General features: G+C 64.3%; 23 protein-coding genes and 6 pseudogenes (1 of these 29 cut by a window edge). 11 read left to right on the forward strand and 18 right to left on the reverse strand.

Going from position 1 to position 45,077, the window contains the following annotated elements; genetic code table 11:
* A pseudogene (locus XBLMG947_RS14195) lies at window positions 1–1,089 on the reverse strand (acyltransferase family protein); it reaches 131 nt to the left of the window's first position.
* Window positions 1,090–1,254: 165 nt separating this feature from the next.
* On the opposite strand from XBLMG947_RS14195, the pseudogene XBLMG947_RS14200 reads away from it, so the two are divergent.
* From XBLMG947_RS14200 to rpfC, 6 genes and pseudogenes are all read left to right on the forward strand, one after another.
* Window positions 1,255–2,182, forward strand: a pseudogene (locus tag XBLMG947_RS14200) (LytTR family DNA-binding domain-containing protein).
* 249 nt (window positions 2,183–2,431) lie between these two features.
* A protein-coding gene (gene prfB, locus XBLMG947_RS14205) for a peptide chain release factor 2 (RefSeq protein WP_104536900.1) occupies window positions 2,432–3,557 on the forward strand; the annotation gives its coding sequence in 2 pieces (ribosomal slippage) (window positions 2,432–2,506 and window positions 2,508–3,557; 1,125 coding nt in all).
* 204 nt (window positions 3,558–3,761) lie between these two features.
* On the forward strand, window positions 3,762–5,279 hold the full coding sequence (lysS, locus tag XBLMG947_RS14210; protein ID WP_065469310.1) for a lysine--tRNA ligase: 1,518 nt from the start codon (window positions 3,762–3,764) through the stop codon (window positions 5,277–5,279).
* A 139-nt stretch (window positions 5,280–5,418) separates the two neighbouring features.
* Window positions 5,419–6,555: a cyclic di-GMP phosphodiesterase response regulator RpfG gene (gene rpfG / locus XBLMG947_RS14215; protein WP_065469311.1), complete on the forward strand. Its 1,137-nt coding sequence runs from the start codon at window positions 5,419–5,421 to the stop codon at window positions 6,553–6,555.
* A gap of 1 nt (window position 6,556) precedes the next feature.
* Window positions 6,557–7,172, forward strand: a pseudogene (locus tag XBLMG947_RS24030) (RpfH protein).
* Between the two features lie 7 nt (window positions 7,173–7,179).
* On the forward strand, window positions 7,180–9,360 hold the full coding sequence (gene rpfC, locus XBLMG947_RS14225) for a sensor histidine kinase RpfC (protein WP_065469312.1): 2,181 nt from the start codon (window positions 7,180–7,182) through the stop codon (window positions 9,358–9,360).
* 23 nt (window positions 9,361–9,383) lie between these two features.
* Here the strand turns inward: rpfC and rpfF are convergent, their stop codons facing one another.
* Window positions 9,384–10,253: a diffusible signal factor synthase RpfF gene (gene rpfF / locus XBLMG947_RS14230; RefSeq protein ID WP_065469313.1), complete on the reverse strand. Its 870-nt coding sequence runs from the start codon at window positions 10,251–10,253 to the stop codon at window positions 9,384–9,386.
* A gap of 176 nt (window positions 10,254–10,429) precedes the next feature.
* Window positions 10,430–12,112: a fatty acyl-CoA ligase RpfB gene (gene rpfB, locus XBLMG947_RS14235; RefSeq protein WP_065469314.1), complete on the reverse strand. Its 1,683-nt coding sequence runs from the start codon at window positions 12,110–12,112 to the stop codon at window positions 10,430–10,432.
* Between the two features lie 97 nt (window positions 12,113–12,209).
* Between rpfB and XBLMG947_RS14240 the strand changes: the two are divergent.
* A pseudogene (locus XBLMG947_RS14240) lies at window positions 12,210–12,631 on the forward strand (nuclear transport factor 2 family protein).
* Window positions 12,632–12,958: 327 nt separating this feature from the next.
* Here the strand turns inward: XBLMG947_RS14240 and acnA are convergent.
* Complete coding sequence (acnA, locus tag XBLMG947_RS14245; protein WP_065469315.1) at window positions 12,959–15,727, reverse strand: aconitate hydratase AcnA; 2,769 nt, start codon at window positions 15,725–15,727, stop codon at window positions 12,959–12,961.
* Between the two features lie 147 nt (window positions 15,728–15,874).
* Here acnA and XBLMG947_RS14250 point away from each other — a divergent pair, with 147 nt between their 5' ends.
* From XBLMG947_RS14250 to XBLMG947_RS14265, 4 genes are all read left to right on the forward strand, one after another.
* Window positions 15,875–16,123, forward strand: a complete 249-nt coding sequence (locus XBLMG947_RS14250; protein ID WP_016903180.1) for an AbrB/MazE/SpoVT family DNA-binding domain-containing protein — start codon at window positions 15,875–15,877, stop codon at window positions 16,121–16,123.
* The gene (locus tag XBLMG947_RS14255; protein WP_065469316.1) at window positions 16,120–16,530 is read left to right on the forward strand and encodes a type II toxin-antitoxin system VapC family toxin; all 411 of its coding nucleotides are present in this window, start codon (window positions 16,120–16,122) and stop codon (window positions 16,528–16,530) included. The genes XBLMG947_RS14250 and XBLMG947_RS14255 overlap by 4 nt, the downstream gene beginning before the upstream one ends.
* 64 nt (window positions 16,531–16,594) lie before the next feature.
* Complete coding sequence (gene acnB / locus XBLMG947_RS14260; RefSeq protein WP_065469317.1) at window positions 16,595–19,186, forward strand: bifunctional aconitate hydratase 2/2-methylisocitrate dehydratase; 2,592 nt, start codon at window positions 16,595–16,597, stop codon at window positions 19,184–19,186.
* A 196-nt stretch (window positions 19,187–19,382) separates the two neighbouring features.
* Window positions 19,383–20,228 carry an alpha/beta fold hydrolase gene (locus XBLMG947_RS14265; protein WP_065469318.1) on the forward strand — a complete coding sequence of 282 codons (846 nt, stop codon included), beginning with the start codon at window positions 19,383–19,385 and terminating at the stop codon, window positions 20,226–20,228.
* Window positions 20,229–20,633: 405 nt separating this feature from the next.
* Here XBLMG947_RS14265 and XBLMG947_RS14270 read toward each other — a convergent pair whose 3' ends face one another.
* The 14 genes and pseudogenes from XBLMG947_RS14270 to XBLMG947_RS14335 all read right to left on the reverse strand — a co-directional run.
* Window positions 20,634–22,994 (reverse strand): EAL domain-containing protein, encoded by a 2,361-nt coding sequence (locus tag XBLMG947_RS14270; RefSeq protein WP_245228200.1) that lies wholly within the window; start codon window positions 22,992–22,994, stop codon window positions 20,634–20,636.
* A 6-nt stretch (window positions 22,995–23,000) separates the two neighbouring features.
* Window positions 23,001–24,077, reverse strand: coding sequence for a protein-glutamate methylesterase/protein-glutamine glutaminase (locus tag XBLMG947_RS14275; RefSeq protein WP_065469319.1), 1,077 nt, complete (start codon window positions 24,075–24,077; stop codon window positions 23,001–23,003).
* Window positions 24,074–24,670 carry a chemoreceptor glutamine deamidase CheD gene (cheD, locus tag XBLMG947_RS14280; protein WP_042822251.1) on the reverse strand — a complete coding sequence of 199 codons (597 nt, stop codon included), beginning with the start codon at window positions 24,668–24,670 and terminating at the stop codon, window positions 24,074–24,076. Before cheD ends, XBLMG947_RS14275 begins: the two co-directional genes overlap by 4 nt.
* A complete protein-coding gene (locus XBLMG947_RS14285) occupies window positions 24,667–25,533 on the reverse strand; it encodes a CheR family methyltransferase (protein ID WP_065469320.1) in 867 nt (288 codons plus the stop codon). The genes cheD and XBLMG947_RS14285 overlap by 4 nt, the downstream gene beginning before the upstream one ends.
* Window positions 25,534–25,780: 247 nt before the next feature.
* Window positions 25,781–28,156, reverse strand: a complete 2,376-nt coding sequence (locus XBLMG947_RS14290; RefSeq protein ID WP_065469321.1) for a methyl-accepting chemotaxis protein — start codon at window positions 28,154–28,156, stop codon at window positions 25,781–25,783.
* A gap of 83 nt (window positions 28,157–28,239) precedes the next feature.
* Window positions 28,240–28,545 carry a hypothetical protein gene (locus tag XBLMG947_RS14295; protein ID WP_372167511.1) on the reverse strand — a complete coding sequence of 102 codons (306 nt, stop codon included), beginning with the start codon at window positions 28,543–28,545 and terminating at the stop codon, window positions 28,240–28,242.
* 381 nt (window positions 28,546–28,926) lie between these two features.
* Entirely contained in the window at window positions 28,927–29,409 is a 483-nt protein-coding gene (locus XBLMG947_RS14300) for a chemotaxis protein CheW (RefSeq protein WP_002806488.1), read from the reverse strand.
* A 135-nt stretch (window positions 29,410–29,544) separates the two neighbouring features.
* Window positions 29,545–30,330, reverse strand: a complete 786-nt coding sequence (locus tag XBLMG947_RS14305; protein WP_065469322.1) for a flagellar brake protein — start codon at window positions 30,328–30,330, stop codon at window positions 29,545–29,547.
* Window positions 30,331–30,703: 373 nt separating this feature from the next.
* A pseudogene (locus XBLMG947_RS23215) lies at window positions 30,704–33,296 on the reverse strand (methyl-accepting chemotaxis protein).
* A gap of 707 nt (window positions 33,297–34,003) precedes the next feature.
* The gene (locus XBLMG947_RS14315; protein ID WP_065469323.1) at window positions 34,004–36,265 is read right to left on the reverse strand and encodes a methyl-accepting chemotaxis protein; all 2,262 of its coding nucleotides are present in this window, start codon (window positions 36,263–36,265) and stop codon (window positions 34,004–34,006) included.
* Window positions 36,266–36,671: 406 nt separating this feature from the next.
* A complete protein-coding gene (locus XBLMG947_RS14320; RefSeq protein ID WP_065469324.1) occupies window positions 36,672–38,933 on the reverse strand; it encodes a methyl-accepting chemotaxis protein in 2,262 nt (753 codons plus the stop codon).
* 487 nt (window positions 38,934–39,420) lie between these two features.
* Window positions 39,421–41,895 carry a methyl-accepting chemotaxis protein gene (locus tag XBLMG947_RS14325; protein ID WP_065469325.1) on the reverse strand — a complete coding sequence of 825 codons (2,475 nt, stop codon included), beginning with the start codon at window positions 41,893–41,895 and terminating at the stop codon, window positions 39,421–39,423.
* Between the two features lie 107 nt (window positions 41,896–42,002).
* Entirely contained in the window at window positions 42,003–44,252 is a 2,250-nt protein-coding gene (locus tag XBLMG947_RS14330) for a methyl-accepting chemotaxis protein (protein ID WP_065469326.1), read from the reverse strand.
* Between the two features lie 626 nt (window positions 44,253–44,878).
* Window positions 44,879–45,077 (reverse strand): annotated as a pseudogene (locus tag XBLMG947_RS14335) (methyl-accepting chemotaxis protein); the annotation flags it as partial.

The raw sequence follows: 45,077 nt of genomic DNA on the forward strand, positions 1-45,077 counted from the left end.
TGGCGGCGATCACCAACGCCGGCTCCAGCCAGGCGTTCAACTGCAATGGCATCAGCCAGTACAGCGCCACGATGATCAGGCTCTGATGCAGGATGTACCAGGGCAACACCGCTTCGGTGCAATACGGTAGCCAGCGGAACGGCCGGTTTAAATGCTGCTTGGCCCACCCCAGCAGGGTCAGCAGCGCCATCCAGGTAGAGGTCGCGCGTGCGCCGTGTTACAGCGTTTGCCATGGCGGGGCGACCAATGCCGGCGGCAACTGCGCAGGCTGCCCATGCATCGCCACAGAGCGAATGCCCAACTCGGTCGCGATGGCCAGCACTGCGGTGACCAACGTGGGCCAGCGCAACTGCACGACCAGCTGCCAGAAGCGCTCGCTGCGTGCCAGCAAATAGCCCACTAGAAAGAGCGGAAACGATTCGGCATGCACGAACCAGTCGCCGACCAACGCATGGGTCGGCGGATGGCGCGGCATCACCCACATCACGCAGAACGCTTCCCACAGGATCGGCAGCGCCAGCAAGGCCGGCATCACCACCGCAGAGGGAAGTGCTGGGAGGGCCGGCAGCCGCAGCAGCCTGGTCAACGACACCAGCGCCATCAATGCCAATGCCACGGTGTAGGGCAGCAGGTACGCCAGATACCACAGGTGATTCCAGGTGATGCCGTGTTCCCAGCCATCGAAACTGCCGGCCGGCCACGGACGCAGCTGCCAATAACGCAGCAGGAAGCTGCCGAAGCCGGTGGCGACCTTGCCGTTGCTGACGCCCTGGCAGTAGGCCTGCACCGCCACCACCACGAACATGCCAACAGCAAGGGCGTCAGCAACCGCCCGCAGCGACGCAACGCGAAACGCCACGGCGCGGCCTGCGGTTGCGACAAGCCGATCGCAATGCCGGAGATCATGAACAGCAACGGCATCCGCCAACGATTGAGCACGATCATCGGCCGCTGCAACCACTCGGCCGTGTGCACGCTCTTGAGGTGGAAATCCCAGTCGGCCACATAGGCCATGCCCACGTGATAGAGGATCAACAGGGCGAAGGCGAAGACGCGCAAGGCATCGATATCGTGGCGGCGCTCGGTCATGGTCGGCGGCTGGTGGAAGAGTGGATGCATCCCGCCCAGCGGCGCGCTCCATGGGCGTGTCAGGGGGGGGGGGGGGGAACCCCGGCCCGCGGTGACCAGTTGTGCCCACCCAGGGACGAATGGGGGCGGCAAGGATGGCGGTTTCGCCACGTTGCGCGGGCCTCTATGATCGGCACCTGCCAACTGCGGACGTGTGCAATGCAATCGACCGGGCCGCGCCCGCCAATCATCCACGATAGGGCTGGCGGCGCTGCAATGCATTGGGCCGTGGTGATCTGGTCGCTGGTGTTCTACCTGAGTGCACTGGGCAACGTCTGGACTGCCTGGCTTGCCGCGCGCCGCGATGGCCAACCCATCGTGGTGTGGCAGGTGCTGAGTTGGGACCTGAGTAGCGCCACGGCGGCGCTCATGCTGTTGCCGGCAGTGATGTGGCTCTGTGCACGCTGGCCGCTGCATGCCGATGGCTGGGTGCGGCGCCTGCCGGCGTATGTGGCGGCTGCACTGGGCTGGTGGCTGCTGCATGTCGCCGGCATGGTGGTGCTGCGCATGCTGATCTACCACTGGCCGGCGCGCACTATGACTTCGGTGGCTGGCTGCAGTGGGTCTACGAGCTGTCAAAGGATCTGCGCACCTTTGCGTTGCTGGTGGCGGTACAGCACACACTGGCCAGGGCGAGGCGCACCTGCTCGTCGCACCTGACGACGGTCCGTCAGTAGAACCGCTGGATCGCCCAGAGCGATTTTTGGTGCGCAAGCTGAGGCGCGATTTCCTGGTCGCCACCGCCGATATCGATTGGATCCAGGCCTCGGGCAATTACGTCAACCTGCATGTGCGCGGGCACGATTACCCGTTGCGCAGCACCATGGCGGCGATCGAAGCCAGACTGGACCCTGCCGGGTTCGTGCGCATCCACCGCAGCTATCTGGTCAATCTGGGCCAGGTGCAGGCGATCGAACCAATCGATTCCGGCGATGCGCGCGTGCATCTGCGCGACGCTACCGTGCTGCCCTGCAGTCGCAGCCATCTGGCCGGCTTTCGGGCGCATGCAGGGCAGGGCGCCGTTACGCCCAAGACTGACCCACTGATGGCGTAAGCCCGCTGCTGCGCGGCCCTGGTTGAAAGCGTCTGCTTCCGAGTTCGTCCAGCCCTTTGGCGATGGTCGATTGCAGCTGCTGCGACCGACCAGCGCGCCAGGGCTGCTGCTGGTGGAGTCTGCGGTCGAGCGCGGTCGCCGGGAGCCTGGACAGAGCGGGTGCTGCCGCGTGCGTGGCCACAGTTTCGCTGCGTTCCGCCACCGCCGCCCGCTTGCTAAACTAGCCAGCTTGTTTGCCGGAAGTCCGTCATGATCGAAACCAATCCGATCCGCCAGCGCATCACCGATCTCAACGATCGCGTGCTCTCGCTCAGGGGGTATCTTTGACTACGACGTCAAGAAAGAGCGTCTAGAGGAAGTCAGCCGGGAGCTTGAGAGCCCCGACGTGTGGAACGACGCCGAGCGCGCGCAGGCCCTGGGGCGCGAGCGTTCGATGCTGGAAAAGACCGTGGTCGGCATTGCCGATGTGCTGTCGGGTCTGGCCGATGCGGGCGACCTGCTCGATCTGGCCGAGAGCGAACAGGACGACGACACGGCAGTGGCGGTGATCGCCGATCTGGACAAGTACCAGGCGCATGTCGAAAAGCTGGAATTCCAGCGCATGTTCTCCGGGCAGATGGACGGCGCCAACGCGTTCGTCGACATCCAGGCCGGCGCCGGTGGCACCGAGGCGCAGGACTGGGCCGAGATCCTGTTGCGCATGTACCTGCGCTGGGCCGAGTCGCGCGGCTGGAAAACCGAGCTGATGGAAGTGTCCGGTGGCGAAGTCGCGGGCATCAAGTCGGCCACGATCCGCATCGAAGGCGAGTACGCCTATGGTTGGTTGAAGACCGAGATCGGCGTGCACCGGCTGGTGCGCAAATCGCCATTCGATTCGGACAACCGTCGCCATACCAGCTTCACCTCGGTGTTCGTGTCACCGGAAGTGGACGACAACATCGAGATCGACATCAACCCGGCCGACCTGCGCACCGACGTGTATCGCTCGTCCGGCGCAGGTGGTCAGCACGTCAACAAGACCGAATCGGCGGTGCGTATCACGCATATTCCGACCAACACGGTCGTGGCCTGCCAGACCGGCCGCAGCCAGCACCAGAACCGCGACAACGCGATGAAGATGCTGGCCGCCAAGTTGTACGAGCTGGAAGTGCAGAAGCGCAACGTCGAGCGCGACGCGCTGGAAGCCACCAAGTCCGACATCGGCTGGGGCAGCCAGATCCGCAATTACGTGCTCGATCAGAGCCGCATCAAGGATCTGCGTACCGGCATCGAACGCAGCGACACCCAGAAGGTGCTGGACGGCGACCTGGACGAATTCGTCGAGGCCAGCCTGAAAGCCGGTCTGGCAGCGGGTTCCAAACGCCTGGATGCCTGACCGCCGCGCGGGGCGAACGTCGCGACGGCCGCCCGGTGCAGCGCTGCAATGCCTGTGAAGCAGCGATGGTAATGCGCTCCGGCTCCGGGCGACGCGGATAACGCGTAACTTCGTCACACGCTCATTGTAATAAAGAGTGCCGGCGTCGCCGGTCCTCACTCCCCACCGGGCATTCGCCCGACCTATAGCAGACCCATTCCCGCCATGACCGAGCAGACCCCCGCGCCGCAGATCCCCGCCGACGAGAACAGCCTCATCGCCGAGCGTCGCGCGAAACTGGGCGCGTTGCGCGGCCAGGGCATCGCGTATCCCAACGACTTCGTGCGCGAACACTTCGCCGGCGACCTGCAGGCGGAGTTCGTCGATGCCGAGACCTGGACCCCCGAAGCGCTGGAGGCCAGCGGTCGCACGGTCAAGATGGCCGGCCGCCTGATGGCCAAGCGGGTGATGGGCAAGGCCAGCTTCGCGCAGATCCAGGACGAGTCCGGGCGCGTGCAGTTGTTCCTGCAGAGCAACGTGCTCGGCGATGCCTATACCGCATTCAAGGGCTGGGACGTGGGCGACATCGTGGCGGTGGAGGGCGGGCTGACCCGCACCAAGACCGGCGAGCTGTCGGTCAAGGCCAGCGCGTTGCGCCTGCTGACCAAGTCGCTGCGCCCGTTGCCGGACAAGTGGCACGGCCTGTCGGACGTGGAACAGCGCTACCGCCAGCGCTATGTCGACCTGATCGTGACCCCGGAAGCGCGCGAGGTCTTCATCAAGCGCTCCAAGATCATCCGCGCCATGCGCGCCTGGCTGGATGCGCGCCGCTTCCTGGAAGTGGAAACGCCGATGATGCATTACATCCCCGGCGGCGCCACCGCCAAGCCGTTCACCACCCACCACAACGCGCTGGATCTGGACCTGTACTTGCGCGTTGCCCCGGAGCTGTATCTCAAGCGCCTGGTCGTTGGCGGGTTGGAGCGCGTCTACGAGATCAACCGCAACTTCCGCAACGAGGGCGTGTCGACCCGGCACAACCCCGAATTCACCATGCTCGAGCTCTACGAGGCGTATGCCACGTACCACGAGATCATGGATCTGACCGAGCAGGTGATCCGTGACACCGCGCAGTCGGTGCTGGGCACTACCCAGGTCAGCTGGGACGGCGCCGACATTGATTTGGCGCCGGCTTTCCGACGCTGGCGGATGGACGAGGCCGTTCGTCACCATAATCCGGACATCAGTGCAGCCGATTGCACCGACCGCGATGCGTTGCTGCGCCATTGCGAGCGGCTGAAGATCCGCACCAAGCCGTCCTACGGCTGGGGCAAGCTGCTGCTGGAAATTTTCGAGGCCACTGTCGAACACACCCTGGTGCAGCCGACCTTCATTACCGATCATCCGGTCGAGGTGTCGCCTCTGGCGCGCTCCAGCGACACCGAGCCGGGCTATACCGACCGCTTCGAGCTGTTCATCAACGGCAAGGAGCTGGCCAATGGCTTTTCCGAGCTCAACGACCCGGAAGATCAGGCCGCACGCTTCCAGGCGCAGGTGCAGGCCAAGGACGGCGGCGACGACGAGGCCATGCACTACGACGCCGATTACATCCGGGCCCTGGAGTACGGCATGGCGCCGACCGGCGGCCTGGGCATCGGCATCGACCGCCTGGTGATGCTGCTGACCGGCAGCACCTCCATCCGCGATGTCCTGCTATTCCCGTATATGCGTCCGGAAGCCTGATTTTTCGTGCTGTCGGTGTGACGACGGCACAGATACTGCATATGCTAGGGCGGAGCCTCGAACAGCGTATCGTCCGGGGGAGTCGGCGCAGGGGCCGGCGTCATCGCTTTTCCGTTCTCGAGATAGAGGAGCAACGGCTATGCAGGATGTTTCAGGGAGTTCGCTTGGCGCGGTGTCGGCGGATACATGGGGAAGCTGTGCGGAAAAGGCGGATCTGGGATTGAACATCATCATTGTCGATGACCAGATGTCCGCGCGGACGATGCTGCGTCATGTCATCGAGGACATCGCGCCGGAGCTCAAGGTCTACGATTTCGGTGATCCGCTCGACGCCTTGGCCTGGTGCGAAGCCGGGCGCGTGGATCTGTTGCTGCTGGACTACCGCATGCCGGGCATGGATGGTCTGGAATTCGCCCGTCGGCTGCGCCGTTTGCCCAGCCATCGCGATATTCCGATCATCCTGATTACCATCGTCGGCGACGAACCGATTCGTCAGGCGGCGCTGGAAGCCGGGGTGATCGACTTCCTGGTCAAACCGATTCGCCCGCGCGAACTGCGCGCACGCTGCTCCAATTTGCTGCAGCTGCGTCAGCAAAGCGAGAGCGTCAAGCAACGCGCGCTGTCGCTGGAGCAGCGCCTGTTGGCCAGCATGAACGAGGTCGAAGAGCGTGAGCGCGAAACCTTGTCGCGACTGGCGCGCGCCATCGAATACCGCGATTCAGGCACCAGTGCGTTCCTGGAACGCATGTCGCATGTAGCCGGCTTGATTGCCGAGCAACTGGGGCTGTCGGAAGAAGAGGTGCGCATCATCGAGATGGCCGCACCGCTGCACGACATGGGCAAGATCGCCATTCCCGATTCGGTGCTGCTCAAGCCGGGCAAGCTCACCGACGACGAGATGAGCATCATGAAGCGCCATCCGCGCATCGGTTACGAACTGCTCAGCGGCAGCCAGAACCGTTTCATTCAGGTCGGCGCCTTGATCGCGCTGCGTCACCACGAGCGGTATGACGGCACCGGCTATCCGGACGGCCTGGTCGGCGAAGCGATTCCGCTGGAAGCGCGTATCGTCGCCGTGGCCGACGTGTTCGACGCCCTGCTGTCGCCGCGTCCGTACAAGGACGCGTGGACGATGGATGCCGCGCTGGCCTATCTCTACGCGCAACGCGGCCGCTTGTTCGACCCGCGCTGTGTGGATGCGCTGCTGCGCGGCCGCGCGCAGCTGGACCAGATCTGCGGGGAATTTTCCACCGCATCGGCGCGCCCCGGGGTGTGAGGTGAAGGTGGTGCCCAGCCAGCTGCGTGCTCGACTCGCCCGGCGCGCCGACAGCGAGCACGCTCAGGCCCTGGTGGGCATCACGCTGATTGCGCTGATCCTGGTCTACCCGCTGATCTGCGCTCCCTGGTGGCCGGTCTCCGGGCGCCAGTTGCGTCTGGTCGCGATCGGTCATGCGACAGCCTTGCCGATCTTTTGCTGGATTGTGGCAAATCCGCAACGCTCGCAGCTGCGGCGTACGCTTGGGATGCTTGCCGACTACGGCTTGATCGGGCTGGCAATGCCCGGATGGGCGCACCGTTGGCCTGTCTGTACGTCGTGTTGTTCTGGATCACGATCGGCAACGGGCTGCGCTTCGGGAGCGGGGCGCTGCAGACCGCCCTGGCCATGACCACGCTCAGCTTCGGCACGACGCTTGCAGACAGCAACCAGTGGCAGGGCCAGCTCGGCTTGGGGGGCGCGCGTGTGAGTGCGTTGATCATGGTTCCTATGTCATTGTTACGCACGCTACGCGAGCGGGGGACCAGGCGATGGTCGGGTCGACGCCCGCAGCAGGTATCGACGCTGCTTTGCAGCACGGAAGGATCCCAACCCCATCGACGCCGCCGCGCGTCTGAGGCGTCTATGAAGTCTCCATTGCCATGGTTGAAGCGGCGCCTGTCAGGGCGAGCAGATTCGGAACACGCGCAGAATCTGATCCGCATCATCATCACCACACTGTTCATTTCGTACCTGGGTTGGCGCTATCAGCACACCCACGGCGATACCTTGATGGCCACCTGGTTGATCCTGGTCGGCGAGCTGCTGGTGTCGCTCGGCTTGATGGTGGCGATCCTGTTGCGTCCGCAGGTGTCGCACACGCGCCGTCTGATCGGCATGCTGCTCGACTACACCTGCACCGGCGCCATCATGGCGATTCAGGGCGAACCTGCTTCTCCGCTGTATGCGGTGTGTTTGTGGGTGACCATTGGCAACGGTCTGCGCTACGGCAGCAACTACCTGCGTGCGGCGACCGCGATGGGGAGCGTGTGCTTCCTCAGCGCCGTCCTGATCTCGCCCTATTGGAAGGCCAATCCCTATCTGAGTTGGGGCTTGTTGCTGGGCCTGATCGCGGTGCCGCTGTACTTCGATTCGCTGTTGCGCGCGATGACGCGTGCGGTGCGCGAGGCACGGCATGCCAACCAGGCCAAGAGCCGCTTCCTGGCCAACATGAGTCACGAGTTCCGTACACCCCTCAACGGGTTGTCGGGCATGACCGAAGTGCTGGCCGCCACGCGCCTGGATGCGGAGCAGAAAGAGTGTCTCAACACCATCCAGGCTTCGGCGCGCAGCCTGCTGTCGCTGGTGGAAGAGGTGCTCGACATTTCCGCGATCGAGGCCGGCAAGATCCGGATCGATCGCCAGGATTTTTCGCTGCGCGAGATGATCGGCTCAGTCAACATGATCCTGCAGCCGCAAGCCAAGGGGCGGGGACTGGAGTACGGCACGCAGGTGGCCGACGAGGTGCCGGACGTGCTCAAGGGCGACACCGGCCATCTGCGCCAGGTGCTGCTCAACCTGCTGGGCAATGCGGTCAAGTTCACCGAGTACGGGCATGTGCTGCTGCGTGTCACGCGCGTGTCCGGCAGTGCCGACGAGGTCGTCCGGCTGCGCTTCGATGTCGAAGACACCGGCATCGGCGTGCCGATGGACATGCGCCCGCGGCTGTTCGAGGCGTTCGAGCAGGCGGACGTGGGCTTGTCGCGCCGCTATGAAGGCACCGGCCTGGGCACCACGATCGCCAAGGGCCTGGTCGAGGCGATGGGCGGCAGGATCGGCTTCAAGGAAAACCGTCCCGGGGGCAGCGTGTTCTGGTTCGAGTTGCCGATGGCGATCGGCCAGCCGGGGAAGGCCGCGCCGCCTCGCGCGTCGACCGGCGCGTTGGTGGAGGCCCCCGACGAGCTGGAATCCTCCAACGTCATCGCCTTCTCCAACCCGTTCCTGCGCCACCGCGCGCGCGTGCGCAGCATGCGCATGCTGGTGGCCGACGACCATGAAGCCAATCGCATGGTGTTGCAGCGATTGCTGGAAAAGGCCGGGCACAAGGTGATGTGCGTCAACGGCGCCGAGCAAGTACTCGATGCCATGGCCGAGGAGGATTTCGATGCGGTGATCGTGGATCTGCACATGCCAGGCATGAACGGCCTGGACATGCTGAAGCAACTGCGGGTCATGCAGGCCAGCGGGATGCGCTATACCCCGGTGGTGGTGCTCAGTGCCGACGTCACGCCGGACGCGATCCGCGCTTGCGAACAGGCCGGCGCGCGCGTGTTTCTGGCAAAGCCTGTGGTGGCCGGCAAACTGCTCGAGACGCTGGCCGAGCTGGCGGTCAGTACACGGCCCCTGGCCGCCCCGGCCACGTCCGTGCAAGTGCCGACCACCTTCGATGGCGTGCTCGATTCCCGCGTGCTGGACGAGCTGGCGGCGCTGGGCATGGGCGATGAATTCGAGCGTCAGTTCGTGCGCCAATGTCTGGAGGACGCACAGAACTGCGTGAGTGCGATCGAGCGCGACGGCACGCGCTCGGATTGGGAGCAACTGCGCGAGAGCGCGCACGCGTTGCGCGGCGTCGCCAGCAATCTGGGCCTGGCGCAGGTGGCCAGCAGCGCTGGCGAACTGATGCGTCTGGCCGATTGGCAACTGCAGGCCGAATGGCGGCAGCGGTTGTCCGCGTTACGCGACCACTTGCAGGCGGGAAGGGATGCACTCGACGCGCGCGTGCAAGGCGTCAAGGACGACGAGTGCTCCCCCCGGAGTAGCGAATAGATAGCCAATAGACCGTCGACGCATCAACTCGCGTCGAGTCCGGAGCGACGCGATTGCGCGCGGACCAGTCGGTCCATGGTACGCAGCGATTTCTCGCCCAACTGCATCGCCGTATCGACCCAGATTTCGGTGATACGCATCATTTCTTCCAGCGGCACGGCAGTGGTCATTTCGCGCACTTGCTGCATCGCTGCCCAGGCGTGCGGCGTGCGCTTGCTTTCGCGTATCGCCTGTTCCACTGCAGCCACGCCCTGGCCACGCGGCACCACGCGATCGACCAGACCCATGCCGAGCAATTCCTCGGCCGAATACAGATTGCCTTCGAGCATGATCTTCTGCGCCAGCTGCGCGCTGACGCGCTGGCACATGAAGGAGTAGGCGCCCATCCCGGGAAACAGATCGAACAGCACTTCGGGCAGCCCCATCATCACGCCTTCCTCGGCAATGATGGTGTGGCAGCTCAGCGCTGCTTCGAAGCCGCCGCCGAGCGCATTGCCCTGGACCAGCGCGATGCTGTGCGCCCGCGCACCCAGGCCGACATGGAAGGCGTGTACGCCGCGCACGCAGCGTTGCGCATAGTCCAGCAGGCGCGCGCGGTCGCCTTCGCGAATGAGTTCGCAGAACAACGCCAGGTCGCCGCCCAGATTGAACACGTCGCTGTCCGATGCCAGCACCACGTGGGGGGCCAGAACACCGGCGGTGGTGAGACGCTGCCCCAGGTTGGTCTGATAGCCGGTGATGTCGTCGACCAGTCGGCTGGAAAAGCAGGCGCGCCCCGGATTGACGGCGAGGTCGGCATGCATATGGATCCAGTACACGTCACGCTGCGGTTCTTCGATGATGCGTAGGGTTGAACCGATGTTGGTGCGAATGAACGGTTGAACAGCAGACATGGTGGTTCTCCGTGAAGACCGTCCGGCCGGCCGCCTTTCGGACGGAGACGAGGTTGAACGCGTGAGCGTGCGCCGACAGCGGATTCTATGCGTGCAAAAGCAAACACCCGCAAGGCCTTGTGGCATTGCGGGCGTCGTCGAAGGCTGAATGCTTTTGGTCTTCGGCAGAACTGGTATTACGCCTTGGGCGCATTCCGGAGTTCGCGGCGCAGGATCTTGCCGACGTTGGTCTTCGGCAGTTCCTTGCGGAACTCGATCACCCGGGGCTGCTTGTAGCCGGTGAGGTTGGCGCGGCAATGCGCTTTCACGTCGTCGGCAGTGAGAGTAGGATCCTTCTTGACGATGACGGCCTTGACGATCTCGCCTGACTTTTCATCCGGCATGCCCACGGCCGCAACTTCCAGCACGCCCGGCATTTCGGCGATCACGTCTTCGATCTCGTTGGGGTACACGTTGAAGCCGGACACCAGAATCATGTCCTTTTTGCGATCGACGATGTACACGAAGCCCTGCGCGTCCATCCGCGCGATATCGCCGGTATGCAGCCAATCTTCGGCATCCATCACCTTGGCGGTCTCTTCGGGCTTCTTCCAGTAGCCCTTCATCACCTGCGGGCCCTTGATGCACAGCTCGCCGATCTCGCCGATCGCCAGCTCCGCACCGGCGTCGTCCTTGATGCAGGCATCGGTGGACGGAATCGGCAATCCGATCGAGCCGTTGTAGTCCTTCAGGTCCATCGGGTTGATGCAGGCGGCCGGTGAGGTTTCGGTCAGGCCGTAGGCTTCGACCAACGTGAGGCCGGTAACTTTCTTCCATCGCTCGGCGACCGAACGCTGCACGGCCATGCCGCCACCCAGGGTCATCTTGAGCGCGGAAAAATCGATCTGATCGAAACCGGGCGTGTTGAGCAGACCATTGAACAGCGTGTTGACGCCAGTGAACGCGGTGAAGCGGGTCTTCTTCAGTTCCTTGACGAAGCCGGGCATGTCGCGCGGGTTGCTGATCAGGTGATTGCAGCCGCCAATCTTCATGAAGACCAGGCCATTCGCCGTCAATGCGAAGATGTGGTACAGCGGCAACGCAGTGATGACCACTTCCTGGCCCTCCAACAACTGGCCGGTGCCACCGATCCACTGGTGCGCCTGCTGCATATTGGCGACCAGATTGCGGTGGGTCAGCATCGCACCCTTGGCCACTCCGGTGGTGCCGCCGGTGTACTGCAGGAACGCGATGTCGTCGGGCTCGATCTGCAGCGTGGGCACGCTGTGCCTGCGGCCGAGCGCCAGCGCCTCGCAGAAGCGGATCGCGCCGTTGATGCGGTAATCCGGTACCAGCTTCTTGACGTACTTGACGACGAAGTTGACCAACGTCGCCTTGGGAAAGCCCAGCATGTCGCCCAGGCCGGTGGTGATCACCTGCTTGACCGGCGTATCGGCGACGACCTGCTGCACGGTGGTACCGAAGTTGTCGATGACCACCAGCACGCTGGCGCCGGAGTCGATCAACTGATGCTTGAGTTCACGCGGGGTGTAGAGCGGGTTGACGTTGACCACCGTCAGCCCGGCACGCAGCACGCCGAACGTGGCGATCGGATACTGCAGGCAGTTGGGCATCATCAGCGCAACGCGGTCGCCTTTCTTCAATTGCAGCTCGCCCAGCAGGTAGGCGGCGAATTGTTCGACCAGTTGGTCTGCTTCGCGATAGGTGATGGTCTTGCCGAAGCTGTGATACGCAGGACGCTCGGCAAAGCGCGCGACGGAGGTGGCGAAGACCTCGGCCACCGTGCGGAACTGTGTGAGATCGATTTCGGCGGCAACGCCGGCCGGATAACTTTGCAACCAAGGACGTGCCTGATTCATCTGCCCCCCTCCAGGGTGTTCTCGACGTGCCGCAGTGTGTTCCACGGCGTTACAACAGTCGGCAGCATACCGTCATGAATGGAAAAGGCGAAGCGTGATGCAGGGCAATATTCGTTGGTGGCAATGGGGGCTGGTGCTCACATGGATGGCGCTGCTTGCCGGGTGCGCGCGCCCGGCGCCGGAGCAGCGCTTGCGCCAGACCGTGGCGCAGATGCAGGCAGCGATCGAGGCGCACGATGTGGGCAAGGCGATGCAGCCGGTGGCGGCCGATTTCGTGGGCGAGCAGGGCCTGGATGCCGCCGGCCTGCGCCGCCTGCTGCAACTGCTGGGCAGCGGCAAGATCGGCGTGACCCTGGGACCGATGGATGTGCGACTCCAAGGTACGACCGCCACTGCCAGCTTCACCGCGCTGCTCACCGGGGGCGATGGCCGCTGCCTGCCCGCGAGCAGGCGCAGACCTATCAGCTGACCACCGGCTTGCGTCTGCAGGACGGCGACTGGCAGCTCTACCACGCGTAATGGGCGCCGGCAGGCCAGTAGGGCTATCGGTGAGGGGGAGGGTGCCGCGACAGACGCTACGACCCTGCAGTTCACGCTTGAACGTGCACACCGTGCCTGGCGCGGAGACTGGTACCGATTGTTGCGCTTGCGTTGCAACGGTCAGCCGCGCCCATATTCCCGGCGTCGAGTTAGTGTCCTCGTGCGCGCTGCGTTGCAGGTTCGGGCATGGTCGCCGCGTGGCAGAACGGAGCACACGTCGTCATCGTTGCACTACGACGCAGTGCCGCTTCCAAAACGACATTCCCGCCAGCAGGCGGGAATGTCGGAGCAACACGGGTGGCGGAATTACGCCGCCTTGCGTGCAGCCAGTTGGCGCAGCACGTACTGCAACAGGCCGCCGTGCTTGAAGTACTCCACTTCCTTCGGTGTCAGTAGCAGCACCTTGACCTGGAACTGCTTGACGCTGCCGTCGGACTTCTTCGCATCGACGGTGGCACGGCGGCTGGCGCCGTCCTGCAGGCCGGTGATGTCCAGCACTTCCGAGCCATCCAGGCCCAGCGTCTGCGCGTTTTCGTTCTCCAGGAACTGCAGCGGCAGCACGCCCATGCCGACCAGGTTGGAGCGATGGATGCGCTCGAAGCTCTCGGCGATCACCGCCTTGACCCCGAGCAGGTTGGTGCCCTTGGCCGCCCAGTCGCGCGACGAGCCGGTGCCGTATTCCTTGCCGGCCAGCACCACCAGCGGCACGCCGTCGGCCTTGTACTTCACTGCGGCGTCGTAGATCGCGAGCTTTTCCGGCTGGCCACCGTCGGCCGGGTAGTACAGCGTGTTGCCGCCTTCTTCGCCGCCGAACATCAGGTTCTTGATGCGGATGTTGGCGAAGGTGCCGCGCACCATCACATCGTCGTTGCCGCGGCGGCTGCCATAGCTGTTGAAGTCGGCCGGTTGTACGTCGCGCTCTTGCAGGAAGCGTCCTGCCGGCGAGTCCTTCTTGATGTTGCCGGCCGGGGAAATGTGGTCGGTGGTGATCGAGTCGCCGAACAGGCCCATGACGCGCGCGCCGTGCACGTCGTCCACGTTGCCCACCTGCATGGTCATGCCGTCGAAGTAGGGCGGGTTCTTGATGTAGGTCGAGGCCGCGTCCCATTCGTACAGCGCGCCATCCGGCGAGGCGATCGTGTTCCAGCGCGTATCGCCCTTGAACACGTCGGCGTAGTTCTGCTTGAACATCTCCGGGCCGACGGTGGCGGCGATGGTATCGCCGATTTCCTTGTTGCTGGGCCAGATGTCGCGCAGGTAGACCGGCTGGCCATCGCTGCCGGTGCCCAGCGGCTCGGTGGTCAGGTCGATGTCGGTGGTGCCGGCGATGGCATACGCCACCACCAGCGGCGGCGAGGCCAGGTAGTTCATTTTGACTTCCGGGTGCACGCGGCCCTCGAAGTTGCGATTGCCCGACAACACCGAGGTCACCACCAGATCGTCCTTGGCGATGGCGGCGGACACGTCTTCCGGCAGCGGGCCGGAGTTGCCGATGCAAGTGGTGCAGCCGTAGCCGACCACATAGAACCCGAGTTTTTCCAGATCGGCCAGCACGCCGGCCTTGCTCAGGTAATCGGTGACCACGCGCGAGCCCGGCCCGAGCGAGGTCTTGACCCACGGCTGCGCCTTCAGCCCTTTGGCCGCAGCATTACGTGCAAGCAGGCCGGCGCCGAGCATCACCGCCGGGTTGGAGGTGTTGGTGCACGAGGTGATGGCGGCGATGACCACCGAGCCGTCGCGCAACTGCCAGCCGGCGCCGCTGTCGGCCGCGCCTTCGGCATGCGCGGCCTTCGCGCCCACGGCGGTGCCGCCACCGCCTTCGTTCTTCAGTCGGTCTTCCTGCTTGAGATCGGTGAGCTTCTTGCTGCGTGCATCGGCAAACGGCTTGAGGCTTTCGCGGTAGTTGCGCTGCATGTCTTCCAGCAGTACACGGTCCTGCGGGCGCTTGGGGCCGGCCAGCGAGGGCTTGACCTCGCCCATGTCCAGTTCCAGCGTGGCGCTGTACTGCGCCGGCGGCGTGTTGGCGTCGTGCCACAGGCCCTGCGCCTTTGCGTAGGCTTCCACCAGCGCGATCTGCTCCTCGCTGCGGCCGGACAGGCGCAGGTAGGTCAGCGATTCTTCGTCGACCGGGAAGATGCCGCAGGTGGCGCCGTATTCCGGTGCCATATTGCCGATGGTGGCGCGGTCGGCCAGCGGCAGGTGCTGCAGACCTTCGCCGAAGAACTCGACGAACTTGCCCACCACGCCGGCCTTGCGCAGCATCTGCGTGACAGTCAACACCAGATCGGTGGCGGTGGCGCCTTCAGGCAGTTTGCCGGTGAGCTTGAAGCCCACCACCTGCGGAATCAGCATCGAAGAGGGCTGGCCCAGCATCGCGGCCTCGGCCTCGATGCCGCCTACGCCCCAACCGAGCACGCCGATGCCATTGATCATGGTGGTGTGGCTGTCGGTGCCGAACACGGTGTCCGGATAGGCGACCAGGCTGCCGTCCTTTTCTGCGCTCATCACCACGCGGGCGAGGTTTTCCAGGTTGACCTGGTGGACGATGCCGGTGTTGGGCGGCACCACCTTGAAGTTTTCGAACGCCTTCTGGCCCCAGCGCAGGAAGCCGTAGCGTTCCTGGTTGCGCTGGAACTCGATCTTGCCGTTGAGGTCGAGCGCGTCGGGTTTGCCGAATACGTCCACCTGCACCGAGTGGTCGATGACCAGTTCGGAGGGAATCTGCGGGTTGATCTGGTCGGCCTTGCCGCCGAGCTTGACTACCGCATCGCGCATCGCGGCCAGGTCCACCACGCAGGGCACGCCGGTGAAATCCTGCAGCACCACGCGCGCGGGCATGAAGGCGATTTCGATATCCGGTTCGGCCTTGGGGTCCCACTTGGCGACCGCTTCGATGTGGTCCTTGCCGACGGTTACGCCGCCGTCTTCGTGCCGGAGCAGATTCTCCAGCAGGATCTTCATCGAGTAGGGCAGGTGGGCGATATCGAAGCGCTCGCCCAGTTTGGGCAGGCTGTAGTAGTCGTAGCGCTTGCCGTGGACCTCGAACGAGGTGCGGGTGGAAAAGGAATCGCTCATGCATCACTCCTATGGCGTCGAAGGCTTTAGGTAGGCGCCCATTCTGAGCGATTCAGTGTGTACGCCCGGTGTGTCCGGAACGATCTGCCGGCTTGAGTACGACGTCCGAAGTACGTATCATGCGTGCATACTTTCTGGAGCATGCTCATGGAAGCCACCGTTGCCGAACGCGGACAGATCACCCTGCCCAAGGCCGTGCGCGATGCCCTGGGCCTGACCAAGGGCACCACGCTCAAGATCGAACTCGATGGTGGGCGCATCATCTTGCGCAAGGATGTCAGCGAGGCGCTGCGCAAGGTGCGCGGCAAGTTCAAGCTGGTCGATGGCCTGACCAGCACCGACGAGGCCATGCGCGCCATTCGCGGCCGCGCGCCCGGGGATCCGTTCGACCCATGATCGCCCTGGATTCCTCGGTATTGCTGGACATCCTCATCGGCGACCCGGTCTATGGCGAAGTGTCGGAAATCTGCATCGGCGATGCGCTGGCGCGCGATGAGGTCGTGGTCTGCGATGCGGTGGTGGCCGAAGTGCTGGCCATGCTGGACACCCAGGTCGACCTGATGGAAACCCTGGCCTCGATCGGGGTGCGTTATGAAGCCACACAGGAAGCGGCGGCGGTACGCGCCGGCCACATGAACAAGCGCTTCCGTGCACGCGGCGGCAAGCGCGAGCGGGTGGTGGCGGATTTTTTGATCGGCGCCCACGCGATGCTCCAGTGCGACGGGTTGATCACCCGCGACGAGGGCTTCTTCCGCGACTACTTCAAGGGCTTGAAGATCACCGCCCCCAAGCCCGTTGCCTGATCCACGCCTTCTGATCCACGTCTGACGTTTTACACATTCACCGCTGTCCTTTTGGAGAACTCGCATGTTGGAAGCCTATCGCCACCACGTTGCAGAGCGCGCCGCGCTCGGTATCCCGCCGCTGCCGCTGACCGCGCAGCAGACCGCCGAGGTCATCGAACTGTTGAAGGCGCCGCCGGCCGGCGAAGACGCCTTCCTGGTCGAACTGCTCAGCCAGCGCGTGCCGGCCGGCGTGGACGACGCCGCCAAGGTCAAGGCTTCATACCTGGCCGCCGTGGCCTTCGGCACCGAGAAGACCGCACTGATCAGCCCCACGCGTGCCACCGAGCTGCTCGGCACCATGCTGGGTGGCTACAACATCCAGCCGCTGATCGATCTGCTGGACAATGCCGAGCTGGGCGCCACCGCCGCCGAAGCGCTCAAGCACACCTTGCTGGTGTTCGATGCGTTCCACGATGTGCAGGAAAAGGCCGAAGGCGGTAATGCGCATGCCAAGGCCGTGCTGCAGAGCTGGGCCGACGCCGAGTGGTTCACCAGCAAGCCAGAAGTGCCGCAGAGCATGACCGTCACCGTGTTCAAGGTGCCGGGCGAAACCAACACCGACGACCTGTCGCCGGCCCCGGATGCGACCACGCGTCCGGACATCCCGCTGCACGCGCTGGCGATGCTCAAGAACAAGCGCGACGGCGCGGCGTTCGAGCCGGAAGAAGACGGCAGGCGCGGCCCGATCCAGGCCATCGCCGACCTCAAGGACAAGGGCCACCTGGTCGCTTATGTGGGCGACGTGGTCGGTACCGGTTCCTCGCGCAAGTCGGCGACCAACTCGGTGCTGTGGTGGACCGGCGAAGACATTCCGTACATTCCGAACAAGCGCTTCGGTGGCGTGTGCCTGGGCAGCAAGATCGCCCCGATCTTCTACAACACGATGGAAGACGCCGGCGCGCTGCCGATCGAGCTGGACGTGTCGCAGATGGAGCACGGCGACGTGGTCGAGCTGCGTCCGTACGACGGCAAGGCATTGAAGAACGGGCAGGTGATCGCCGAGTTCGCGATGAAGTCGGACGTGCTGTTCGACGAAGTGCGCGCCGGTGGCCGTATTCCGCTGATCGTTGGCCGTGGCCTGACCGCCAAGGCGCGCGAGTTCCTGGGCCTGCCGGCCTCGGACCTGTTCCGCCTGCCGATGGACCCGCCGGATACCGGCAAGGGCTTCTCGCTGGCGCAGAAGATGGTCGGCCGCGCCTGCGGTCTGCCGGAAGGCCAGGGTATGCGCCCGGGCACCTATTGCGAGCCGAAGATGACCTCGGTGGGTTCGCAGGACACCACTGGCCCGATGACCCGCGATGAGCTGAAGGACCTGGCCTGCCTGGGATTTTCGGCCGACCTGGTGATGCAGTCGTTCTGCCACACCGCCGCGTATCCGAAGCCGGTCGACGTCAGGACCCACCACACCTTGCCGGAGTTCATCTCCACCCGCGGCGGCGTGTCGCTGCGCCCGGGCGATGGCGTGATCCACAGCTGGCTCAACCGCATGCTGCTGCCCGACACCGTGGGCACCGGCGGCGATTCGCATACGCGTTTCCCGATCGGCATTTCGTTCCCGGCCGGTTCCGGCCTGGTGGCCTTTGCGGCCGCCACCGGCGTGATGCCGCTGGACATGCCCGAGAGCGTGCTGGTGCGCTTCAAGGGCGAGATGCAGCCGGGCGTGACCCTGCGCGACCTGGTCAACGCGATCCCGCTGTACGCGATCAAGGACGGCCTGTTGACTGTGGCCAAGCAGGGCAAGAAGAACATCTTCTCCGGCCGCATCCTGGAAATCGAAGGCTTGCCGAACCTGAAGGTGGAGCAAGCGTTCGAATTGTCCGATGCCTCGGCCGAGCGTTCGGCGGCCGGCTGCACCGTGCACCTGGACAAGGCGCCGATCATCGAATACCTGACCAGCAACATCACCCTGCTGCGCTGGATGATTGCCGAAGGCTACGCCGATGCGCGCACCCTGGGCCGCCGCATCAAGAAGATGGAAGAGTGGTTGGCCGATCCGCAACTGCTGCAGCCCGATGCCGACGCCGAATACGCGGCGGTCATCGAGATCGACCTGGCCGACATCCACGAGCCGATCGTGGCGTGCCCGAACGACCCGGACGACGTCAAAACGCTCTCCGAGGTGGCCGGTGCGGCAATCGACGAAGTGTTCATCGGTTCGTGCATGACCAACATCGGTCACTTCCGTGCTGCCGCCAAACTGCTGGAAGGCAAGCGCGATATCCCGACCCGCTTGTGGGTGGCACCGCCGACCAAGATGGACGCTTCCGAGCTGACCAAGGAAGGCCATTACGGCACCTTTGGCGCAGCCGGCGCGCGCATGGAAATGCCGGGCTGCTCGCTGTGCATGGGCAACCAGGCGCAGGCACGCGAGGGCGCCACGGTGTTCTCCACCTCGACCCGTAACTTCCCCAATCGCCTGGGCCGCAATACCAATGTGTACCTGGGTTCGGCGGAACTGGCGGCGATCTGCTCGCGTCTGGGCCGGATCCCGACCAAGGACGAGTACATGGCCGATGTGGGCGTGATCAAGACCAGTGGCGACCAGATCTACCGCTACATGAACTTCGATCAGATCCAGGAGTATCAGGACGTGGCAGAGACCGTCGCGGCCTGACCCGCTGCTGCAGTGATGCGTTTGACGAAATGCCCGGCACTGCCGGGCATTTCGCTTTTCGACCAACGACTTCGTGTTTTCGTCAGGGCGTCGGGCCTCAAAGCAAATACCAGATAACCGGATTGTGGCATTGCAACAAAAATCTGAAGTGCGCGGGTCTAGAGTCACGCCGCTCTACCACTGCCCGTTGATGCCCATGCCGACTTGCACGATCTCCGGTCAAACGCTGCACTACACGCAACACGGTCGCGGTTTTCCGGTGTTGCTTGGCCACAGTTATCTCTGGGACGCTGCGATGTGGGAGCCGCAGATCCAGGCGCTGTCGCAGCAGTACCGGGTCATCGTTCCCGAGCTATGGGGGCATGGGCAGTCAGGTCCGTTGCCGCACGGCACACAGCAGATCGGCGATCTTGCCCGGCAGATGCTGGCGCTGCTGGACGCACTGGAGTTGCCGCAGTGCGCTGTGGTGGGCCTGTCGGTGGGCGGCATGTGGGGCGCCGAGCTCGCCTTGATGGCGCCCGAGCGCGTGCGCAGCCTGGTGTTGATGGACACCTTCCTGGGCGCCGAGCCACCGGCCACGCGTGCGCGCTACTTCGGCCTGCTCGATGCGATCGAGACGCTCGGGCAGGTGACGCCTGAGCTGATCGAGGCCATCGTGCCGATCTTCTTCCGCCCCGGTATCGATCTGAGTTCGGCATTGCCGGCGGCCTTCGGGCAGCGTCTGGCGGCGATGTCGGCCGAGCAGTTGCGCGCATCGATCGTGCCACTGGGCCGGCTGATCTTCGGCCGAGCCGATCGACTGGACGCCCTGTCAGCGCTGGATCCGGCCAACACCTTCCTGCTCGGTGGCGCCGAGGACATTGCGCACCCGCCCGAAGAGCTGTGGATGATGGCCGAGGCAATCTGCTGCGATTACGACCTGATCCCGGACGCAGGCCATGTCGCCTCGCTGGAGAACCCGGCCTTCGTCAACGCGCAGTTGCTGGGCTGGCTGAAGCGGACGGTGGCTGAGACCGAAGTGGAGCTGAGGCGTGCGGGATGAGGGCATGGCCTCACCTGACGTGGGATGAGGCGCGTGGTTCCCTCTCAGCTCCTCTCTATTTTTTACTGACAGGAGAGGGGCTTAAAGCGCTCTCTCGCAACAGAGTCGCTTGAAGCACTGCAGGTGTTAGCGCTGCAGTTGTCAGGATGATGTTTCCCTTCTCCCGTCGGGACATTGTCCTTCTTTTCGCGGGACATTGTCCTTCTTTATGGAGGAGAAGGTGCCCGCAGGGCGGATGAGGCGTCTGCGCGATGCTTGGTTGGCCGTACCCTCACTCCAACCCTCTTCCGCAGGGAGAGGGGCTCGCAGCGCTCCCCGAAGGGGAGGGATTCATTACGTGCCATGCCACGGACTTCCTTTCCCGGCCGGGAAAGCGTTCGAGGCTGTGATCGTTCGGCGGTTGCGTTATGACGGTTGCGCGCCCAGCCAGGCCTCCAGTGCCGGGGCCGGTAGGGGCCGCGAGAACAGGTAGCCTTGCAGCACTTCGCAGCCCAGGTCGGCCAGGAACAGGCGCTGGGCCTCGTTCTCGACGCCTTCGGCCACCACGTGCTTGCGCAGATGCTCGCCGATGCGCAGTACCGAGGTGGTGAGCGCACGCGCGTCTTCGCTGTGTTCGATATCGCGCACGAAGCTCATGTCCAATTTGAGTTCGTCGATCGGCAGCCGATGCAGATGGCTCAGGCTGGAATAGCCGGTGCCGAAATCGTCCAGTGACAGCGAGATGCCGGCTTCGCGAATGGCATGCAGGTTTTCCAGCACGCCCGCTTGCCCGGACAGCATCACGCTTTCGGTCAGCTCCAGCGTCAGGTCCGAGGGCTGCACGCCCACCTCGTCGATGAGCCGGAGCAGATCCGACAGCATGCGCGGACTTTCGAAACCGCTGGCCGACAGATTCACCGAGACGCGTGCCACCGGCACGCCCCGCTGGCGCCAGTCGGCGACCTGCCGACACGCGCTGCGCAGTACCCAATCGTTGATCTGCGGCATCATGCCTTGCTCTTCGGCCACTGGTAAAAACCGTGCCGGCGACACCGCGCCGAGTTGCGGATGATTCCAGCGCAGCAGCGCTTCCACGCCATACAAGCTGTGTGGCGCGGCGCTGTGCATCTGCGGCTGGTAATGCAGTTGCAGCTGATCGCGTCCGATGGCCTGGCGCAGCTCCGCTTCCAGCGCCACGCGTTCCTGCGCCATGCGGTTCATGTCCGAACTGAAGAAGCGGAAACGCCCGCCGCCTTCCTTCTTGGCGCGGTTCATCGCCAAATCGGCGTGGCGCAACAGGATGTTGATCTCGCGGCCGTCTTCGGGAAACATCGCCACGCCGATACTGGCCGACGAATGCACGGTCATGTGGCCAACCGGCAGCGGGCTGGCGATGCTCACCAGCAAACGCTCGGCGGCGGCACTGGCCTGCTCCGCGCTGCATTGCGGCAGCGCCAGTGCGAATTCGTCGCCCGACAGGCGCGCCAGCATCGCCGTGGCGGTGAGCTGGTCGTTGATGCGCAAGGCGATATCGCGCAACAACCCATCGCCTGCGGCGTGACCCTGGCTGTCGTTGATGAGTTTGAAACGGTCGATGTTGATGAACATCAACGCCGCCGGTTCGCCGGCGTATTCGGCCTGCGTCAGCGCCTGCTCGGCGCGTGCGCTGAACATGATGCGGTTCGGCAGGCCGGTGAGCGTGTCGTAGAACGCCAGTTGGTGCACGCGCTGGCGGATTTGCTCGCGTTCCAGCGCCAGCGTGCACAACTGCTGACACAAATTGGTCAGGCGCATATGCCAGGCATCGGCACGCTGGGGCTTGCGGTAATACAGCGCAAAAGTGCCGAGCACGCGCGTGCTATTGGAGCGGATCGGCGTGCTCCAGCAGGCGCGCAAGCCCATCTGTAACAGCGTGTCGCGATACGGCGCGAACAACGGGTCGGTGGCGATGTCTTCCACCATCACCGCGCGGCCACGCCAGGCAGCGGTGCCGCAGGCGCCCGCGCCCGGACCGATCTTCAAGCCGTTGACCGCATCGGCGTATTCGGGCGGCAGGCTGGGCGCAGCTAGCGAATGCAGGTGGCCTTGATTGTCCGCACTCATCACCGTGGCCAGTACGTCCGGTGCGATGCGTTCGACCTCGGTGCAGATCAGCGTCATCACCTCGATCAACGGGCGTTCCTGCACCAAGGCTTCCAGCACGCGGTGTTGTAGCACCTCGTGCATCTTGGTGTCGGTGATGTCGGTCAGCACCGCCACGTAATGCGAGGGAGCGTGGTTGGCGTCGTAGATCGGGTTGAAATTGAGCGAGATCCACAGCGGCGTGCCGTCCTTGCGGTACACCAGCAGGTCGGCGCGGGTGTGCTGCAGGGCATCGGCGCGATCGCGCAAACGGGCAACTTCGTCCTGGTCGCTCTGCGCGCGGGTCAAGACATCCGAAGGGCGGCGACCGACCACCTCGGCTTCGGTATAGCCGAACATGCGCTGGAAGCCGTCATTGGCATACAGCAGGCGCGATTGCAGATCGCAGATAAGAATGCCGCTGCTGCTGCCATCCAGCGCTTCCGCCAGCAAGCGCGAACGGCGCTGCTCGGGATGCTCGCCGTCCTTGGCCATGCCGGCGGTGACCGGGCCGGGCCTGATCAGGCCGGTGCCTGGCGTGTTCGCATGGGCCGGCGCAGCCGTCTCCGGCGTGCGATCGACCGCCGCGTCCGCAATGGCGCCCGTCGAGCTTTCCGGTGCCGGTGGAAGCGTCGGATCGGTCGGGTGCGAGGGAGGGGCGGTCATGCGGGATCAGCGCGCCTGCGCCGACAGCGCGAGCAGACGCTCGGCCACGCGGTCCAGCGGCACCACTTCCTGCGCGGCGCCGAGTTTGTAGGCCGCACCGGGCATGCCCCAGACCACGCTGCTGGCTTCGTCCTGCACCAGCGTAGGCGCACCGGCCTGCAGCATTTCCAGCAAGCCGCGCGCGCCGTCGTCGCCCATGCCGGTGAGGATGGCGCCGACCGCATTCGGGCCGGCATTGGCGGCAACGGAGCGGAAGAGCACGTCGACGGCCGGCTTGTGGCGATTGACCGGCGGGCCATCGTCGATGCGGCAGCGCCAACGCGCACCGTCGCGAATGATGCGCAGATGCTGGCCGCCCGGCGGCAGGTACGCGTGGCCGGGGAGTATCGCTTCGCCGTCGGTGGCTTCGCGCACCGACATGGCGGAATGGCGGTTGAGGCGTTCGGCGAATGCGGTACTGAAACTGGCAGGCAGGTGCTGTGTCATCACCACCGCCGGCGCATCGGCGGGCATGTGTTCGAGCACCACGCGCAGCGCTTCGGTACCGCCGGCGGAGGCGCCGATGGCGATCAGGCGGTCGGTGGTGCGAAAGCGCAGCGCGCTGCCGGGCACCGGCGCCGACTGCATGTCGAGCGTGACCTTGGGCGCGCTCGGGCGGTTGAGTGCGCTGACTTTGGCTTTGGCGGCCATCTTGACCTTGCTGACGATTTCTTCGCCATAGCCTTCCAGCCCGCGTGCGACGTCGATCTTGGGCTTGGAGACGAAATCCACGGCGCCCAGCGACAAGGCCTGCAGCGTGGTGTCGGCGCCGCGCTCGGTCAGCGATGAAATCATCACCACCGGGGTCGGGCGCAGGCGCATCAGGTTTTCCAGGAATACCAGGCCGTCCATGCGCGGCATTTCCACATCCAGCGTAATCACGTCCGGGTTGAGGCGCTTGATCTTTTCGCGCGCCAGCAACGGATCTGCGGCGGAGCCGACCACTTCGATGCCGGCATCGCGCGAGAGGATTTCGGTCAGCATCTGACGCACGACCGCCGAATCGTCGACGATCAACACACGCACAGGAGTTTCCAGCGTCATTCGAACAACTCCACTCCACCGGTGACCGGTGCTTTGGACAGACGGGCGCGCACGGCCGATTCGGTGGCGGCGACTTCGGCCTCGTGTGCATGCGGCAGACGCTGCACGACGACGCGGCCGGTCGTCGCGAAGAACCACACCTTGCGCGGATGGATGCCGCACAGATCTTCGGCGATGATGGGAATGTGTTCGGCTTGCAGGTACTGGCGTACGAATTCGGCGTTGCGGGTACCGACCGGGTTGCTGGTGAAACCCTTGAGCACGTTGGCGCCACCGAAGACTTTGGCTTCGATGCGTTTGCGATGCGCGCCGCGTTTGAGCATGTCGTTGATCAGCAACTCCATGGCATAACTGCCGTAGCGCGCGGGTGCGCCATCGCCGACCTGGCCTTCCGGCAACAGAAAGTGGTTCATGCCGCCGATCTTGAGCACCGGGTCGCGCAGGCAGGCCGCAACGCACGATCCCAATGTGGTCGTCAACGCGGTGTCGTCGTCCACCACCAGGTACTGCGTGGGCAGCAGTTTGGCAGCGATGGTCTGGAACCGCGAATCGCGGTAGCGCATGACGTCGTCGACTTGCACGGCGGTACTCATGCAGAGGCTCCCGCGCGCGGTGCGCGCCGATACAGCGTGCGCCCGCACGGCTGGATCAGGTCGGCCGCGTGCAGGTAGTTCTCCGAGTGCCCGGTGTAGAGCAGGCCGTCGTCGCCCATGTGGTTGACCAGGCGCGACAGGATGCCGCGCTGGGTGGGCTTGTCGAAATAGATCATCACGTTGCGGCAGAACAGCGCCGCATACGGGCCGCCGACATCGTAACGTGGCGCCAGCAGATTCAACTGTTTGTATTCGATGAGCTGGCGCAGCGCCGGAATCACCCGGCACTTGCCTTCGTTGGGGCCGCTGCCGCGCTGGAAATACTTGCGCTTGATCGACGCATCCAGCGAGGCGACGCGGTCGATGGCATAGACGCCGCGCGAGGCGGTTTCCAGCACCTGGGTGTCGACGTCGGTGGCGATGATGCTCACCGGCGGGGTCAGCGAGCCGAAAGCTTCGCAGGCGGTGATGGCGATGGAGTACGGCTCCTCACCGGTGGAGGCGGCGCACGACCAGATCTTCAATGGCGCCTGCGAGGCGCGCTTTTGCAGTTCTTCGCGCAGCTTGTCGAAGTGGTGCGGCTCGCGGAAGAACGAAGTCAGGTTGGTGGTCAGCGCGTTGGTGAACGCCTGCCATTCTTCTTCGTCGTTGCCGGCCTCGAGCTGGTCGAGATAGTCGCGGAACGAGCGCAGGCCGAGCACGCGCAGCCGCCGCGACAGGCGCCCGTACACCATGTCGCGCTTGGCCGGAGCCAGCGCGATGCCGACGCGTTGGTAGATCAGGTCGCAAACGCGCTTGAAGTCGCGGTCGCCGAAATCGAATTCGCGTGTGTCTGAAGCGGGAGTCGTAGTCGTCATATCCATACGCGTCGTGAGCTATAACTGGATATCGGCCACGTAGCCGCGCAACTGAAGCACTAATGCGTGGATTGCGCACACTTGGGTTCAGTGGGGCCTGCGATGGGGGCAGGGGACCGCGTTTGCCGGCCGCTGCGAGCCAGACGCAGCCAGTCATGCATTCGCTGGCATAGCGCGATGGGGCGACGCAGACGCATCGCCCAGATGCACAACGCCCCGGCAGTGCCGGGGCGTTGTGGGGGACAGCGATGAATCAGAACTCTTGCCAGTTACCGTCGGCCAGCGCAGCCTGCGAAGTGCCAGGCCGCGACGCTGCTGCCCGCGCCACCGGCTTGGCGGCGCTTTTGACTGCAACCGGCCGTGAGGCGATCGGCCTCATCCGTGCGGTCTGCGCAACCTGCGCAGCCGATTCGTCCAGCTTGAACACCGACACCGCTTCGGCCAGGTGACCGGCCTGCTCTTCCATCGAGCGGGCGGCAGCGGTGGCTTCTTCCACCAGCGCAGCATTCTGCTGGGTGGTTTCGTCCATCTGGGTGATGGTCTGGTTGACCTGCTCGATCCCGGAAGACTGCTCCTGCGAGGCGGCGGAAATCTCGCCCATGATGTCGGTCACGCGCTGCACGCTGGCCACGATGTCGGCCATGGTGGCGCCGGCCTTGCGGACCAGTGCCGAGCCTTCGGCCACCTTGTGCACGGAGTCGTCGATCAAACCCTTGATCTCCTTCGCCGCACCGGCCGAACGCTGTGCCAGCGTACGCACTTCCGATGCCACCACGGCGAAGCCGCGGCCCTGTTCGCCGGCACGTGCGGCTTCCACCGCTGCATTCAAGGCCAGGATATTGGTCTGGAAGGCAATGCCGTCGATGACGCTGATGATGTCGGCGATTTTCTTGGACGAGGCTTCGATGCCGGACATGGTGGTGACCACCTGCGACACCACGTCGCCGCCTTGCGAGGCCACGCCGGTGGCGCCGATGGCAAGCTGGTTGGCCTGACGGGCGCTTTCGGCGTTCTGCTTGACGGTGGAGGTGAGCTCTTCCATCGAGGCCGCGGTTTCTTCCAGATTGGCAGCCTGCTGCTCGGTACGGTGCGACAGGTCGCTGTTGCCCGAGGCGATTTCGCCAGCGGCCGAATTGATCGCACTGGACGACAGCTTGATGCGCCCGACGATGTCGGCCAACTGCTCGGCGGTGGCATTGGCATCGTCGCGCATCTGCGCGAACACACCGCTGAACTCACCATGCATGCGCACGGTCAGGTCGCCACGCGACAGCGCGGACAACAGTGCCGAGATCTGCTCCAGGCTGCCGGCATTGGCGTCCAGCAGGCCGTTGAGCTGCTGCGCCAGCTGCAGGAAGAACCCCTGCTTGCCATCGGTTTCCACGCGGCCGCTCATGTCGCCGCTGGCAGCGGCACGCACGATCCGGGCGACTTCTTCTTCGACCTGGACTTCGATGGTGCGGTCGCGCCATTCGCAGACATCGCCGGTGCTTTCGCCCTGCTCGTTCTTGATGACGGTGACGGTCTGCGTCATCACAAACTCGCCGTAGCGCTCTTCGAAGCTGGTGATACCGTCGCGTTCCAACGCTGCGATGGCGTTGCGCACGGTCGGTTCGGGCAGGCCGAGATAGCTGATGTGCTGGCCGATGATCTTGCTGGCTTCAAAATCGGGCGAGGACAGACGGATGCTGCCTTCGTAATGCGCGATCAGCTTCTGGAACGCCTCGTTGGCGTAGATCATGACCCGATCGGTGTCGGTGATGAAGGTGCCGGTCGAGGACTTGTCCAGTGCGGTACGGATACGCAGGTTTTCGTCGGCGATGGTGCGATCGCGTTCGATGCGCTCCTTCAGGCCGCGCTGCATGCGCTGCATGGAGCGCATCAACTCGCCCACTTCGTCCCGGCCCTGCGCGTTGATCTGGCCGTCCAGCTTGCCGCCGGCGATTTCGGTGGCGGTGGTGACCGCGCCGCGCATGCTCTTGACGATGGAGCTGGCGAACAGGAACGCCAGCCCCAGGCCGCCAGCGATGCCGATCAGCAGCACCATCACGGTCAGCGAGACGGACGTGGCGTGGACCTTTTCGGCCTTGGTCTTGGCAGCCTGCGCGAGCAGGTTGTCTTCGGCGATCAACGCAGCCAGCGAATCCTTGGCCTTGTTGTGCAGGGTGCGGGTCTCGCCGACGAAGGTGTCGACGGCGTCATCGGGCAGATTCAGCTCGATCATTTCATCGACGCTGGCGTAGGAGGCCGAGGCCTTCTTCCAGTCGGCCACGAACACGTCGAAGAGTGTTTTCTGCTGCGGGCTTTCGATCAGGCGGGTGTAACCCTTGATCGTTGCTTCGATTTCGCCGTTGAGCCGCTTGGCGCGGACCTTGGCTTCCTGCTTGACCGCATCGCTGGCGCGCACCAGGTTTTGATAAGACGCATTCCGGTATTCGCCGAGCATGCCGCGCAGATCGCCTGCTTCGCGCACGCTGGACATGGTATTGCCGGCCAGATCGCGGGTCACGTTATTGAGCGAGGCGAGACCCGAATAGGCGATGATGCCCTGGACGAGCATGATCAGCAGCACGATGCCGAACGCCAGCATCAGCTTGGGCATCAATTTCAGATTGTTGATCCATTGCATTGACACGATTCCCCGTAGAAGTCAGTCCGCATAGCCGCAACAGCACATCGCCACGCGCGAGGGCGTGGCGATGGACGAGGCGATTACTTGATGGTGGCGAGCTTCAGGCTGGCCGGGGAGCTGACTTCGATTTCGGCACGCGAACTGTCGCGCTGGATCTTGCCGAGGACGCACACGTCCTTACCTTCGAGCGTTTCCGGGGCGAAGCTGAACTTGCCGCGGTTGGCGCCGTCGATGCGTGCGGAGAAGGTGTGGCGCGGGAACATGCCGCCCATGTACAGGAAGGTGGGTTCGCCTTCCGAGCTTTGCGCGTACTTGGCCTTTTCGACCTTGCCGCACACCATGCCGTCCTTGCCGACGAAGCGCGTCGCCATTTCCGGCGGAATCATTTCCTGCGACTGAGCCGAGAGCGAGGGAGCGACGATCACGAGAGCAGCGACGGGGAGGAGCGAGAGCAGGAATTTCACAGGGATTCTCCAGAAATCAAAAGTCGAACGGTGACCCGTTATGTGGACGCGGGCTTCCATTCAGCTATCGGCTAGCCGCCGTTCAACTTGAATCCAGAAAACGCGATTTGAATCACATTTCACAAGAGTGGGGTGTCGCCTGTAGGGACGCTCCCGACACGCGATAGTCGTAGATGGGCTGACCTATAACGCGTTGCGGCTGTCGCAGCGGTGGGTGGGTGCAGGGCGGCGGGTCGTAGACCCTCGCTCCCGCACACCTCCACCGCTGCGACGACCGCAGGCGAGGTAGCTCAGTCGCCTGACTCAGGCGGCTTCTTCGACCAGTTGCTGACCCAGCTCGGTGCTGTCCAGCAGGGTTTCGATATCCAGCAGGATCAACATGCGATCGTCCTGGGTGCCGATCCCCGAGATGAAACGGGTGTCGACCGCAGCGCCGAACTCGGGCGTGGGGCGGATCTGGTCATCGTTGAGCGGGATCACGTCGGAAACGCTGTCAACGACGATGCCGACGACGCGGTCTTCGACGTTGAGCACGATCATCACGGTGAAGGCGTCGTAGCGCGCTTCTTTCAGGCGCAGCTTCAGACGCAGGTCGATCACCGGCACGATGGTGCCGCGCAGGTTGATCACACCCTTGATGTAGTCGGGCGCGTCGGGCAGACGGGTGACCGAATCGTAGCCGCGGATTTCCTGCACTTTCAGGATGTCCACGCCGTAGTGTTCTTCGCCCAAAGCGAAGCTGAGGAATTCACCACCGGTGCCGGTGGCAGTGCTTTTATCGTTCATGGAAACTCCGGGCGTTGCGGCTAAGTGTCAGGTTGCGGCAGGACTGCGGCAGCAGAGACGGATGAGGGATGCCCTAGCAACATCGGCGGGGTGGGCCGCAACTTTAGGTGCCGGCCCCGCGTGGTGCGGGAGGGTTCAGAACACGCCGCTCTTGCGCGCGTTGCGCTGGCGGTCGACGCGGAAGATATAGCGCTGGATGGTTTCGTCGGCACCGCGCGGCAGGTCGCTGAACTGCATGCCGATGCGGAAGCCTTCGCTGCCGTTGGGCAGGGTCTGCTTGTACTGGCTGCACACCGTGAGCGGTAGCGTGATGGGCGCAGTGTCGGGCAATTGCAGGAGGCAGTTGCGGTAGGTGCGGTTCGGTTCGAGCAACGGCATGCCGTCGGTGAGAGACACCGCCAGGCCGCCGCTGCTGATGTCGATGACGCGTAGTTGCAGATTGAGCGCTTCGCCCTGTGTGGTTTCCTCGCGGATGGTGCAGATGGGCGAATCGGTGATTGGGGTTTCCAGCCGGTACGATTCGCGCCGTTGCATGTGGTACAGGGCGTCGGGCAGGTCGGCGCGAAAAGCGACGTGGATGTCTCGCTCGATCCGCTCGACCTTTTCCAGGCGGAAGCGGATGTTGACCCGTTCCAGTTGGGCATAACACAGCAGGTATTTGGCGCCTTCGATGGCGCGGTTGGAGGCCTCGTTATGGCTGCCGTCCAAGATCACGCAGTCGTCGTCCTCGTCCACGTCCAACACGGCGGTGGGCACGGCCAAGTCGCGTCCGGCCACATGCATGGTCACGACGGCGCGTTGGTCGAGTAGCTGGCGCAGCAATCCGCGGATCTGCCGCTTGTTGCGCAGCAGGTAGCGTTCGTCACCTTCGGGAAGGTGATCGGTGTTGTGGTCCAGCTCTGAGGTATCGCCTTGGGACATGGGCACAGGCACAGTGGAAGCGGGAAGGCGCCAGACGGGTTCTCCCGGCGTCGCCTTGATATCGGCGGCATAGCCAAATCTTTAAGGCGGCTGACAAAACCCTTGCGACGAGGTCTTGCGACGGCGAGCGGGAAGAACCCGGCGAGCGGGTCGATGCGCATCGTGTCGGCGAGCTACCGGCACCGCTCCAGCGGTGTCTTCGCTCTTCAATGAAGTCACCAACACACTGTCTGCTGCGGTGTCCTTGCCGCTTGCGGGATCGTTGATGGGCTGGATGCCGCCATCGAGACTGTCAGGATGTCCTTGCAGCGTGTCTGGCGAGCGGCGAGGGCACGACGCCCTCGACGCTGCTGCAAGACCTCGTCGTGCCGTCTCAGCTGTAGGCGTGGCGTGCATTGGCCAACAGGGTGCTCAGACGGTCCTGCGGCTCCAGGCGGAACACGGCAACCGCATCGACCAACTGAGCCGCCTGGTCCTCCATCGAGCGCGCTGCGGCCGTGGCTTCTTCCACCAGCGCGGCATTTTGCTGGGTGGTTTCGTCCATCTGGGTCACGGTCTGGTTGACCTGGATGATGCCGGCTGCCTGTTCGCGCGACGCGCTGGTGATCTTGCCCATGATGTCGGTCACACGCTGCACCGCGCCGACGACCTGCTGCATGGTGCTGCCGGCTTCGGAGGCCAGTGCAGCGCCGTTGCCGATGCGGGTCACCGAGTCTTCGATCAGGTGCTTGATTTCCTTGGCCGCGCTGGCCGAGCGCGGCGCCAGGGTGCGGACTTCCGAGGCGACCACGGCAAAGCCGCGGCCCTGTTCGCCGGCACGCGCCGCTTCCACCGCCGCGTTCAAGGCCAGGATGTTGGTCTGGAAGGCGATGCCGTCGATGACGCTGATGATCTCGGCGATCTTCTTGGACGAGGTATCGATGTCGGCCATGGTGGTGACCACGCGGTTCACCACATCGCCGCCCTTTGCCGCCACGCCGGCAGCATCCAGCACCAGGCGATTGGCCTGGTCGGCGTTGTCGGCGTTCTGCTTGACGGTGGCGGTGAGCTCTTCCATCGACGCAGCGGTTTCTTCAAGCGCGGCCGCCTGTTGTTCGGTGCGACGCGACAGGTCGCCATTGCCGGTGGCGATTTAGGTGGCGGCCGAATTGATCGTCAGCGAGGAGTCCTTGATGCGGCGCACGATGCCGGCCAGCTGGTCGGTGGTGGCGTTGGCGTCGTCGCGGATGGTGGCGAAGCTGCCTTGCAGCTCGCCGTCCATGCGGGCGGTCAAATCGCCGTGCGACAGCGACGAAAGCAGGGCCGAGACGCGCGATAGTCCGTCTGCGTTGTTGTCCAGCAAGGTGTTGAGCTGTTGGGCCAGCAGCAACAGGAAGCCTTGCTTGCCGCGGATGTCGATCCGTTCGCTCAGGTCGCCGGCGGCGGCGGCCTCCACCGCGTGCGCGACCTCCTGTTCCACCTGGACTTCCTGGGTACGGTCGCTCCATTCGACCACATAGCCCATGCGCTCGCCGGTGGCAGCCACGACGGGGCTGACCACTTCCTGCACGATGCGGCCACCAATCTCGATCTGAGCGGTGTGGGTGCTCTTGAGTTGCTCCAGCAGGCGTGCCTGCTCGGGGTTGCGATGGAACTGGTCGATGCGGGTCGTGCTCAATGCCGTGGCATCGAAGTCGGGCAGGTCGTGCCGTACGCGGTCCTGCATCTCGGAAAGCATGCGCTGCAGCGGGCGATTGACGTAGATAATGCGGCGGTCGGCGTCGGCGATCATCACGTTGGTGCTGACGTCGTCCAACGCGGTGCGCACGCGCAGTGCTTCGCTGGCGATCAGGTGGTCGCGTTCCAGGCGTGCGCGCAGGTCGTCGCGCATGGTGCGTGCGTTGAGCAGCAGGCGGCCGAGTTCGTCGTGCCGGTCGATCTCGATGGGGTTGTCCAGGCGACCGGCAGCCACGTCGCCGAGCACGCGTTCCACTGTCAGCAGCGGGCGGGTGACCATCTTGCGCGCGGCGACGAACACCACCGCGATACACAGCGCCAGCACCACCAGCGAGAACAGCAGCATGCTGCCCATCAGCGCATCCAGCGGGCCGTCGATGGCGCTGCGCGGCTGCGCGCCGATCACTGCCCACTGCCACGGCGCGCTGTGCGGTGACTTCGAACGCCTGGCTGGCCCCCTTGGCATCGCGCAGTTGCAGGTTGGCGCCAGGCTGCTTGCCGTCCAGCACTGCCTGCAACAGCGCCTGCTGTCCGGCCGGTACCAGCGCCGCCAACGTGGCCGGGGTGCCCGGCGGGCCCGCGATGACCTGGCCCTGGTGATCACCCGGCGCCATGTCGACGATGACGAAATAGCCGTCCTGGCCCAGTTTGGTGGTGCGGACCTGGGCCTTGAGCGCGGCCAGGCCCTGGGTGTAGTTGCGCCCGACGAACAGCGCGCCGATCAACCCGCCGGCGGCATTACGCAGCGGCTGGTAGTGGGTCATGTACTGCTCGCCGAACAGCTGCGCCTGGCCGGTGAAGGCCTTGCCTTGCGACAGCGCGGCATAGGCCTTGCCCTTGCGATCCAGCAAGGTGCCGATGACGCGTTGGTTCTGCTTGTTGCGCAGCGAGGTGGTGATGCGCACGAAGTCGTCGCCGGTACGCGCGAAGATCGTGGCGACGCCGCCGGTCGCCTTGGCAAAGCGGTCGACTGCGTCGAAATGGAGATTCAGCGCCTGCTTGCCGGCGCGCAGCGACGGGGTGTTCTGCTCGCCGATGGCGACGGTGCTGGCGCGATCGAGTTCGCGCGCACCGGTGGGAAGCATGTCGTCGAAGACGCTGCCCAGGCGCAGAGTGCCCTCGCTGAGGGTGACGTCGTACATCGCCACCGACTGCTGCATCAGCCGGGTGCTGGAGCGCAGTTCGGCCTTGCCCTGCGATTCGATGTCGCCAGCGGACTGGCGGTAGATGGCCAGGGCCAGCGGGCCCAGCTAACTGGCGATGACCAGAGTGAGCAGTGCGGAGAGCCGCGTTCCGACCGATAGGCGGTTGAATGAATGCATGAGGGATCGACCTTGCCCGGGGGAGGGCGTTACGAATGCGTGAGCTGAATAGGGGCTGTTTATGCCAAAAATTGATTGCTTCTTTTGAAATCAGCACAAAATTGGGCAGCGCATTCACTATTAGGCCGTTGAAAGCGGTTTGGGGCGGTGAGCGGTCCGTTGTGAATTGTAAGTTCTGGGTGAAATCTGGATGGCGTGCGGGCTTGGACGGACCGGTGCGGCTCGCATAACGCTGACCTTGCTGCGCGTCCCGGCCGAGATGCTGGGCAGCCAGCACGACGGCGACGCAGCCGCCAAGCGATCGCGGCTCGGAATCGTACTCCTCGGCATCGGTTGCTGCACGCGGTCCCCGTCTGAGGACGGCTCATGACGTTCGGTCGGTGGCCTGCAGGGGACAGAAGCAAAAAAAGGCCGCTTCCCCTCGCAAGGGAAGCGGCCCATAAGATCTGCGGAGCGCGGATCAAAGACTCTCGAATCGTTCTGTGTTGCTGACAACGGTGGTGCGTGAAACGTGCATCGGCCGCTGCACCTGCCTGGTGAGGCTGGGTAGGGCGGTGGATGCGACTGCAAGGACTCGCCGGTTCCGCGCCGGTCGCCGACGACGACCGGCGACCGATGAGGCGCAGCGCTGCCGCTTAAAACTCCTTCCAATCGCCAGCGGCAACCGTCGAGGTGGACGGGCTGGCCACGACGCGGCGCGGTGTCGCGGTTGCGAATGCTGCACGTGGAGCAGGGCGTGCCGCGTGCCGCTGGTTGCCCGCGGCACCGGCGATCACCGACAACTTGCGTGCCAGCGGCGCGTTCGCATCGATCTTGAACACCGCAACGGCCTCGGTGAGTTGCTGCGCCTGTTCTTCCATCGCCCGTGCAGCGGCGGTGGCTTCTTCCACCAGTGCAGCGTTCTGCTGGGTGGCCTCATCCATCTGCGTGACGGTGAGATTGACCTGTTCGATGCCAGCCGATTGTTCCTGCGAGGCAGCGGAAATCTGGCCCATGATGTCGGTGACGCGCTGCACCGAAGACACGATGTCGGCCATGGTGCGGCCGGCCTGGTCTACCAGCTGCGAGCCGTCGGCGACGCGCTGCACCGAATCGCCGATCAGGTCCTTGATCTCCTTGGAGGCGGCGGACGAACGCTGTGCCAGCGTGCGCACTTCACTGGCCACCACCGCAAAGCCGCGACCCTGGTCACCGGCACGCGCAGCTTCCACGGCGGCATTCAAGGCCAGGATATTGGTCTGGAATGCGATGCCGTCGATGACGCTGATGATGTCGGCGATCTTCTTCGACGAGGCCTGGATGCCGGCCATGGTGTCGACGACCTTGCCGACCACCTCGCCACCTTGCGAGGCCACGCTGGCCGCGCCGATCGCGAGCTGATTGGCTTGCCGTGCGCCTTCTGCATTCTGCTTGACGGTGGAGGTGAGCTCTTCCATCGAGGCCGCGGTTTCTTCCAGATTGGCGGCCTGCTGCTCGGTGCGCTGCGACAGGTCGTTATTGCCTGCGGCGATTTCGCTGGCGGCCGCATTGATCGAGACCGCCGAGGTCTGGATGTGCCCGACGATGCTGGCCAACTGCGTGGCGGTGGCATTGGCGTCGTCGCGCATCTGTGCGAAGACGCCCTGGAAATCGCCGTCCATGCGCGCGGTCAGATCGCCCGCGGCAATCGCCTGCAACATGCCCGACAACGATTGCAGGCTGCCATCGGCCGTGGCCATCAGTTGATTGAGGCTTTCGACCATGATGCGGAAGTCGTACTGGAACTGCGCCGCATCGCCACGTGCACTGAAGTCGCCAGCAGCAGCGGCTTGCGCCAGCTGTTTGATCTGCTGATTCATCGCTGCCAGGTTGCGTTTGACCTGCGCCATGGTCTCGGTGAGTTTGGCTTGTTCGCCGGGCAGGGCATCCATGTCGTCGCTGAGGTCGCCGATCGCGTAACGGCCCATGATCTGTGCCAGGCGTGCGGTGACCTTGACATGGCTGTCGACCAGCGCGTTGGTGTCGCTGGCCATGCGGCCGTACTCGCCGGGCAATGCGCCGGCATCCATGCGGAAGCTCACCTGGCCGGCATCGTGGCGCTTTGCCATGTCCAGCTGGGCGGTGATCAGGTTGCGCACCTGCGATTGCATCTTGTCCATGGCCTGCAGCAGGCGGCCGGTTTCGTCGCTGGCATCGCTGTGCACGGCGTTATCGAGTTTGCCGTCGGCAATCGCTTCGGCGGCGCGGGTGGCGCGGCTCAGCGGCCGGGTGAGGCTGCGGGTGATCAGCAAGCCCAGGGTGCCGCTCAGCAACACCACCATCAGCGAACCGCCCACCAGCAACTTGCGCGAATCGTCCATCGAATGCAGCGCCGCTTCGGCCGCTTCGGCGGCGAGCTTGTCCTGCAGTGCGATGTTCTCGGCGATCTTGTCCTGCCACTTCTCCAACGCGGGCGCGGCTTGGGTAAGCAGCAACGGCAATGCTTGGTCGGTGTGGCCGGACGTCACCAGCGCGATGACCTTGTTGTTCAATTCACGCACTTGCGGGGTCAGGCGATCGATCTCTTCGCGGATATCCAGGCCCTGCGGCGACGACGGCATGGCATACAGCGCATCGCGCGCCTTGCCGTAATCGGCACGTGCCGCTTTGATGGAGGCGATGAATTTCAGATTTTCTTCGTTGCTTGTCGGCAACACCACATTGCGTAGCTCCGAGGCGATGACGTAGTTGGCATTCATCATGTCGTTGGAGAGGCGGATCTTGGTCATGTTCTGGTGCACCAGGGCATCCACCAGCGCACGTGCAGAGGTCAGCCCGCGATAGCCGATAACGGCGATGCACCCGGAAAGCAGGATCAGCACGGTGAAGGCGGCAGCCAGGCGCGGCCCGACATTGAAACGTAATAAAACGGAGGTCATGGGATCGCTCGACTCAAGAAGGTGGAAGGCTGTTGCGTCGACGGTCCAGAAAAGCGCGCTGCGCTCGCCTCTGTATGTCATCACGCCCTCTGGTAACGGCGCGAGCTGCAGTCGATTGAGTGGGCTGGGCAAGTTGGTAAAGCGGGTTCTCAGACACGTGATGGGCGCGTGCGGATGAGCGCGACCCGATGTCCGGACTAGGCAGAATTCTGCGTTTCTGCCGTTAGAAAATGCTGTTTTCGGTGAGTTCGTGCGAGCGCAAAAGGTGTCGGTTTGCGTTGGCTTCACATGTTGCACACGTCGCACGCCGTGGCTGCGCGCCGGACGCGGCGTTCGCGCAGTGCCACGACAGCCGTTTGATACGGACTGTCGTGGCGATGCTGTCGCGATCAGAACGTCTGCGCGATCAGAACTCCTGCCAATCGGACAGATCCGTGGCCGATGTGGCGTTGCTCGTCGGGCTGCGACGGGGCGATGCGGCCGCCGCGGTGACACGCGCTGCCGGGCCCGGTGCGAAGCGGGCATTGGCCGGTGCGCTGGCAATGGCCGACAACTGACGCGCCACCGGTGCCTGTGCGGCGACCTTGAACACCGCCACCGCTTCGGTCAGCTGCTGGGCCTGTTCTTCCATCGCGCGTGCGGCGGCCGTGGCTTCTTCCACCAAGGCGGCGTTCTGCTGTGTGGTTTCGTCCATCTGTGTCACGGTCTGGTTGACCTGCTCGATACCCGAATACTGTTCCTGCGAGGCTGAGGAGATCTCGCCCATGATGTTGGTGACGCGCTGCACGCTGGCAACGATCTCGGCCATGGTGGAGCCGGCCTGATCGACCAGCGTTGCGCCTTGCGTGACCTTCTCGACCGAGTCGTCGATCAGGTGCTTGATCTCCTTGGCCGCGCCGGCCGAACGCTGCGCCAGCGTGCGTACCTCTGAGGCGACAACCGCAAAACCACGGCCCTGTTCGCCGGCACGCGCCGCTTCCACCGCCGCGTTCAAGGCCAGGATGTTGGTCTGGAAGGCGATCCCGTCGATGACGCTGATGATCTCGGCGATCTTCTTGGACGAGCCCTGGATGTCGGACATGGTGGTGACCACCTTCGCCACCACATCGCCGCCTTGCGAGGCGACCGCAGCGGCGCCAATGGCGAGCTGGTTGGCCTGGCTGGCGTGTTCGGCATTCTGCTTGACGGTGGAAGTGAGCTCTTCCATCGATGCCGCGGTTTCTTCCAGATTGGCGGCCTGCTGTTCGGTGCGCTGCGACAGGTCCTGGTTACCGGAGGCGATTTCGCCCGAGGCCAGACCAATTGCGTCGGCCGCGACCTGGATGCGGCCGACGATGCTGGCCAGTTGTTCGGCGGTGGCATTGGCGTCGTCGCGCATCTGCGCAAACACGCCCTGGTATTGGCCGCTCATACGTGCAGTGAGGTCGCCCGCAGCAATCGACTGCAACACGCTTGAGAGCGACTGCAGGTTGCCATCGGCGGTGGCCATCAAGGTATTGAGGCTTTCCACCATCACGCGGAAGTCGAACTGGAACTGCTCGGTATTGCCGCGCGCGGTAAAGTCGCCATTCGCCGCGGCCTGCGCCAGCTGCTTGATCTCGGTATTCATCGTCGCCAGGTTGTGCTTGACCTGGTTCATCGCGGTGGTGATGGCGGCTTTCTCGCCGGGCAGTTGCGGCATGTCTTCGGAGAGGTCGCCGATGGCGTAACGCCCGATCAGGTGGATGGTCTGCATCTTGACCTTGATGTGCGCGGCCACGAGCTCGTTGGTTTGACTGGCCATGCGGCCGAAATCGCCCGGGAATGCGTCGGCATCCAGGCGGAAGCTGATCTGGCCTTCTTCATGGCGCTTGGCCATGTCCAACTGCGCGGCAATCAAGTTGCGTATCTGGCCCTGCATGCTGTTCATGGCGTGCAACAGCCGGCCGGTTTCGTCGTTGGACTGCGTGCTGACGTCGTTATCCAGATTACCCTGGGCAATGGCTTCGGCAGCGCGGGTTGCGCGTGTCAGCGGCACCACCAGGCTACGGGTGATCAGCAAGGCGAGCATGCCGCTGATCAGCACCACCGCCAGGCCACCACCGATCAACATGGCACGGCCGCGCGTCATGGCCGTGATGGCGAGCGCATTGGCTTCCTGGGCGCGCTGGCGCTGCAGTGCCGAATACTCCAGCAATGCGTCCTGCCATGCTTGCGTGGCGGGTGCTGCACGCTGCAACAGCAGCGGCATGGCTTCTTCGTTCTTGTCGGCAAGACCCAGATCGACCACCTGCTGGTTGAACGCGCTGGCCGCCTTGTTGTTCGCGTCGATCTTCTCACGCAGCGCCTGGCCCACGGACGTGGCCGGGAAGGTGTAGAGCTTGTCGTGCGCCTCCTGGTAGATGTTGCGCTGTTCTTCGATGATCGCGACGGAGCGATGGTCTTCTTCATCGCTCGTCGGCAAGACGATGTTGCGCAACTGCACGGCAATGACCGACACCGCGTTGTTCATTTCCTGCAGACGCTGGACGATGACCATGTTGCGATTGGTCAGCGTATCCAGGCTCTGGCGGGCCTGCGCCAGCGTTTGCAGGCCTGCGACGACCAGAGCGCAGGACAGCAGGATCAGCGTGCCGAAGGCGAAGGTGAGGCGCTTGCCGACGTTGTACCGTTGTAGAAGAGCGATCATGGTTGGAATCTCGGGAGCGATAGGCAGAAAAGGGGTGATGCGCTGGGCGCGTTGGTGTACTGGGTACGCTGGTGGCGCCGATGCGGGCTTGCGTCGAACCGATCCATCGATGCGTGCGACACAATGGTCGCGGCGTCATCGATTGCAGGGCAGGTATGCACGCTTAAGATTGGTAACGGCAATCGTCATGGCCACTGAACCGACAAGATCGCGAGCGTATGGGCAGGCGTCACCGAGATGAAGCTGGTGTGCAGAACCACCTGAAAACCCGTGTCACGCGGGCACCTCGGCGGTTTTCGGAATTTATGTTTTCACTTCTTTCTCACGCGCCCGAAAGAGGGCGGGCATTGGAGTTCCTTGCGGCTTTGCAATGCGTGGGTGTCCTGGTCGCGCCGTTGCCTGACCGATGAAGGGTGCGGTCAGCGCCGATGCGGGACGCATCCGGCCGCGCACTGCCCCCGATGCAGACATGCCGCCAGACGTTGCCTCAGGCAGCGCGACCCAGCTGGCTGTGTGCAGGCTCGGCCTGCAACTGGAACACGGAGACCGCATCGCGCAATTGCTGCGCCTGTTCTTCCATCGAACGGGCGGCGGCAGTGGCTTCTTCCACCAGTGCGGCGTTCTGCTGGGTCGCCTGATCCATCTGTGCGATGGTCTGACTGACCAGTTCGATACCTTGCGACTGCTGCTGCGAGGCCTCGCCGATTTCCTGCATGATGGCGGTGACGCTCTGCACCGAATCGACGATGTCCTGCATGGTGCGACCGGCCTGGCCCACCAGCTGGTTGCCGTGTTCGACACGGCTGACCGAATCCTCGATCAGGTGCTTGATCTCCTTTGCCGCGCCAGCCGAGCGCTGTGCCAGCATGCGGACCTCACTGGCCACCACCGCAAAGCCACGACCTTGCTCACCGGCGCGCGCGGCTTCCACCGCAGCGTTCAAGGCGAGGATATTGGTCTGGAACGCAATGCCGTCGATGATGCTGATGATGTCGGCGATCTTCTTGGAGGCGACCTGGATGCCGGCCATGGTGCCCACGACCTCACCCACCACCGCACCGCCTTGCGAGGCGACCGTGGCCGCACTCACCACCAACTGGTTTGCGCGGCGCGCATGTTCGGCGTTGTTGCGCACAGTGGAGGTGAGCTCTTCCATCGAGGCCGCGGTTTCTTCCAGATTGGCGGCTTGCTGTTCGGTGCGCTGTGACAGGTCTTGATTGCCAGAGGCAATTTCGCTGGCGGCGTCGTTGATGGCATCGGTGGAAACCTGGATGCGCCCGACGATATCGGCCAGCTGCGCCACGGTGGCGTTGGCGTCGTCGCGCATGCGTGCGAACACGCCGTGGAAGTTGCCGTGCATGCCGGTGGTGAGATCGCCTGCCGCAATCGCCTGCAATACCTTCGAGAGCGCCTGCAGATTGGCGTCGGCAGTGGCCATCAATTGATTGAGACTGTCCACCATCGCACGGAAGTCGTACTGGAAGCGCTGCGCGTCCCCGCGCACGCCGAAATCGCCATTGGCCGCCGCCTGCGCGAGCAGCTTGATCTCGCTGTTCATCGCCGACAGGTTGGCCTTGACGGTATCCATGGTGTCGCTGAGCACGGCCTTCTCGCCGGGCAGACGGTCCATGTCCTGGCTCAGGTCGCCGATGGCGTAGCGCGACATGATCTGCGCGAGTTTCAGCTTGACTGCGATGTGCGAGCCGACCAGCGCATTGGTCTCGCGCACCATGGTGGCGTAGGCACCGGGGAAGTCGTCTGCCTGCATGCGGTAGCTGATCTGGCCGGCATCGTGGCGCTGCGCCATGTCGCTTTGCGCGCTCAGCACGCACTGCAGTTGTTCCTGCATCCGGCGCATGGTGGTGAGCAACTGTCCGGTTTCGTCGCGGTCGGCTGCCACGACAAGATCGTCCAACTGGCCATGCGCGATATTGGCCGCGACTGCCGCGGCGCGGCGCACATTGCGGGTCAGGCGCGACAAGGTGTACCAACCCAGCGCGGCGATCAGCAGCGCCAGCACCAACAGGCCGGCAATCGCTTCGCGCATCGCGTTGCGTGCGTCGACCAGGTGACGTTCGGATTGCCGCTGCAGCGCCTGCAAGGAAACGTGGCTGAGTTCCTGCATGGTCTGGCCAAGCGCATCGAGCGCAGCATTCCACTGTGTGTCCGCCTGCGCATCGCTGCCATTCAACGCGGTGTCGAGCGCGACCAGTGCCGCGCTTGCCCGCGTGGCTTCGGTCTTGGCAGCATCGGCCAGGGCGGGGTCGGGCTGTTCCAGCAGGCCAATCGCCTTGTCCAGTTCGTGTCGGAAACGCACATGGTTTCGGGCAAGCTGATTGAGCTGCTCGCGCAGCATGGCGCGGCTGTCGCCGGCCTGCGACGGGTCGCTGGCGGCGTCCAGACGGGTCAGCGATTCGGTGGCGTCGGGGCTGTAGATCAGCGTGGATACCACCAAGTGGTAGCTTTCGATATACGGGGTGTAGACCAACTGGCTGTCGTCGCGCAACGCATCGAGCGCGGCGAAGGCGTGTTCGCTCACGGCGGCATAGCCATCAGGGGCCGTGCTGGCAACGTGGCGCTGCTGCAGTGCCCGCAATTCCTTCTGGCTGCGTTCGAAGCCGGGCAAGCTGGAAGTGGTGGCGAGCAGTTGGGTGAGATCGCGCTCGGCGCGCTGTGCGGCGGCACTGGCGGTGCGACCGCTATCCACGTGTGCGGCGTGCAGGTCGGTAATCAGGCCCAGCATTTGGCCAAGCGGCGCGTAGCTGCGCAATTCGTTGCTGCTGATGGCGACGCTTTCGTCGAGCTTGCCGCTGTAGAGCGTCACCGGTATCACCAGCCCCACCAACGCCAGCACGCCGATGATGCCGAGTTTCCTGGCGATGGCCAGGTCGTCCCAACGGCTGGTCCAGCGGCGGGGCGAAACTGGAACGGTTTGCGGCAACAGGGTGGGAGAGGTGGTCATCGGTACTTCTCATTGACATAAGCAGACTATCGGCCGATCGCTTGCAGGCCTTTAGTTGGTCGGCATTGCTGCCGACCAGGCAAGTTCAGTCAGTGCTGTCGATCTGCTCAATATTCCTGCCAACTGCTGTCATTGCTGGGCGCAGCGACCACGGCGCGTGGCTTGGAGGCCGGGGGACGAACAGCTGCGACCACGGTCGCCTTAACGGCGGGAACCGCTGACGTGCGTGGGGCTGCCGCACGCGATACAGACGCTGCGTCGTTGCTCTCGGTCTTGAAGACCGCCACGGCCTCGGTCAATCCGACCGCCTGTTCTTCCAGTGCGCGTGCGGCAGCCGTGGCTTCTTCCACCAGCGCGGCATTCTGCTGGGTGGTTTCGTCCATCTGGGTGACAGTCTGGTTGACCTGTTCGATGCCCGACGACTGCTCCTGCGAGGCCGCGGAAATCTCACCCATGATGTCGGTGACGCGCTGCACGCTGGAGACGATCTCGGCCATGGTGGTACCGGCGCTGCGCACCAGCAGCGAGCCTTCGGCCACGCGCTGCACCGAGTCGTCGATCAGGTCCTTGATCTCCTTGGCGGCACCGGCCGAACGCTGTGCCAGGGTACGCACTTCCGAGGCCACCACTGCGAAGCCGCGGCCCTGTTCGCCGGCGCGTGCGGCTTCCACTGCTGCGTTCAAGGCCAGGATGTTGGTCTGGAAGGCGATGCCATCGATCACAGAGATGATGGCGGCGATCTTCTTGGACGAGGATTCGATCCCGCTCATGGTGTCGACCACCTTGCTGGCGATCTCGCCGCCCTGCAAGGCCACGCCGGCCGCGCCGATCGCAAGCTGGTTGGCCTGACGTGCGCTTTCGGCGTTCTGCTTGACGGTAGAGGTGAGCTCTTCCATCGACGCGGCGGTCTCTTCCAGGTTGGCGGCCTGTTGTTCGGTACGCTGCGACAGATCCTGGTTGCCGGCGGCGATTTCGCCCGTGGCTGCGCTGATGTTGCCCGCCACGCTCTGAATCCGCACGACGATGCGGGTGAGCTGTTCGGTGGTGGCGTTGGCGTCATCGCGCATGGTGGCGAACACACCGTTGAAATTGCCGTTCATGCGCGCAGTGAGGTCGCCGGCGGCGATCGACTGCAACAGTGCCGACAGCTTGCCCAGGCTGGTGTCGCTGACCTCCATCATCGCGTTGAGGTCCTGCACCATGCGAAGGAAATCGTGCTCGAACCGCTGCGCATCGCCGCGGGCGCTGAAATCGCCGGCTGCGGCGGCGCTGGCCAGTCGCTTGATCTCGGTATTGATCGCCAGCAAGCTGGCCTTGGCCGCATCCATCGATTCGTGCAGCACCGCGCGGCTACCCGGCAGGCGCCGTGCATCGCGACGCAGATCGCCGTGGGCGTATTGGTTGAGGACCTCGATCGCATCGACGATGGCGTCCAGGTGTTCGAACATCATGGTGTTGATGCCCTTGCTCAGGTCGCCGTAGACGCCGGGGAAGTCCTGCGGCATGCGGTGGGCCATGTCCTTGTCGGCGTGCAGCTCGATCATCCGCGCGGTTTCGCTGGAGAAACGCTGCAATTGCGCCTGCATCTTGGCCATGGCGCTGAGCAGCCGGCCGGGTTCGTCAGTGGCGGTGGTGCGCACGTCGCTGTCCAGGCGGCCTTCGGCAATGGCCTCGGCGGCGCGCGTGGCACGGTGCAGGGGCTGGGTCAGGCTGCGGGTGATCAGCCAGGCCAACAGGCTGCTGATCACAAGCACCGCAAGGCCGCCGGCGATCAGCAGCGCCCGGCCATGATCCATCGCGGTATTGGCATCGGCAAAGGCGGTGGCGCCGCGGGTGCGCTGGCGCGCGGAATACGCATTGAGCGCGTCCTGCCATTGCTGGTTCGCCGGTACCGCCTGCTGCATCAGCATCCTGAGCGCCTCATCGGGCTTGTCGTTCATGCCCAGGTCCAGCACCTGCTGATTGACGACACGGGCTTTTTCGCGTGCAAGATCGATCTGACGACGCATTTCGGCGCCGGCGGCGTTGGACGGCGGGATGGCGTACAGCTTGTTGTGGAGTTCGCTGTAATACGTCCGCTGTTGATCGATGATCTTGGCGAAGCCGATGTTCTCTTCCTGCGTGGTCGGCAGCACGATATTGCGCAGCTGGATGGAGATGATCGCACTGGCGTTACGCATCTCGCTGACATATTCGAGGATCGTCATATTGCGCTTGACGATGGAGTCCAGGCGCCCACGCGCTTGCGCCAAGGTCATCAGGCCGGCGACCACCAGGCCGCAGGACAGCAAGATCAGGAAGCCGAACGCGGCGGAAAGGCGGGTGCCGACGTTATAGCGTTGGAGAAAACCGATCATGAAAAATTTCTGCCGGGTAGGGTGATAAGGGGGCGATCCGGTGCAACGGCGGCCGCCTCGCAATCACGCTCGGCATCCGCTGCAATGGGGGACGGCGGCATGACGCCCATCGCTCGCGCTGGTAGCGAGCGCCGGCACCGTCCCGGTTGCAGGGCCGGTAACGGCGACCCGGTCCTATACTTGAGTCCGGTATTTATGATTTGTTATAGCTGGCATCGCTCACAGAATCCGGGGCAGCCCTCGGCGATGCAGGTCAGGTGGTTGGCGACGCCAGGCACCATGAAGCGGCGTGCGCAGGGAAGGGTGCCTGTCGTGCATGCCGGCATGGGTCCCAGGGGCCGCCATGCTGTGTATGGGTAAGTGATTGATCGCAAAGGGGCGCTAGCCGATGAGCGCCGTGTCTCGGCCGTAGGCGAGGGTCCCGTCAGCTGACCGCACCCGGTGACGGTGCGACAGTCCGGCGCATCGCCAGCCGGACCCATCAATGCAATGCGGGCCCGACCAAGCGCATGCGGGCTGCATGTGCTCGGTCGGGCCCTGGTGTGTTCCAACGACTGATGTGTGCGGAGCGGAGACCTGGCGCAGATGGCATCGGAGGGCACTCCACCGATGCCAGGCTTTGTCGGTCAGAACTCCTGCCAGCTGCTCTCGCCGGTCGTCGCAGCAGCAACCGCGCGTGGCCTGGCGGCTGCGCTGCCGCCGACGGTGGTCAGTTTGGCGCGCACAGCCGGCGCCGGCTTGGCGACGGGCGCCGTGCGAACGTTGCTGGTGGTGCTGTGCTCGGTCTTGAAGACCGCCACGGCCTCGGTCAATCCGACCGCCTGT

The sequence above is a fragment of the Xanthomonas bromi genome, from assembly GCF_900092025.1.
Lineage (GTDB): Bacteria > Pseudomonadota > Gammaproteobacteria > Xanthomonadales > Xanthomonadaceae > Xanthomonas > Xanthomonas bromi.

What these genes read in the sequence shown, in the direction of transcription:
- lysS (WP_065469310.1), top strand. Translation starts at nt 3,762, where the DNA reads ATGACCGAGCAGACCCCCGCGCCGCAGATCCCCGCCGACGAGAACAGC.
- rpfG (WP_065469311.1), top strand. Translation starts at nt 5,419, where the DNA reads ATGCAGGATGTTTCAGGGAGTTCGCTTGGCGCGGTGTCGGCGGATACA.
- rpfC (WP_065469312.1), top strand. Translation starts at nt 7,180, where the DNA reads ATGAAGTCTCCATTGCCATGGTTGAAGCGGCGCCTGTCAGGGCGAGCA.
- rpfF (WP_065469313.1), bottom strand. Translation starts at nt 10,253, where the DNA reads ATGTCTGCTGTTCAACCGTTCATTCGCACCAACATCGGTTCAACCCTA.
- rpfB (WP_065469314.1), bottom strand. Translation starts at nt 12,112, where the DNA reads ATGAATCAGGCACGTCCTTGGTTGCAAAGTTATCCGGCCGGCGTTGCC.
- acnA (WP_065469315.1), bottom strand. Translation starts at nt 15,727, where the DNA reads ATGAGCGATTCCTTTTCCACCCGCACCTCGTTCGAGGTCCACGGCAAG.
- XBLMG947_RS14250 (WP_016903180.1), top strand. Translation starts at nt 15,875, where the DNA reads ATGGAAGCCACCGTTGCCGAACGCGGACAGATCACCCTGCCCAAGGCC.
- XBLMG947_RS14255 (WP_065469316.1), top strand. Translation starts at nt 16,120, where the DNA reads ATGATCGCCCTGGATTCCTCGGTATTGCTGGACATCCTCATCGGCGAC.
- acnB (WP_065469317.1), top strand. Translation starts at nt 16,595, where the DNA reads ATGTTGGAAGCCTATCGCCACCACGTTGCAGAGCGCGCCGCGCTCGGT.
- XBLMG947_RS14265 (WP_065469318.1), top strand. Translation starts at nt 19,383, where the DNA reads ATGCCGACTTGCACGATCTCCGGTCAAACGCTGCACTACACGCAACAC.
- XBLMG947_RS14270 (WP_245228200.1), bottom strand. Translation starts at nt 22,994, where the DNA reads ATGACCGCCCCTCCCTCGCACCCGACCGATCCGACGCTTCCACCGGCA.
- XBLMG947_RS14275 (WP_065469319.1), bottom strand. Translation starts at nt 24,077, where the DNA reads ATGACGCTGGAAACTCCTGTGCGTGTGTTGATCGTCGACGATTCGGCG.
- cheD (WP_042822251.1), bottom strand. Translation starts at nt 24,670, where the DNA reads ATGAGTACCGCCGTGCAAGTCGACGACGTCATGCGCTACCGCGATTCG.
- XBLMG947_RS14285 (WP_065469320.1), bottom strand. Translation starts at nt 25,533, where the DNA reads ATGGATATGACGACTACGACTCCCGCTTCAGACACACGCGAATTCGAT.
- XBLMG947_RS14290 (WP_065469321.1), bottom strand. Translation starts at nt 28,156, where the DNA reads ATGCAATGGATCAACAATCTGAAATTGATGCCCAAGCTGATGCTGGCG.
- XBLMG947_RS14295 (WP_372167511.1), bottom strand. Translation starts at nt 28,545, where the DNA reads ATGATTCCGCCGGAAATGGCGACGCGCTTCGTCGGCAAGGACGGCATG.
- XBLMG947_RS14300 (WP_002806488.1), bottom strand. Translation starts at nt 29,409, where the DNA reads ATGAACGATAAAAGCACTGCCACCGGCACCGGTGGTGAATTCCTCAGC.
- XBLMG947_RS14305 (WP_065469322.1), bottom strand. Translation starts at nt 30,330, where the DNA reads ATGTCCCAAGGCGATACCTCAGAGCTGGACCACAACACCGATCACCTT.
- XBLMG947_RS14315 (WP_065469323.1), bottom strand. Translation starts at nt 36,265, where the DNA reads ATGACCTCCGTTTTATTACGTTTCAATGTCGGGCCGCGCCTGGCTGCC.
- XBLMG947_RS14320 (WP_065469324.1), bottom strand. Translation starts at nt 38,933, where the DNA reads ATGATCGCTCTTCTACAACGGTACAACGTCGGCAAGCGCCTCACCTTC.
- XBLMG947_RS14325 (WP_065469325.1), bottom strand. Translation starts at nt 41,895, where the DNA reads ATGACCACCTCTCCCACCCTGTTGCCGCAAACCGTTCCAGTTTCGCCC.
- XBLMG947_RS14330 (WP_065469326.1), bottom strand. Translation starts at nt 44,252, where the DNA reads ATGATCGGTTTTCTCCAACGCTATAACGTCGGCACCCGCCTTTCCGCC.